The sequence below is a fragment of the Aerococcus sanguinicola genome (assembly GCF_008726925.1).
Classification (GTDB): domain Bacteria; phylum Bacillota; class Bacilli; order Lactobacillales; family Aerococcaceae; genus Aerococcus.
Genome location: NZ_VYWO01000004.1, coordinates 1 through 57,671 on the forward strand (window position 1 = coordinate 1; position 57,671 = coordinate 57,671).

At 50.0% G+C, this 57,671-nt stretch carries 47 protein-coding genes and 1 riboswitch (1 of these 48 running past the window's edge); of the genes, 12 read left to right on the forward strand and 35 right to left on the reverse strand.

The genetic code is table 11. From position 1 onward, the window contains the following. Positions 1 to 782: 782 nt before the first annotated feature. A complete protein-coding gene (locus F6I03_RS06465) occupies positions 783 to 875 on the forward strand; it encodes a type I toxin-antitoxin system Fst family toxin (RefSeq protein ID WP_141737858.1) in 93 nt (30 codons plus the stop codon). A gap of 1,205 nt (positions 876 to 2,080) precedes the next feature. Here the strand turns inward: F6I03_RS06465 and F6I03_RS06470 are convergent. From F6I03_RS06470 to pdhA, 11 genes are all read right to left on the reverse strand, one after another. Beyond that, positions 2,081 to 2,392 (reverse strand): YlbG family protein, encoded by a 312-nt coding sequence (locus F6I03_RS06470; RefSeq protein WP_210383791.1) that lies wholly within the window; start codon positions 2,390 to 2,392, stop codon positions 2,081 to 2,083. Between the two features lie 26 nt (positions 2,393 to 2,418). Beyond that, positions 2,419 to 5,856, reverse strand: a complete 3,438-nt coding sequence (locus tag F6I03_RS06475) for a pyruvate carboxylase (RefSeq protein WP_191622030.1) — start codon at positions 5,854 to 5,856, stop codon at positions 2,419 to 2,421. Between the two features lie 29 nt (positions 5,857 to 5,885). After that, complete coding sequence (locus F6I03_RS06480; RefSeq protein WP_083290572.1) at positions 5,886 to 7,124, reverse strand: FtsW/RodA/SpoVE family cell cycle protein; 1,239 nt, start codon at positions 7,122 to 7,124, stop codon at positions 5,886 to 5,888. Beyond that, entirely contained in the window at positions 7,102 to 7,419 is a 318-nt protein-coding gene (locus tag F6I03_RS06485) for a DUF1507 family protein (protein WP_070431081.1), read from the reverse strand. Before F6I03_RS06485 ends, F6I03_RS06480 begins: the two co-directional genes overlap by 23 nt. Before the next feature lie 864 nt (positions 7,420 to 8,283). Next, on the reverse strand, positions 8,284 to 10,125 hold the full coding sequence (gene typA / locus F6I03_RS06490) for a translational GTPase TypA (RefSeq protein ID WP_070431080.1): 1,842 nt from the start codon (positions 10,123 to 10,125) through the stop codon (positions 8,284 to 8,286). A gap of 222 nt (positions 10,126 to 10,347) precedes the next feature. Beyond that, positions 10,348 to 11,145 (reverse strand): inositol monophosphatase family protein, encoded by a 798-nt coding sequence (locus F6I03_RS06495; RefSeq protein ID WP_070431079.1) that lies wholly within the window; start codon positions 11,143 to 11,145, stop codon positions 10,348 to 10,350. 12 nt (positions 11,146 to 11,157) lie between these two features. After that, entirely contained in the window at positions 11,158 to 11,427 is a 270-nt protein-coding gene (locus F6I03_RS06500) for a UPF0223 family protein (protein WP_070431078.1), read from the reverse strand. 700 nt (positions 11,428 to 12,127) lie between these two features. Next, positions 12,128 to 13,540, reverse strand: coding sequence for a dihydrolipoyl dehydrogenase (gene lpdA, locus F6I03_RS06505; RefSeq protein WP_070431077.1), 1,413 nt, complete (start codon positions 13,538 to 13,540; stop codon positions 12,128 to 12,130). A gap of 11 nt (positions 13,541 to 13,551) precedes the next feature. Beyond that, positions 13,552 to 15,204 (reverse strand): dihydrolipoyllysine-residue acetyltransferase, encoded by a 1,653-nt coding sequence (locus F6I03_RS06510; RefSeq protein ID WP_070431076.1) that lies wholly within the window; start codon positions 15,202 to 15,204, stop codon positions 13,552 to 13,554. 112 nt (positions 15,205 to 15,316) lie between these two features. Further along, complete coding sequence (locus tag F6I03_RS06515; protein WP_070431075.1) at positions 15,317 to 16,309, reverse strand: alpha-ketoacid dehydrogenase subunit beta; 993 nt, start codon at positions 16,307 to 16,309, stop codon at positions 15,317 to 15,319. A 2-nt stretch (positions 16,310 to 16,311) separates the two neighbouring features. After that, positions 16,312 to 17,415: a pyruvate dehydrogenase (acetyl-transferring) E1 component subunit alpha gene (pdhA, locus tag F6I03_RS06520; RefSeq protein WP_070431074.1), complete on the reverse strand. Its 1,104-nt coding sequence runs from the start codon at positions 17,413 to 17,415 to the stop codon at positions 16,312 to 16,314. 504 nt (positions 17,416 to 17,919) lie between these two features. Between pdhA and def the strand changes: the two genes are divergently transcribed. Further along, positions 17,920 to 18,492 (forward strand): peptide deformylase, encoded by a 573-nt coding sequence (gene def / locus F6I03_RS06525; RefSeq protein WP_070431073.1) that lies wholly within the window; start codon positions 17,920 to 17,922, stop codon positions 18,490 to 18,492. A 370-nt stretch (positions 18,493 to 18,862) separates the two neighbouring features. After that, on the forward strand, positions 18,863 to 19,066 hold the full coding sequence (locus tag F6I03_RS06530) for an SDR family oxidoreductase (RefSeq protein WP_070431072.1): 204 nt from the start codon (positions 18,863 to 18,865) through the stop codon (positions 19,064 to 19,066). Between the two features lie 88 nt (positions 19,067 to 19,154). On the opposite strand, the gene F6I03_RS06535 is transcribed toward F6I03_RS06530, so the two are convergent. From F6I03_RS06535 to ilvB, 6 genes are all read right to left on the reverse strand, one after another. Continuing rightward, complete coding sequence (locus F6I03_RS06535; RefSeq protein WP_070431071.1) at positions 19,155 to 19,589, reverse strand: hypothetical protein; 435 nt, start codon at positions 19,587 to 19,589, stop codon at positions 19,155 to 19,157. A gap of 28 nt (positions 19,590 to 19,617) precedes the next feature. Next, on the reverse strand, positions 19,618 to 20,826 hold the full coding sequence (coaBC, locus tag F6I03_RS06540; RefSeq protein ID WP_070431070.1) for a bifunctional phosphopantothenoylcysteine decarboxylase/phosphopantothenate--cysteine ligase CoaBC: 1,209 nt from the start codon (positions 20,824 to 20,826) through the stop codon (positions 19,618 to 19,620). A 321-nt stretch (positions 20,827 to 21,147) separates the two neighbouring features. Beyond that, complete coding sequence (gene ilvA / locus F6I03_RS06545; protein WP_070431069.1) at positions 21,148 to 22,407, reverse strand: threonine ammonia-lyase IlvA; 1,260 nt, start codon at positions 22,405 to 22,407, stop codon at positions 21,148 to 21,150. Positions 22,408 to 22,726: 319 nt separating this feature from the next. After that, on the reverse strand, positions 22,727 to 23,737 hold the full coding sequence (gene ilvC, locus F6I03_RS06550; RefSeq protein ID WP_070431068.1) for a ketol-acid reductoisomerase: 1,011 nt from the start codon (positions 23,735 to 23,737) through the stop codon (positions 22,727 to 22,729). An 80-nt stretch (positions 23,738 to 23,817) separates the two neighbouring features. Next, positions 23,818 to 24,117 carry an ACT domain-containing protein gene (locus tag F6I03_RS06555; RefSeq protein WP_070431067.1) on the reverse strand — a complete coding sequence of 100 codons (300 nt, stop codon included), beginning with the start codon at positions 24,115 to 24,117 and terminating at the stop codon, positions 23,818 to 23,820. Continuing rightward, a complete protein-coding gene (gene ilvB / locus F6I03_RS06560) occupies positions 24,117 to 25,826 on the reverse strand; it encodes a biosynthetic-type acetolactate synthase large subunit (RefSeq protein ID WP_070431066.1) in 1,710 nt (569 codons plus the stop codon). Before ilvB ends, F6I03_RS06555 begins: the two co-directional genes overlap by 1 nt. Before the next feature lie 344 nt (positions 25,827 to 26,170). On the opposite strand from ilvB, the gene F6I03_RS06565 reads away from it, so the two are divergent. Beyond that, entirely contained in the window at positions 26,171 to 26,962 is a 792-nt protein-coding gene (locus F6I03_RS06565) for an ABC transporter ATP-binding protein (RefSeq protein ID WP_070431065.1), read from the forward strand. A 554-nt stretch (positions 26,963 to 27,516) separates the two neighbouring features. Here F6I03_RS06565 and F6I03_RS06570 read toward each other — a convergent pair. Continuing rightward, the gene (locus tag F6I03_RS06570; protein ID WP_070431064.1) at positions 27,517 to 28,155 is read right to left on the reverse strand and encodes a 50S ribosomal protein L25; all 639 of its coding nucleotides are present in this window, start codon (positions 28,153 to 28,155) and stop codon (positions 27,517 to 27,519) included. 213 nt (positions 28,156 to 28,368) lie between these two features. Between F6I03_RS06570 and thrC the strand changes: the two genes are divergently transcribed. Then, the gene (gene thrC, locus F6I03_RS06575; RefSeq protein WP_070431063.1) at positions 28,369 to 29,850 is read left to right on the forward strand and encodes a threonine synthase; all 1,482 of its coding nucleotides are present in this window, start codon (positions 28,369 to 28,371) and stop codon (positions 29,848 to 29,850) included. Between the two features lie 132 nt (positions 29,851 to 29,982). After that, the gene (locus F6I03_RS06580; RefSeq protein ID WP_070431062.1) at positions 29,983 to 31,317 is read left to right on the forward strand and encodes a hydroxymethylglutaryl-CoA reductase, degradative; all 1,335 of its coding nucleotides are present in this window, start codon (positions 29,983 to 29,985) and stop codon (positions 31,315 to 31,317) included. A gap of 69 nt (positions 31,318 to 31,386) precedes the next feature. Here the strand turns inward: F6I03_RS06580 and F6I03_RS06585 are convergent, their stop codons facing one another. The 10 genes from F6I03_RS06585 to F6I03_RS06630 form a co-directional block, all read right to left on the reverse strand. Further along, positions 31,387 to 32,559, reverse strand: a complete 1,173-nt coding sequence (locus F6I03_RS06585; RefSeq protein WP_070431061.1) for a hydroxymethylglutaryl-CoA synthase — start codon at positions 32,557 to 32,559, stop codon at positions 31,387 to 31,389. 274 nt (positions 32,560 to 32,833) lie between these two features. After that, positions 32,834 to 33,568, reverse strand: coding sequence for an amino acid ABC transporter ATP-binding protein (locus F6I03_RS06590; RefSeq protein WP_210383792.1), 735 nt, complete (start codon positions 33,566 to 33,568; stop codon positions 32,834 to 32,836). Between the two features lie 487 nt (positions 33,569 to 34,055). Beyond that, the gene (uxaC, locus tag F6I03_RS06595) at positions 34,056 to 35,489 is read right to left on the reverse strand and encodes a glucuronate isomerase (RefSeq protein ID WP_070431060.1); all 1,434 of its coding nucleotides are present in this window, start codon (positions 35,487 to 35,489) and stop codon (positions 34,056 to 34,058) included. A 25-nt stretch (positions 35,490 to 35,514) separates the two neighbouring features. Continuing rightward, a complete protein-coding gene (locus F6I03_RS06600; RefSeq protein WP_070431059.1) occupies positions 35,515 to 36,552 on the reverse strand; it encodes a sugar kinase in 1,038 nt (345 codons plus the stop codon). Continuing rightward, entirely contained in the window at positions 36,552 to 37,202 is a 651-nt protein-coding gene (locus tag F6I03_RS06605; RefSeq protein ID WP_070431058.1) for a bifunctional 2-keto-4-hydroxyglutarate aldolase/2-keto-3-deoxy-6-phosphogluconate aldolase, read from the reverse strand. The genes F6I03_RS06600 and F6I03_RS06605 overlap by 1 nt, the downstream gene beginning before the upstream one ends. Positions 37,203 to 37,220: 18 nt before the next feature. Next, the gene (locus F6I03_RS06610) at positions 37,221 to 38,072 is read right to left on the reverse strand and encodes an HAD family hydrolase (protein ID WP_070431057.1); all 852 of its coding nucleotides are present in this window, start codon (positions 38,070 to 38,072) and stop codon (positions 37,221 to 37,223) included. Between the two features lie 111 nt (positions 38,073 to 38,183). After that, complete coding sequence (locus F6I03_RS06615; RefSeq protein ID WP_070431056.1) at positions 38,184 to 39,038, reverse strand: SDR family oxidoreductase; 855 nt, start codon at positions 39,036 to 39,038, stop codon at positions 38,184 to 38,186. 79 nt (positions 39,039 to 39,117) lie between these two features. Next, positions 39,118 to 40,227: a mannonate dehydratase gene (uxuA, locus tag F6I03_RS06620; protein WP_070431055.1), complete on the reverse strand. Its 1,110-nt coding sequence runs from the start codon at positions 40,225 to 40,227 to the stop codon at positions 39,118 to 39,120. 722 nt (positions 40,228 to 40,949) lie between these two features. Next, positions 40,950 to 42,323, reverse strand: coding sequence for a Sapep family Mn(2+)-dependent dipeptidase (locus F6I03_RS06625; RefSeq protein WP_070431054.1), 1,374 nt, complete (start codon positions 42,321 to 42,323; stop codon positions 40,950 to 40,952). 23 nt (positions 42,324 to 42,346) lie between these two features. Further along, positions 42,347 to 43,063: a TraX family protein gene (locus tag F6I03_RS06630; protein ID WP_070431053.1), complete on the reverse strand. Its 717-nt coding sequence runs from the start codon at positions 43,061 to 43,063 to the stop codon at positions 42,347 to 42,349. Between the two features lie 86 nt (positions 43,064 to 43,149). Between F6I03_RS06630 and F6I03_RS06635 the strand changes: the two genes are divergently transcribed. Further along, on the forward strand, positions 43,150 to 44,271 hold the full coding sequence (locus F6I03_RS06635) for a M24 family metallopeptidase (protein ID WP_070431052.1): 1,122 nt from the start codon (positions 43,150 to 43,152) through the stop codon (positions 44,269 to 44,271). A gap of 506 nt (positions 44,272 to 44,777) precedes the next feature. On the opposite strand, the gene F6I03_RS06640 is transcribed toward F6I03_RS06635, so the two are convergent. Next, the gene (locus F6I03_RS06640) at positions 44,778 to 45,146 is read right to left on the reverse strand and encodes a hypothetical protein (RefSeq protein ID WP_070430356.1); all 369 of its coding nucleotides are present in this window, start codon (positions 45,144 to 45,146) and stop codon (positions 44,778 to 44,780) included. A gap of 210 nt (positions 45,147 to 45,356) precedes the next feature. Here F6I03_RS06640 and metK point away from each other — a divergent pair, with 210 nt between their 5' ends. Continuing rightward, on the forward strand, positions 45,357 to 46,559 hold the full coding sequence (gene metK / locus F6I03_RS06645; protein WP_070430357.1) for a methionine adenosyltransferase: 1,203 nt from the start codon (positions 45,357 to 45,359) through the stop codon (positions 46,557 to 46,559). Between the two features lie 381 nt (positions 46,560 to 46,940). Here the strand turns inward: metK and F6I03_RS06650 are convergent, their stop codons facing one another. Further along, positions 46,941 to 47,408: a low molecular weight protein-tyrosine-phosphatase gene (locus F6I03_RS06650; protein ID WP_070430359.1), complete on the reverse strand. Its 468-nt coding sequence runs from the start codon at positions 47,406 to 47,408 to the stop codon at positions 46,941 to 46,943. Positions 47,409 to 47,478: 70 nt separating this feature from the next. Between F6I03_RS06650 and alr the strand changes: the two genes are divergently transcribed. The 3 genes from alr (at position 47,479) to F6I03_RS06665 (ending at position 51,601) form a co-directional block, all read left to right on the forward strand. Continuing rightward, positions 47,479 to 48,657 (forward strand): alanine racemase, encoded by a 1,179-nt coding sequence (gene alr, locus F6I03_RS06655; protein WP_224788501.1) that lies wholly within the window; start codon positions 47,479 to 47,481, stop codon positions 48,655 to 48,657. A gap of 66 nt (positions 48,658 to 48,723) precedes the next feature. Beyond that, positions 48,724 to 48,866, forward strand: a riboswitch (Lysine riboswitch). Between the two features lie 117 nt (positions 48,867 to 48,983). Beyond that, positions 48,984 to 49,877 (forward strand): 4-hydroxy-tetrahydrodipicolinate synthase, encoded by an 894-nt coding sequence (dapA, locus tag F6I03_RS06660; protein ID WP_150983092.1) that lies wholly within the window; start codon positions 48,984 to 48,986, stop codon positions 49,875 to 49,877. Between the two features lie 896 nt (positions 49,878 to 50,773). After that, on the forward strand, positions 50,774 to 51,601 hold the full coding sequence (locus F6I03_RS06665; protein ID WP_070430362.1) for a helix-turn-helix domain-containing protein: 828 nt from the start codon (positions 50,774 to 50,776) through the stop codon (positions 51,599 to 51,601). A gap of 863 nt (positions 51,602 to 52,464) precedes the next feature. On the opposite strand, the gene F6I03_RS06670 is transcribed toward F6I03_RS06665, so the two are convergent. From F6I03_RS06670 to F6I03_RS06690, 5 genes are all read right to left on the reverse strand, one after another. Continuing rightward, entirely contained in the window at positions 52,465 to 53,244 is a 780-nt protein-coding gene (locus F6I03_RS06670) for an acetoin reductase (protein WP_070431353.1), read from the reverse strand. A 216-nt stretch (positions 53,245 to 53,460) separates the two neighbouring features. Then, positions 53,461 to 54,501, reverse strand: coding sequence for a hypothetical protein (locus tag F6I03_RS06675; protein ID WP_070431354.1), 1,041 nt, complete (start codon positions 54,499 to 54,501; stop codon positions 53,461 to 53,463). A 128-nt stretch (positions 54,502 to 54,629) separates the two neighbouring features. Beyond that, positions 54,630 to 55,178: a hypothetical protein gene (locus F6I03_RS06680; RefSeq protein WP_070431355.1), complete on the reverse strand. Its 549-nt coding sequence runs from the start codon at positions 55,176 to 55,178 to the stop codon at positions 54,630 to 54,632. Positions 55,179 to 55,341: 163 nt separating this feature from the next. After that, positions 55,342 to 55,893, reverse strand: coding sequence for a GNAT family N-acetyltransferase (locus F6I03_RS06685; RefSeq protein ID WP_070626293.1), 552 nt, complete (start codon positions 55,891 to 55,893; stop codon positions 55,342 to 55,344). Between the two features lie 90 nt (positions 55,894 to 55,983). After that, entirely contained in the window at positions 55,984 to 56,850 is an 867-nt protein-coding gene (locus F6I03_RS06690) for a D-alanyl-D-alanine carboxypeptidase family protein (protein ID WP_070431357.1), read from the reverse strand. 136 nt (positions 56,851 to 56,986) lie between these two features. Here F6I03_RS06690 and proB point away from each other — a divergent pair, with 136 nt between their 5' ends. Continuing rightward, a protein-coding gene (gene proB, locus F6I03_RS06695; protein ID WP_070431358.1) for a glutamate 5-kinase crosses the window boundary here: on the forward strand, positions 56,987 to 57,671 show its 5' portion. Its footprint extends 143 nt past the window's final position; 685 of the gene's 828 nt are visible here — the first part of the coding sequence; it begins with the start codon at positions 56,987 to 56,989; its stop codon lies beyond the right edge, outside the window.

Sequence of the window (57,671 nt, forward strand, 5' to 3'; positions counted from 1 at the left end):
TGTTATGAAATATCGTATTCACTGATAAATTCTATTTTAAAATCCAAAATAAAAACCATGCATGACAAAAATCACACATGGTAAAAATTTATTTATTTGCCTGTCTACTTGACAGGGGGCAGTTCAAATTCATTTAGTTCAGATTGTTCTTCTATTGACCAAAATCTTAACTTCTAGCAAAACTTTATCAAATGGTCATCATTTGACAAGTCTATCATATAAGAATTATTTCACGATAGCAAAAGCAAACTAAGAATGCATTCATAATATCTGTTGTTTTGTACTCATAAAGACGATCACTAGCCAAAGAAGAGTTTAAATCAGCCTTTCGTTCCTATTTTGAAATTTTTTCTCATCGTATTCTAATGGTAGCGTGTACATAATTTGCATTTATATTAAGAGTTTCGTTTCCCATACTAAAGCCAAAAAACATTCATGACCCAATCACGCACAAAATTAGTCCCGGAATCAACCCCATCAAAACCAAAAAAATACCCCTAGGAGCCACATACTCCGGGGGTATTGTGTTAGTTATGAACGCCATCATCGCGTTCATGGAAATGAAGAAATTCGACCTCTCCTCTTTTGACATTGGACTTATCGAATAATTGGTTGTGGACTTTCGAATATAGACTTAATTTAAGTGATTTTTCAGCTTTAATCTTGGTCAGGTCTAATAAATTTCAGGGTGTAGATAAGCACTTAATGAATATTTTAATCGTTGAGCCTTATTTATGATATCATTTGGTATGGGCTAACTCCCTAGAGGGGAGGTGTTAGTTATGTCAATTAATGCCATCATCGTGTTGATTGTCGCACCACTAATTGTGGGAATACTCATCGAGTTATTTTCTTGGTGGTTGAACAAGAAGTGACAATCGACTAGCCCAATCTCAACCGCACACGCTTAGCCCACCTCTGAGCGAAAAAAATACCCCCAGGAGCCACCAACTCCCGGGGGTATTGTGTTAGTTATGAACGCCATCATCGCGTTCCACACATTTATTATAACATATAAAGCAGAAAGAGGAAGCCATCAAGCTCCTCTTTTTTAATATTAATGTCATTCAGCTTAATGAACAGGAGTGAAGCCTTGGAATTGGGTATCATCATGGTGTGAGAAAATCTGGGACTTACAAGCTAGTAATTTGCTTTTGACGGCTCTCTCTGCAAATAGAAAATAACAATTTGCATACAGGAGCTCTGAACGCAAATAGAGAGTGGCTATTTGCATGTGGGAAGTCCGAGCGCAAATAGAAAATATCTATTTGCATGCAGGAAGCTCAAAAGCAAATAGAAAGTAGCAAATTGCACATAGGAGCTTTGAACGCAAATTGAAGCCGGCAATTTCCAGAAAGCACTTCACAGCCTACGAAGCAAGCCCAAATTGAGTCTCTAAATATTTAATGATCAAAGTCAAAAAGAAACTCACGCTCCCTAGCACTAGTTAGATCAAGGGGCACAATAAAAACCAGGCACAATTACCTGGTTTTTATCAATTCATTTTTGAGCAGCCTCTCCATCCATTATCCTTGAAATAGCTAACTGCTATGCAATAATAATTTACTTTAGGATTGTGAGCAGGAGTGGAGTTTTGAAGTTGGTCCTTAGCCATGAACAAGCAAGCTCCAGGGTGTGAGGGCTGGCGTTTAGCTTTCCTTCACTGGAGCAAGTCACCAGAGCAGTCTGAAAGACTGCGGCGGAGACTTGTGAAGTGACAGGAAAGCTGCCAGACCGAACCCGACTAGATGCGAATTAGGGATAGTAGGCGAAAGCCGTACGGTCCGTTTGAGATTTGCTAGGCGAAGAGGATGTAGCAACGCTGCTGTCGCAGCCTTGAACTTCATCTCTAAGTCGCTTCGCTCCAAGAGCTGAAGCTGCCCGAACCGGTGCCATGGCTTTTTAAGGGCCAAATTCAAAAACGGAACGGATGCTCACTAGCACCATTTACTTACTCATCCTAGTCGGGTTCGAGGATGCAGAAAGGGCTCCTCTTCGCAAAAGGCTGCCGAAGCTCTCTGAGCTTCTCTAGCCTTTTACTCCAGAGGTCCCTTTCTCCCGCATCCTCTCACACCCTTTTCTAGAAGCGATATTTCATCTCCGGCAACCCATCGTCTTTAGGCATACGCTCTTTCAGTTCCCCCAGCACCTGGTCGAACTGGGTGTTGATCTCCTGGCGGGGGGATTCGTCGACTTGGCGGACGAATTTGAGTTTGCTGATTTTTTGCATGGTACGCTCGAGGTCTTCCACAGGGGTGTAGACGACGGCGTACTTGAGCTTGTAGGAGATATAGTAGACATAGCCATACTTCTGCAGGGGGCGGGTGTGCTTGGTGGAATGGAGCCAGACAATGAGTCCCGCCCGGTCTTGTCGTTTATCGTATTCTGCCACTGGCATCACCTCCCTTGGGATCGTCACTAGTCTTTTTCAATTTCGATCAGCAGGTCATTGGAGTCGACTTGGTCACCGGCTTGGACGTGGATGGCCTTGATGGTCCCGTTGACTGGGGCCTTGACGGTGGTTTCCATCTTCATGGCTTCCGTCACCAGGATGGTTTGGCCCACCTTGACCTTGTCGCCCTGTTCGCAGGACACCTTCACAATGGTTCCAGGCATGGTAGCCCCGATATGGCCACGGTTGGATGGGTCAGCTTTTGGACGGAGGGCCACGGTGGTCTTGATGGTCGTATCCTTGACCGTGATTTCCCGGCGTTGGCCGTTGAGGTCGAAGTAGACAATCCGTTCACCTAGGTGGTTGGCTGCGCCCACTTGGATCAGTTTAATCCGTAAGACCTTACCCTTTTGAATCTCTACCGAGACAGTTTCACCGGGCTGCATGCCGCGGAAGAAGGTTGGGGTATCGATATTGGAGAGGTCGGAATAATTGTCCAGCTTCTTGCAATAGTCAACGAAGACCTTAGGATACATGAGATAGGCCAGTAAGTCTTGGTCGGTGATTTCAATATCCACTTGTTCTGCCAATTCATCACGGACGGCATCGAAGTCCACAGGGTCTAAAAGAGCACCGGGACGTTCGGTCGTTGCAGGGGCGCCCTTGAGGATGATCTCTTGAACATCTTTCGGGAAGCCGCCCACGGGTTGGCCCAGGTCGCCTTGGAAGAACTTGATGACAGAGTCTGGGAAGTCCAGGCTCTTGCCGCGTTCGAAGAAGTCGTCAATGCTGAGCTTGTTTTGGACCATGAAGAGGGCCATGTCCCCAACGACCTTAGAAGATGGGGTCACCTTCACAATATCGCCGAAGAGCATGTTGACATCATGGTACATGACCTTGATTTCTTCCCAGCGGTCTTCTAGCCCCACCCCAATGGCTTGTTGTTGGAGGTTGGTGTACTGGCCACCCGGCATTTCGGTCTTGTAGATCTCGGTTTCTGGGACCTTGAGTCCGGAAGCGAAGTCATTGTAGTAGGCCCGGACGCCTGACCAGTAGTGGTTCATCTTTTGCGCATTGTCCACGTTCAGGGCTGGACGGCGGTCATCGTGTTCCAGGGCATAGTAGAGGGTCGTCATGCTCGGTTGGCTGGTGGTTGAGGAGAAGGCAGAAGTCGCCACGTCCACAATATCCACGCCAGCCCGTGCCGCTTCCGCATAGGTGATAATCCCATTGCCCGCTGTATCGTGGGTATGGAGATGGATCGGCACATCGACCGCTGCCTTGAGTTCAGAAATCAGGGCATAGGCAGCTTGGGGCTTGAGCAGGCCGGCCATGTCCTTGATGGCAATGATATCAGCCCCTGCACTCACCAAGTCCTTGGCGAAGTTGACATAGTAGTCCGTGGAGTATTTTTGCCGGTCAGGATTGAGGACATCCCCGGTATAGCACATGGCGGCTTCGGCAATTTTCCCGGTATCCTTGACGAATTGGAGAGGTTTCTCAATCTGCTTGATCCAGTTCAGGCTGTCGAAGACCCGGAAGACGTCAATACCTGATGCAGCAGACTGCTTGATAAAGGCTTCCAGGACATTGTCTGGATAGGCGGTATAACCCACGGCATTGGACCCTCTAAAGAGCATCTGCAGGAGGGTATTCGGCATAGCTTGGCGGAATTTCTCCAAGCGTTCCCAAGGGTCTTCGGTTAAGAAGCGGTAGGCGGTATCGAAGGTCGCCCCACCCCAGACTTCCATGGAGAAAAAGTTCGGATTGGCTTCTTCTGCCACTTGGGCCGCCTTGACCATGTCCCGGGTCCGCATCCGCGTCGCAATCAGGGACTGGTGGGCATCCCGCATGGTGGTGTCGGTCAAGAGGAGTTCTTGCTTATTCTTGACAAAGTCTTGAACCGCCTTGACCCCGTCCTGATCGAGGACCTGCTTGGCCGTGGGACCGTCTGTTGTAACTTCCGCTAGGTCCTTAGGCAGCTGGGCCTTGGTGTAGTGGGGTTTCTCCCCGCGTTTGAGGCCAGGGAAGCCATTGATGGTGGTTTCGGCGATATAGCGGAGGATCTTGTTGCCCCGGTCGCGGTTCTTCTCTTTCGGGAATTCGAAGAGGGATGGGGTATGGTCGATGAAGAGGGTCGTGGCTTGGCCGGACAGGAATTCTTCATGACGGACCACATTCAAGAGGAAGGGAATATTGTTCTTCACGCCGCGGATCCGGTACTCGCGCAGGGCCCGGGTCATCTTGGCCACGGTTTCTTCGAAGGTCATGGCATGGGCGATCAGCTTGGTCACCATGGAGTCATAGTAAGGAGAGACTTCCGCATTCTGATAGCCGTTCCCCGCATCCAAGCGCAAGCCGAAGCCCCCTGGTGACCGGTAGGTGTTGATCTTACCGGTATCGGGGAAGAAGTTATTGGCCGGGTCTTCCGTTGTGATCCGGCATTGGATAGCATAGCCCATGAGCGGCAGGTCTTCTTGCTTGGGCAGGCCGATCGCTTCAAAAGATTCCCCGTCCGCAATCCGGATCTGGGCTTTGACAATATCCACCCCAGTAATTTCTTCGGAAATGGTGTGTTCCACTTGGACCCGGGGGTTGACTTCGATGAAGTAGAAGTCGTGGCCGTCGAGCAGGAATTCCACTGTCCCGGCATTCTGATAGCCGACATGGGACATGAGGCGGACTGCTTCATCGCAGACCTCGTGGCGGACTTCCATGGGTAGGCCAACGGTTGGAGCTACTTCAACGACTTTTTGGTGGCGGCGTTGGACGGAGCAGTCCCGCTCCCAGAGGTGCATCACGTGGCCGTGCTGGTCGCCGAGGATCTGAACTTCAATGTGCTTAGGATTCGCGATATACTTCTCCGCATACATGACGCCTGAGCCAAATGCCTTGAGGGCTTCATTGGAGGCTGTCTCGTATTGTTCTTCGAGTTCGTCATCCGAGCGGACAACCCGCATGCCGCGGCCCCCACCCCCATTGGCTGCCTTGACCATGATCGGATAGCCGGCTTCTTTAGCGAAGTCACGGACTTCTTCGACAGATTCGACCGGTCCCGGTGTCCCTGGGATTTCCCGGATGCCTGCCGCACGGGCTGCCTTCTTGGCCTTGACCTTGTCCCCGAACATATCCAGGGTTTCTACTTTAGGCCCAATGAAGATAATGCCTTCTTCCTGGCAGCGACGGGCGAAGTCGACATTCTCAGATAAGAAACCATAGCCGGGATGGATAGCATCCGCACCGGTGTCTTTGGCAATCCGGATAATGTCTTCGATATCCAGATAGGCTTCAACAGGTTTCTTGCCTTCTCCAACCAGGTAGGATTCATCCGCCTTGAAGCGGTGGACAGAATTCTCATCTTCCTTGGCGAAGATAGCGACTGTTTCCAAGCCTAATTCAAAACAGGCCCGGAAGACGCGGATAGCAATTTCCCCACGGTTGGCGACTAGGACTTTTTTAATCATATTGACACTCCCCTTTGGTTAATACTTGGCTACTTGGATTGACGTCTCTTGGGATGGCCAAAGCGGTCGGCCCGGCTAGCAGAGAGGGCCAGCCCCACCATAATAGCTGTGGTGAGGACCGAGGACCCCCCGTATGAAATAAAGGGGAAGGTAATCCCCGTGATAGGCAGGAGCCCGCTCACCCCGCCCAGGTTAATCACAGCCTGGATGAGGAAGTAGGAGGCAATCCCGATTAAGAGCATTTGGATATAGACGGTCCGAGCTTTTTGGGCCCGGTAATAGAGATAGATGGTGAGGTAGAAGTAGAGGCCCAGAATAAAGACGAGGCCTAGGAGTCCCAACTCCTCCCCCACAATGGCCATGATGAAGTCGTTATGGGCTTCAGGCAGGTAGCCCAGCTTCTGCACGGAATTCCCCAGGCCGCGGCCGAAGAAGCCGCCCCCCTTGAGGGCATAGTAGGAATTGACCAGTTGGTGGCCGATCCCCTGGGCCTCAGGGAAGGGGTTGACGAAGCTGAGCAGACGCTGGATCCGGTAGTTGGATGAGGTCCAGCCCAAGTGGTTGGCCAGGCGGACGCCTAAGACTAAGAGGGCATAGGCCCCTATCGCAATACCTGTCAGGGCCTTGACCAACTTGGACGGGATGCCTGAACCAAGGACCATCAAGCTAGCAATGACTAGGAGCAGGCCGAAGCCCCCGATATCCGGGAGACTGACCGCAATGCCTAGCCAGAGCAAGATGGCGGCCGGCACGATGGGATGGCGGCCGACCACCCGGAAGAAGCCCTTCCAGCCGGTGTTCTTCGCGAAATCTTCCTGGTAACGGCTGAAATAATCCGCCAAAAGCAAGACCAGGACCGGCTTAGCGAACTCGATCGGTTGGATGGAGATCACATAGAGGTCGATCCAACCCTTGGCCCCGTTGATCTCTTCCCCCCAGATAAGGACGAAGACCAGGGCCAGGCTGATAACGACCAGGGCCAGCTTCTTGAAGGCCTGGCTGCGAAAGACCGTAACCCGCAAGCGGTAGATCAGCAGGGTCACCCCTAGACCGAGGACCATAAAGATCAGCTGGCGGATGACATAGTAGGTCACGTCATTACCCTCCGAAATGGCCCGGTAGGCAGAGGCCGAGAAGACCATGATCAGGCCAATAATGGATAGGACCATATAGGGCAGGAAGATCGATAGGTTCAGCTCCCGGTAGGCCCGTTTGATTGCTGACGCCAATCCTTGTGTCTTGGACTTATGAGTCTTTTCTGTTGACACGGTGGTCCCCCTCTACATGGTAGAATTGGCCCTCTTCAAAAATCTCCGTATAGACCTGGTTGAGGGTATCTTCCAGTTCTCGAATAATTTGATGGCCTTTATTTTTTGAAATCGCACCAATCGCAATCGCATAAGCGACCTGCTTGGAGAAGCCATACATCTGGGTATCCACAATCTCCTCGAAAGCCGGACACTGGGCAAAGCACAAGTGCTCCTTCTGACTGAGGATTAAGTGAGAGATGCGCTGGGCTTCATGAAGCAAGATCTCTTCTGCTTGCTTCTGATTGATATCCATTCGCTATCCCCTCCTTCTTTTTATTGGAATTTTTACTACATCGCGTTGGTGAGCATCCGTTCCGCTTTTGAATTTGATCGTTGAAGAGCCGTGGCACCGGTTCGGGCCAAGGTCCCTCACCTAGCGAGCTTCAAAGGGCTAGTACGGCTAACGCCGACTATCCCTAATTCACATCGCTTGCTTAGTCACGGCTAACGATCAAATTCAAAACTCCACTACTGCTCACTAGTAAACAGCCTAAGAATAAACGGAATAGTCACTACACTTTAATCACCGTCACCAACACTAGATGGTAAAGAATTCTTGACTAAGCATATATACTTGAAATTATACCATAACTTGATGAGAAGCTTGTTAGTTTTCGGGTTTTTATTCGCTTTGAACGGGTTAGGGCTTGGACTTTGGATCGAATGAGAGGTGAAAGATCAGAGAAAGTTGGGACTTATCCCCTGCGCAAGAAAAACGAGACACAGCGAGCGGGCTTGTGGCGCTTGCGGCTCGAGATACCGACAGAGCGTCATGTGATTTGTCTCCTTAAGGCTAGCTCGCTCTTGCTATAAGCTAGGAAACGGCATCTTTGCTCATAACAATGCAGTTTCTCGGGGCTTTACTGCATCTTCACTCATAACATTGCAGTTTCTACAGCCTTTACTGCATCTCCCTTTACAACAATGCAACTTCTCCCAAAAGTCACTGAGAAGCTAGCTTAGCTGTGCTAGCAATCTAGGCTAAGCGATTAGACGATGCCAGCTGGACTTGGACTTCCAAAATTAAAGGAACAAATTCAAAACCCTGTTCTCCGCACATTTCCAAAGAAAAAACCAGGAAGTGGGGTTTATCCCTCCACTTCCTGCCGGTTCTTGCTTAATTTTCTGCTTTTTTCTTGCGCTTGTTGAAGCGGGCACGTTCGCTCTTGTTGAGGATACGTTTGCGGACGCGGACGGTTTCTGGAGTTACTTCGCAGAGTTCGTCATCATCCATGAATTCAAGAGATTGTTCCAGGTTCAAGACGCGGGGTTCCTTGATGGTTGCGGTCTGGTCCTTGGTTGCAGAACGCACGTTGGTCAAGTTCTTGGCCCGGACAATGTTCACGTCAATGTCTTCTTCCCGGGCATTTTCCCCGACAACCATGCCTTCGTAGACCTCTGTCCCTGGGTGAACAAAGATTGTTCCGCGGTCTTCCACGTTCATGATACCGTAAGTGGTGGCCTTGCCGGTTTCAGTGGATACCAGCGAGCCATTGCGGCGGCCGCCGATTTCTGCATTAATCAGGGGTTGGTAGGAATCGAAGCTGTGGTTCATGATCCCGTAACCGTGTGTCATGGTCACGAATTGGGTACCGTAGCCGATCATCCCACGGGCTGGCACCAGGTAGTTCAAGCGGACCGTGCCGCGGCCTTCGTTCACCATATCTAACATTTGCCCCTTGCGTTGGTTCAGGGAATCGATAACAGAGCCTTGGTATTCTTCTGGCGTGTCGATTTGAACGGATTCAAAAGGTTCTTGCTTGGTCCCATCAATCTCACGGATAATCACTTCAGGCCGAGACACTTGGAGCTCGAAACCTTCCCGGCGCATGTTCTCAATCAAGATGGAGAGGTGGAGTTCGCCCCGGCCAGACACAATCCATTGGTCAGGTTCTGGGGTATCTTCAACACGCAGAGAAACGTCAGTATGGAGCTCATACTTCAAGCGTTCTTCGATCTGACGAGCCGTCACGAACTTCCCTTCCCGCCCAGCAAAAGGTGAGTTGTTGGTCATAAAGGTCATTTGCAGGGTCGGTTCATCGATCCGAAGTGGAGGTAAAGCTTCCTGTACGTCGGTATCCGTCACGGTTTCACCCACATAGATGTCTTCCATCCCGGACACGGCAATCAATTCCCCAGCTTCCGCATGGTCAATTTCAATCCGGTCTAAACCAAGGAAGCCTAAAAGCTTGGTGACGCGGAAGTTCTTCTTGGTCCCATCCAATTTATTCAGGGTTACTTGGTCCCCAACATTGATCGACCCGCGGAAGATCCGGCCAATCCCAATCCGGCCCACATAGTCGTTGTAGTCGAGCATGCAGACTTGGAATTGAAGGGGTTCGTCCTTGTTATCTTCAGGGGCTGGCACATTTTCGATGATGGCGTCAAAGATTGGTGCCATGGTCTTCTCTTGCTTGGCAGGGTCTGCGGAATAGCTAGAGGTCCCGTTCATGGCTGAGGCATAAACGACTGGGAATTCGATTTGGTCTTCGTCTGCCCCCAGTTCAATGAAGAGGTCGAGGACTTCATCCACTACTTCCATGGGGCGAGCGGCAGGTTTGTCAATCTTGTTCACAACCACAATCGGGGTCTTCCCTGCTTCGAAGGCTTTTTGGAGGACAAAACGGGTCTGTGGCATGGTCCCTTCATAGGCATCCACAACCAGAACCACCCCGTCAACCATTGTCATGATCCGTTCCACTTCACCCCCGAAGTCCGCGTGCCCTGGGGTATCCATGATATTCACTCGGGTGCCCTTGTAGTTAACCGCTGTATTCTTAGAGAGGATGGTAATCCCACGTTCTCGTTCCAGGTCGTTGGAATCCATGGCGCGTTCGTCTAAGTGCGCCCGCTCATCTAAGGTATCTGAATTTTCTAGTAGCTGGTTAACCAGGGTCGTTTTGCCGTGGTCAACGTGGGCTATAATGGCGACATTCCGAATATCTTCGCGTTTTGTCATTGATGTCTTAACTCCTTTTTCTATTCCTTCTATTATCTGGTCAAATATGGTTCGATACGTTTGCTGGTGGTGACATAGTGCCTGGCCTTCTGCTTGTCCAAGGCCTTCGCTCACAAGCACAAAGCATGGTCACCAGCACACAGCACACCGTACAGAACCAAAAAATCTGCTTTATCATTTTATCACTATTACTAGGCCTTGCCTAGCGCTTATTGGGGATTTTTACATTTTATCCCAGGCGGCTTCGACCGCTAAATACTTGACGAATTGCTGGTAGGCGCTGGGATAGCCGATCACACCTGAGCCCTTGTGGAGGAGATCGAGCCTGCTGCCGTCAAACTGGCTAAAGCTAAGCCCTGCCTCCTGGGCGATCACAGACCCCGCTGCCACGTCCCAGGGAGCAAGCTTGGGCGAGAAGTAGAGCAGGAGGTCGCCCCTCAGCACATAGAGAATCTGCAGGCCAGCTGACCCATAAATGCGAAAGCCCAAAGCCTGGTCAATGAAGTCCTGGATGCGGTGGGTATTATGGAGGGCGTAGGACCCGTTCCCAGCAATCAGCCCCTGGCGCAAGGGCTTGTCGTCAAAAGTCTTGGTGAAGGGCTGACCGTTCCAAGTCACCCCTTGCCCCTGCCAGGCAGCGACATAATCATCATTGACCACATCGTAAATCACCCCAAACTGGCCTTCCCCGTCCACATAACGGGCCAGCATAATGGCGAAGTGGCGGCGTTGGCCGTAGAAATTAGCCGTCCCGTCAATAGGATCGATAATCCAAACGCTGCCCTCCAGGCTGTCCGACTGCTTGCCCTCGCCTTCTTCCCCGATAATCCGGTCATCCGGGAAGTTGTCCTGGATCTGATGGCGGAGGTAACGCTCGGTCTCCTCGTCCAGATTGGTCACAATATCCTGGTGGCTGGTCTTCTCATTCACCGTCAGGCCTTGGTCCATCCCCTGGCGGATGTGGTCCGCTGCCGTCATCACCCAGCTGTGAACGAGTTCTTCAATGGCTTGTCTATTCATTCTACTTCCCCCTTAAGGCATGGTTACGCGTCCAGCATCAGTCGCCTTGGCCTTCTGCATGGTCCGGTACAAGTTATAGGACGACACCTTCTCGAAGGCATTGCCCAATTGCTTCTCTTCCATCTTGCTGGGTACCACTTCCTTAAAGTCTCGGTAAGCCGCCAGCAAGTCCGCACGGTCAACTCCGCCTTCATAAGCAAGCTCCACCGCATGCCAGAGCTCGACCACCGCCGTCATCTCCTCCGTCGTCCAATTCATATCCAGTGGGTAAGCATAGCCCATCTCAAATTCCCCCTTCAGCGCTCTATTTGCTTCTATTATAGCAGAAAATAGAAAGCCATGGCAGACAGGGGATTGCTTGGCTTTAGCCGTGTTGATCCGCTAATGTTTCAAGGCCCAAATTCAAAAGCGCAAGGTATGCTCACTAGCAGTTAAAGTCTCCAACCCCTATCAAATAAAAGCAGAACTAATTTAAGCTTTTTAATAAGAACCACTATTAAGCGAAATTTTTGCAATTCGTTTAGTGAGCAGGAGTGGAGCGTTGAAGTTGGTCCTTAGCCATGAATAAGCAAGCCCCAGGGTGTGAAGGCTAGCGGGAGAAATAGACCTCTGGAGCAAAGAGCCAGAGAAGACTGCAAGTCTTCGGCGGATCTTTGTGAAGAAGACCTATTTCTGCTAGCCTGAACCCGACTAGATGCGAATTACAGAGCGTAGGCGTCAGCCGTACGAGCCGTTTGAATCTTGCTAGGCGAGAGACCAAGGCTCGAGCCGGTGCTATGCTTTAGCCGTTGGAGCGCTAGCGACTTACGGATAAAGTACAAGACGGCTTTAGCCGTGTTGATCCTCTAAACATTTAACGATCAGACTCAAGACGGAACGTATGCTCACTAGCACAAAGTATTTAGTCCAATCCTATCCCCATTAAAAAAGAGCCTGGGCAGGCTCTTTTTTGTGTATAGAATCAATTTTTTGTCTAAAAGGATTAAGCGTGGATAGCTTGGCCTAAAAGACCTTCTGCACAGTCCTTGATTGCTTCGTTTAAGGTTGGGTGACCGTGAACGGTTAAAGCAATATCTTCAGCTGTCATGCCAGATTCAATGGCAAGGCCAATTTCAGCCGCAGCATCAGAAGCTTGTGGCCCAACCACTTGGCCACCGACAATAATGTTATTGTCTTTAGTAGCAACCAAGCGTACAAAACCTTCAGCGTTAGCCATAGACACAGCACGCCCGTTCCCACCGAATGGGAATTTGAAGGAGTGAACTTCCAAGCCTTTTTCTTTAGCGTCTTCTTCCGTTAAACCATAGCTGGCTAACTCAGGGTCAGTATAAGCAATTGATGGCATAGACTTGTAGTCAACAATTGCATTTTCCCCAGCGATAGCTTCAGCCGCTACGATTCCTTCGTAAGAAGCTTTGTGAGCTAAGGCTAAGCCTGGCACGATATCACCGATAGCGTAAATGTTCTTCACGCTGGTACGGCCTTGTTCATCAACCTTCACTAAGCCGCGGTCGTCCATTTCAACGCCTGCTGCTTGTAGGCCGATTTCAGCCGTATTCGGACGGCGGCCAACAGATACGAGAACTTTAGATACGGTAATTTCTTTTTCTTTACCTTTTTCTTCGTATTTAACGGTTACTGAGTCGCCGTTGTCTGTCGCTTCTTTCGCCATGCCCTTAGTAATCACGGTCATGCCTTTTTTCTTCATGTCTTTTTGAACCACTTTAACCATGTCTTTTTCAAAACCTGGTAAGAGTTGTGGCGAACCTTCAAGGATGGTTACTTCAGAACCGAGGTTAGCGTAAGCTGTCCCTAATTCTGAACCAACAACGCCCCCGCCGATTACGAGAAGTTTTTCTGGAACTTCTTCGAAGGCTAAAGCGCCTGTTGAGTCAACGATGTTTCCACCAAACTTGAAGCCTGGGATTTCGATTGGGGTTGAACCAGTTGCGACAATCAAGTTGTTGTAAGTATACAATTGATGTTCGTCGCCTTCACCCGTAACGGTTAATTCTTTGTCGTTATTGATGTAAGCATCGCCCCAGATCACATCGATCTTGTTCTTCTTGAAGAGGAAGCCAATCCCGTCAGTCATTTTCTTAACGACTTGGTTGTCTTTCCAATCTTGGGTCTTGGTAAAGTCTAAGTTTGTTCCTTCAGTTGTCACACCGAAAACTTCTGCGCCTTCTAAGGCAGAATGGTAAGCGTGACCTGCTTGGATCAAGGCTTTAGAAGGGATACAGCCCACGTTCAAGCAAACCCCACCGAGGAATTCGCGTTCAATTACTGTAACCTTTTGGCCTTTTTGGGCAGCACGAATTGCTGCCACATAGCCACCAGGACCTGAACCGATAACGACTGTATCTAATTCAATTGCCATTGCTCCTACTACCATATTTTATCAACCTATCCTTCCATTAATAGCAATTCTGGTTCTGACAATAAGCGAGCGACTTCGTTCAAGCAGCGTTGTCCGACAGCCCCATCGACAATACGGTGGTCGAAGGTCAAGGATAATTTCAGAACGCGGCCAACAGCTAACTCGCCTTCATCGTTGACAACAGGTTCTTGCTTGATGGCACCGAAACCTAAGATGGCAACTTCTGGGAAGTTAAGGATTGGGGTGAAGAATTCACCACCAGCAGACCCAATGTTAGAAATGGTAATGGTACCGTCGCCCATTTCTTCGTTGGTTAATTCGCCAGCGTGAGCACGGGCAGCTTTTTCGTTGATTTCGTTAGCAATTTCAAACATTGATTTTTGGTTAGCGTTCTTGATGTTTGGAACGAATAAGCCATTGTCAGTGTCAGTTGCAATCCCTACGTTATAGTATTTCTTAAGGATGTATTCACGGTTTTCTTCGTCGATTGATGCGTTAAGCATTGGGTATTTCTTAACGGCAGCGACTAAAGCTTTCACAACATAAGGTAAGAAGGTTAACTTCACATCGCGTTCAGCGGCAATGCCTTTGAATTTCTTACGGTGATCCCATAATTTAGAAACTTCAACATCCATGAAGAGGGATACTTGAGGTGCTGTGAACTTAGAAGTCGTCATTGATTCAGAGATAATCCGACGCATTGGTGAAATCTTAACGCGTTCAACCAAGTCTTCATTTGAAACAGTAGGTGCTGGAGCTGGAGATTTCTTAGCCGCTTTTTCTTCCTTAGCTGGAGCTGGTTGTTGGCTGGCTTCTTGGCTACCTTCAGCTTGAGCACTTGGGTCGAAGTTGTCAATGTCATCACGGGTAATTTGACCGTTCTTGCCAGTTCCGTTCACTAAGGAGATGTCTACGCCTTTATCGCGGGCATACTTACGAACTGAAGGCATGGCTTGGATGACACGGTTTGGATCAGCTGTAGCAGGTGCAGAAGCTGCGCTACCTGTTGCGTCGTCGTTACCTTCGTCAGCCTTAGCTTCTTGGGCAGGTTGAGAAGGTGTTGACGTATCTTCTGCGCCGTCATCTTCCCCATTGTGTTCTGGTGAGTCGATTTCAGCTAACACATCGCCTACATTTGCGATGGTCCCAGCTTCTACTAAGATCTTCTTAACGGTACCAGCGACTGGTGAAGCTACTTCTTCAACAGACTTGTCGTTTTGGATTTCAACGAGGGAGTCTTCTTCCGTAATGGTATCCCCTTCAGAAACTAACCAAGAAACGATTTCGCCTTCTGCCATCCCTTCACCAACGTCAGGTAAGCGGAATTTGTAGTAAGAGCCGCCACCATTGCTTGCTGGTGCTGGATCTTCAGCTTTTTCTTCTTGGGCTGGTGATTCTGGAGTTGAAGCAGGTGCTGCTTCAGCTTCGTTGTCTTCTAAGCCTTCGCCTTCGAATGCGATCAATGGTTCACCAACCATTGCTAAGTCGCCTTCTTCATAGTAAAGCTTAGTTACCGTACCTGTTACAGGTGAGGTGATTTCTTCAACGGATTTGTCGTTTTGGATTTCAACTAATGTATCTTCTTCATTGACTTGGTCGCCGACTTTGACGTCCCATGCGACGATTTCGCCTTCTGCCATGCCTTCGCCGACATCGGGCATATTAAAAATGTAAGCCATAGTTAGAGTTCTTCCCTTCTATCTCTTAGTATCTGTTCAAAGCTATCCTTTATCTCATAAAGCTCAGGAGCGGTTAAGTTCTCCCTAACCGCTGCCAAGCGTTCTTTATCAATTAGAATTGAGTTGCTTTCTTCACTGCTTCTTGGATATCTTCAGCATTTGGTAACCAAACGTTTTCGGCTAAACCAAATGGGAAGACAGTGTCTGCTGCTGAAACAAATTGGATAGGTGCTTCCAAGCTCAAGATATTACGTTGTGAAATTTCAGCAATCACTTGGTTACCCACGCCAGCTTGACGTTGGGCTTCTTGAACCATAACCACGCGGCCTGTCTTGTCAACAGAAGCGCCGATGGTTTCCATATCTAGAGGTTGAACCGTACGTAAGTCGATCACTTCAGCTGAGATGCCTTCTTTTTCAAGGGCGTCAGCAGCTTTCAGGGCTTCACGAACCATGTAGCCGTAAGCGATGATGGTCACGTCATTCCCTTCGCGTGCCACATTAGCCTTGTTCAATTCGATTTCATATTGTTCTTCAGGAACTTCTTCACGGAATGACCGGTAAAGTTTCATGTGTTCTAAGAAGACAACAGGGTCATTGTCACGGATAGAAGCGGTCAAGAGACCTTTAGCTTCATATGGGCTTGATGGGATAACGACCTTAAGGCCTGGTGATTGTGCCATTAAACCTTCTAGTGAGTCGGCGTGCATTTCAGGTGTGTGAACGCCCCCGCCGAATGGTGAGCGAACAGTAATTGGCATGTGACGGGTGCCGCCCATCCGATAACGAGTACGTGACATTTGACCAGAGATGGAGTCCATCACTTCGAAGACGAAGCCGAAGAATTGGATTTCCATAACGGGACGGAAACCTTGAAGAGCTAAACCGATGGCTAAACCACCAATACCAGATTCTGATAGAGGTGTATCGCTGACACGGTCTTCACCATACTTGTCGTATAAGCCTGTTGTGGCACGGAATACACCGCCGTTTTTACCCACATCTTCACCAAAGATTAAGACTTTTTCATCGCGTGCCATTTCTTGGTCTAACGCTTCTGTAATGGCTTCAACCATTGTTTTGTTGCGGTTGTTCTTTTTAGCCATGCTTATTCACTCTCCTTTGCTTCATATTGTTCGATTTGTTCTTTAATGTTTTGACCTGGGTTTTCGAACATATTCTTAAGGAAGTCAGAAACTTTTTGTTGAGGTGCAGCTTCTGCTTTTTGGATAGCTTCCTTAATTTCTTCTTTCACTTGGTCAACATATTCAGTTTCCATTTCTTCATTCCAGAGACCCTTGTCTTCCATGAACTTACGCATACGTAAGAGTGGTTCACGGCCGGTCCAGAGTTCGATATCTTCATCGGTCCGGTAAAGTTTAGGGTTGTCCCCTGATGTGGAGTGAGCACCTAAACGGTTGGTGATGGTTTCAATCAGAACAGGACCATTACCAGCTGCAGCATATTCACGGGCTTGTTTAGACACAGCGTAAACAGCTAAAGCATCGTTACCATCAACTTGTACCCCTGGGATACCTGCTGCAACAGCTTTTTGAGCCAAGGTCTTAGCAGCGGATTGTTTCTCACGTGGGGTTGAGATTGCGAAGCCGTTGTTTTGGATGTAGAAGACAATTGGTGCCTTGTAGCGGCTTGCATAGTTCCAACCTTCATAAGAGTCCCCTTGGGATGAACCGCCGTCACCAGTGTAAACATAAGTTACATTGTCAGAGCCGTTTAATTTTTGGCCAACAGCATTACCCATGGCTTGGATTAATTGTGCCCCGATAATGATTTGTGGTGGCATAGCGTGTAGGTCTTCAGGATAGTCGTTCCCTTCCACGTGTCCACGTGACCAGAGGAAGCCCTTGTAGATAGGAAGTCCTTTAGCGATTAATTGAGGAACGTCACGATAGCCTGGGAATAACCAGTCACCTTCTTCGAAAGCATAAGAGCTCGCCATTTGGGAAGCTTCTTGCCCATAGGTAGGTGCGTAGAATCCTAAACGTCCTTGCTTAGCGAGAGCCATAGAACGTTCGTGAAGCGTCCGAGAGAACACCATCCGTTTCATTAATTCAACTAATTCATCGTCTGATAAATCAGGCATAATCTCTTCATTAACGACTTTCCCTTCTTCGTCTAAAATACGAACCATTGGGAAAAGCTCGTCAATTGCTTCCAACTGCGCAGCATAATCTACTGGTTGTTTAGCCATTTATAATCATTCCTCTCTTATAATAAAAATTCTTTCAGTTATTAAATCAAGTGCATTCAATTCTGTATCAATCAAATGCAGCCCTCTGTTATAAAGTATCATTTTAAAGTATAAAAAGCAAGCCTTATAGCTTTTACAGGTGAAAGTTCTTTTATAGTACAGAAAAATGAATGAAAAGGCTGTCTTTTCTTTAGTTTGAGCTTTTTTTCACAAGACTTTATTGCTAAGGAAGGCCATGGTCTCAGGCCTTTGAATGAACTTTTAGTTTTTATTTAAATATTAAATCTTATACCTGTACCAGTCTTTAGCGAGCATCTGTTATAATATCCCGTGGAACAAGAAGACAAAACGCTTGTTTTAAGCGTTTTCACGGCAGATTTGGTGAAAGCTTTTTCTTGGACTGTTTTAGCTAAAGAAAATATTAAGCAAAAGCGCTAAACATTTGGCCTTTTTAACGGTATAATGAAGGGAAGACATTTGCTAGACTAGAAAGGATGTTAACTTATGATTACAATGGATGATATTATTCGGGACGGTCATCCCACCCTGCGGAAAAAGGCGGAAAAAGTGACCTTCCCCTTGACAGACGAGGACCTAGCCTTCGCCCAAGACTTGATGGACTACCTCCACAACAGCCAAGACGAAGAAATCGCTGAGAAATACGGCCTGCGTGCAGGTGTCGGCCTGGCTGCTCCCCAAGTCAATGTCTCCAAGCAAATGACTGCGGTCCTGATCCCTGACTTGGAAGACCCAGATGGCAAGATTATTATGGAAGAAGTGGTCTGCAACCCACGCATCCTCAGCCACTCCCTGGAGAAAGTTGCCCTGCCTAGTGGCGAAGGCTGCCTGTCCGTTGACCAAGACGTCCCAGGCTACGTCCCCCGCCCCGCGCGCATCACCCTCCGCTACCAAGACCTGGAAGGCAATGAGCACAAAAAACGCTTCAAAGGCTACCCCGCCATCGTCCTCCAACACGAAATCGACCACCTCAACGGCATCCTCTACTACGACCACATCAACCCAGACGACCCCTTCTCCCTCGACGAAAACTCCTTCGTATTGGGCGAAGAATATTAAAGAAGAAGGATCAGCAAGCTAGCCAGACCCTGGCTAGCTTGTTTTCATTATGGTGTGGGTGAGCTAGCTTGCCTAGTAGAGCTTCAACTTGTTAATGAAAGCCGCATTAGCAAGTTGCCGCCAGCCTACTTGCTAAAGGAGGCCTCGTTTGCAAGTTGTCGGATTCCTATTTGCTAACAGAGCCCTCATTCGCAAGTTACCGGATTCCTACTTGCTAACAGAGCCCACATTCGCAAGTTGTCGGATTCCTATTTGCTAACAGAGCCCTCATTCGCAAGTTGTCGGATTCCTATTTGCTAACAGAGCCCTCATTCGCAAGTTACCGGCAACTCACTCGCTTACAGAGGACCGCTAGCTTTTTTCAAACATAATGGTCTGCCCGGCTTATATCAATACCCCACTGACTGAAACCGTCGCACCAGAGATCCGTGAAAAATTAGCGAGCTTGCATCCGATTAACCGCATGGGTGAAGTCGATGAATTCTCTGCTGCTATCCTCTTCCTGGCTTCTGATGATGCGTCCTTTATCTCAGGGACAGACATCAAGGTCGATGGCGGCTACACGGCAGTTTAATAGGATAAAAAGTATAGACCAAGTCAAAATCACTTCACTTCGATACAAAAAAGGCTGGAACTTTTGCGGTTTCAGCCTTTTTATTGGCTTAGCCTAGCGACCGATTATGCGGCCAAGCGAGGACAAAGGATAGGATGAGGATGACAAAGTAAATGAGATTCAGCAGCCAGGTCTGATCTTGTCCAAAGATCGCGAGCAGGCGGTCTTCTATGCCGAAGCTGAAGAAGAAGAGACCTGCCAAGACGAAGGTGAGGGCGGCTTGCCGGTAGAGGGGACGCGGCTTAGTCCCTTTCCTTGCGATGAAATGCCAGGCAGTCAAGGCTAAGCTCAGCAAGGTCCAAACCCCCACAAAGAAGCCTGAACCGATGGCCAGGGCAAAGGCCAGCCCGACGAGCGTGTCCATGAAGGCCCCCTCTCCCATGGTGGAAGCAACGAGGGGCAGGCTAACGAAGGCCAGTCCCAGAAGAGAGAAGTACAGGGCTGGGAAGAGATTGCAGACTTTCAAAGCTTTCCGTGTCTTCATTAATAAAGAGCCTCCTTATGCTTAAAAGCTACTTACTTTTTTCCTTAAGGGCTTGGGCCAGGATCTGGGCCGCAATGCCATACTTGGATTGCTTTGCGATGGAGCGGACCTCTGTCGGCGTCACCAGGTGGACGGCATTGTCCTCGCTAGCGAAACCGATGTCCGCCTGGCTGACATCGTTGGCAACGATCATATGGGCCCCCTTCTTCTCGAGTTTTTGCCGGGCATAGTCCACCACATGCTGGGTCTCTGCCGCAAAGCCGATGACGAAGGCCTGGTCTTTGGGCAGGCTAGCTAGGATATCCGGATTCTCTGCCAGGTCCAAGTGGAGGCCCTGGTCCTGGTCTTGTTTTTTAATCTTTTGGTCAGAGGCATGGGCGGCCCGGTAGTCACTCACGGCAGCGGCCATGACGAGGATGTCCGCCCCTTGGATCTCTTCATGCATGGCTTGGGCCAGCTCTTGGGCAGTCGTTACCGGCCGGGTCTTAATCCCAGGCAGGACCGGGAGCTGCTGCGCTGAAGGGGTCTGTACCAGGGTCACTTGGGCGCCAGCCAGGAGGGCAACATGGGCGAGGGCGGTCCCCATCTTCCCGGAAGAGCGGTTGGAGAGATAGCGGACGGGGTCAAGAGCTTCCTCCGTTCCCCCAGCGCTAACCACCAACCGCTGACCGCTAAGATCGAGGGGCTGGTCCAAGGCCTGGCAGGCGAAGAAGGCTTCAATCCCGGCATAGATCTCCTCAATCTCCGGCATCCGCCCCTTCCCTTCATAACCCTCTGCCAAAAAGCCCGTAGCCGGCTCTAGGACGGAGTGGCCATCCGCACGCAGGCGGGCGACATTTCTTTGCACCCCAGGATTGGCCCACATCTTATGGTTCATAGCAGGCACGAAGACGACCGGTCCCGCATTGGCCAGAAGACTGCTTAGCGCCTCGTTGTCGGCTAATCCCTGGGCCATTTTCCCCAAGCTATTCGCCGTGGCAGGCACCATCACGCTCAGGTCGGCCCAGTCCGCCAAGGCAATATGGGCCACCGGGTCAGGATAAGCTCCTCCTTCGCGCAAGACGGGATACTTGGTCAGCACTTCAAAGGTCTCCGCCGTCACAAAACGTTCCGCAGCCGGTGTCAGGGCCACACGAACCGAAGCCCCTGCCCGGATCAAGAGACGGACCAAGCCGGGCACCTTATAAGCCGCAATCCCACCAGTCACCACCACTGCAATCTGTTTACCTGTTAACACACAACCCCTCCATTTAATCGGATATTTTGCTTAAAGTATAGCACAGATTGCTTCCACTCCCAATAAAAAACAAGCCTGGTGTCAGGCCAGGCAAGCCGTGTGGCTGAGAAACTGCCACTTTGCTCGCCTTATGGCCGTTTCTCAGCACGTTACGGTCATAGCGGCTGCCCTTTTGGCCGCTTCTCAGCGCCTTACGGTCATAGCGGCTGCCCTTTTGGCCGTTTCTCCTAGTCACTCTGATCTTTTCTAAAGAAAAAAACCTCCAGCATAAAAACTGGAGGATTTCTTCATTTATCGAAGCTACCCGCGCGCCCTCACGCCCTATACAAGAAATTGATAGAGGGTTGAGTTTTCGGAGATGTCGATGTAATTGGGGTCGAAGGCGGCCATGCGGTCTTTGAGGCCGTGGATGGACCCGGCTTCAGCGAGGTCAATGCCAATCAGCACGGGGCCGCTGGAGTGGCTCTTGCGCTTGGTGTATTCGAAGACGGAGATGTCGTCGCCTGGGCCGAGGACGTCGGTAACGAATTCTCTGAGGGCACCGGCTCTTTGTGGGAAGTTGACGATGAAGTAGTGCTTGATGCCTTCATAGATCAGGGCCTTCTCTTCGATTTCGGCCATGCGGTTGATGTCGTTGTTCCCGCCGGAGATTAAGCAGACCACGGTTTTGCCCTTGATCTGGTCAGCTAAAAGCTCGAGGGCGGCAACGCTCAGGGCGCCTGAGGGTTCAGCCACGATGGCTTGCTTGGTGTAGAGTTCCAAGATGGCTTGAGCAGCTAGACCTTCTGGGACCAGGCAGATGTCATCCACATTGGCCTTGACATGTTGGAAGGTGAGCTGGCCAGCTTCGCCAACTGCTGTCCCGTCGCAGAATTTGTCCACGCGTTCCAAGGCCGTGGGGGCACCCGCGTCGAGGGCAGCCTTCATGGAAGCCGCGCCAGTTGGTTCAACCCCGATGACCTTGGTTTCGGGCATGGCGTCTTTGACATAGGCCGAAACGCCAGAGATCAAGCCGCCCCCGCCGACTTGGACGAGGAAGTAGTCAGCTTGTTGCCCCTCAGCCACCAGGTCTTGGTGGACTTCAACTGCCAGGGTCCCTTGGCCGCGCATCACGTCTAGGTCATCATAGGGTTCGATGAAGCTGAGGCCATGCTCCTTGGCATAGGCATGGGCTGCCCGGTTGGATTCATCGAAGGTATCGCCTTCAATCTGAATGTCAACAAAGTCACCCCCAAAGTATTGGACCTGGCTAATCTTTTGATTAGGGGTCGTATTCGGCATGAAAATCACAGCCTGGATCCCTTTCTTCTGAGCAGTATAGGCTACCCCTTGGGCATGGTTACCGGCTGAAGCACAAATAACCCCCTTGGCCAAGTCTTCATCTGAGAGTTGGTTGATGGCATAGTAGGCCCCACGGATCTTGAAAGACCGCACCACTTGCAGGTCTTCACGCTTCAAGTAAATCCGCGCTTGGTACTTCTCAGATAAATAACTATCATATTGTAATGGGGTTTGGGGGAGATCTTGACGCAAGCTACGATAGGCGTCGAGGACCTCTTCTTTGGTGACTAATTCAGACATAAATACCTTCCTTCCAAATCAAGTGCCGGAAAGATAAGAAGGACCGCTTAACAGGCAATCCTTCTCACTTTATCGTCGCTTGAATTAATTACTGAGCCTGGAGTAAAACTGCCAGTCCCTTTATTTAATCACGAAGTTCTTCAAAACCTGTTCCAAAAGTCAGCCCTGACATCCACTTCACGAACTATGGAAAATCGTTGGCTAACGATTTTTCATAGTTCACGGACAGTTGCTATAGCTGTTCGAAGCGCAGCGAGTTACAGATATAGTATGCGTTAGCTGGTTCAGGCCTGAACGACTTTTGTCACACTCTCTTGAATTAATTCTTAGTGTCGACTTTATTCTTCTTAACAAATGGCATCATATCGCGAAGCTCTTCGCCCACTTCTTCGATTTGGTGGCTGGCTTCTTTTTCACGCATCTTGTGGAATTCAGGGAAGCCGTTCTTGTAGTCATTCACGAATTCACGGGCAAAGTCGCCGTCTTGGATGCGTTTGAGGGAAGCTTTCATGGCTTCTTTAACTTCTGGGCCGATGACACGTGGACCTGTTACATAGTCGCCGTATTCTGCGGTGTTAGAGCAGGATTGACGCATGTGGGACATCCCACCTTCATAGATCAAGTCAACGATTAATTTCATTTCGTGGCAAGTTTCAAAGTAAGCAGATTCAGGTTGGTAACCTGCTTCAACTAAAACTTCGAAGCCCGCTTCGATCAAGTGAGTCACCCCACCCATGAGGACGTTTTGTTCGCCGAAGAGGTCGGTTTCTGTTTCTTCCTTGAAGGTTGTTTCTAGAACCCCAACGCGGGTAGCGCCGATACCGTCTGCCCATGATAAGGCGATGTCGTGGGCCTTGCCCGTTGCATCTTGAGCAACAGCGACTAAGGCAGGAACAGCTGAGCCGTTTTCAAATTCGCGGCGAACTAAGTGGCCTGGGCCCTTAGGAGCAACCATGAAGACGTCGATATCTTCTGCTGGTTTAATGGTTCCGAAGTGGATGTTAAAACCATGGGCGAAGGCTAAGGCATTGCCTGCTTCTAAGTTATCTTTGATTTCTGCTTCATAAACGTCCGCTTGGATTTCGTCTGGTAAAAGCACCATCACGATATCTGCTTGCTTGCTGGCTTCAGCTACAGGGAAAACTTCGAAGCCGTCTTCGCGAGCGCGGTCAGCTGAGCTCCCTTCGCGAATCCCGATGATAACATCTTGGCCAGAGTCGCGTAAGTTCTTAGCGTGCGCGCCCCCTTGGGAACCGTAGCCAAGAACCGCAATTTTCTTGCCTTCTAGTGCGTTGTTTTGTACATCCTTTTCGTAATAAATTGTAGCCATAATTATTTCCTCCTAATTTTTTTAGACACCGCGAGGGTTGCCATAGTAATTATTATTTACTCCAAAGAGTAAGTTACTACCTAATAAATGGATTGGTCTTCGCGCTCTTGGTCGCTGGGAAGACCGTCTGTGATATCGACCGCGTAGATGACATCGATCTGCTTCTCGAGTTGGTTCATCAAGAGCTCAACCGCTGCCTGGTCGGCGAATTTAATGCCTAGGGTAATGATGGAAAATTCAGCGCTGGAATCAGCTGAACCCCCGGCATATTGCAAGGTAAGGGTATCGATGTTGTAGCCAGGTTTGAGCACGGTCTGGGTGATCCGGTTGAGGACCCCTGGCCGGTTCACTACCCGGGTTTGAATGATACGAGATTCCATTAGCCTAATCCCTCCATTTCATTATTGGGTTTACCTGCTGGAACCATTGGGAGCACCAGTTCATCCTTGGCAATCCGAACCTCAAGGACATAAGGCCCGTCATAGGCTAGCATGGCATCAATGGCGGCTTCTAGTTCAGCTGGATCGCTGACCCGGGCTGCCTTGACCCCTAGCGCTTCAGAGAGCTTGACAAAGTCTGGGTTCTTGTCCAAGAATTCAGAATGGGAGTAGCGTTGGCCATAGAACTTATCCTGCCATTGGTGGACCATGCCGAGAACCTCATTGTTCAGGATCATGAACTTAGGTTTGACAGGGTAGGAAGACAAGATATTCAGTTCTTGGTTGGTCATCTGGAAGCCTCCGTCGCCGACAATGGCCACGACATCCTGGCCTTCCTTAGCCCCAAAGGCTGCCCCAATCGCTGCGGGCACGCCATAACCCATGGTGCCTAGCCCGCCACTGGTCAAGAATTGATTGGTGTGGCGGACAGGATAGAATTGGGCGGCCCACATCTGGTGCTGGCCCACGTCCGTCACAATCAAGGCCTCGCCATCGGTCTTCTCACCCAGGTAAGCAATCGCCGCTTCTGGGCGGATGGTCGACCGGGCTTCTGGCAGGGCCATGGGGTGGTCGGCCAAGTTTTGCTTGTGGAAGGCCACCCAGTCAGCTGAGGACTGGTAGTTGGAGAGGGCGGCCGCATTGAGGGCTTCCAGGGCGACCTTGGCATCCGCAATGAGTTCAAAGTCAGGTTGGATGACTTTGCCGATTTCTGACGCATCGATATCGATGTGGATGATCTTAGCCCCTGGTGCAAAGTTGTCTGGCACCGAAGCCACCCGGTCATCGAAGCGTGAGCCGATATTGATCAAACAGTCCGTATTCATGAGCGCCATGTTAGCGGCGTAAGAGCCATGCATCCCGCCCATGCCGAGGAAGTAAGGGTCCTTGCTGTCAACAGCTCCCAAGCCCAAGAGTGTTGCGACCACTGGAATCTTGTGGGTATGGACGAATTCGCGCAGGTCTTCTTCGGCATTGGCCTTAGCAATCCCGCCCCCCACAAGGAGCAGAGGCTTTTTGCTGGCTTGGATTACTTCCATAATATTCTGAATATGCTCATTATTCGTAATCTTTTGTTGCTTCTCAGGCTGATAACCGGGCAAGTAGATCTCTGTGTTCACTTCATCCACCGGCACCATCTGCTGGCCTACATTCTTAGGAATGTCAACCACCACGACACCCTTCCGCCCTGAATTGGCAATATAGAAGGCTTCTTTGACGATGCGTGGAATATCGCGGGCATCCCGCACTTGGACGCAGTACTTAGTAATTGGCGTCATCACACCGATCACGTCAGTTTCCTGGAAGGCGTCCTTGCCGATGCCAGCTTGGGCAACCTGACCCGAGATCACGACCATGGGCACTGAATCCATCTGGGCCGTTGCCACTGCGGTGACAATATTGGTCGCACCAGGTCCCGACGTTACTACGCTGACGCCCGTCTTACCGCTCGCCCGGGCATAACCATCGGCCATATGCCCCGCCCCTTGTTCGTGCCGGGCTAAGACGTGGTTGGTACCGTTCTTGAAGAATTGGTCATACAGATCAAGGACCGCTCCTCCAGGGTAACCAAATATGACGTCTACCCCTTCCTTATTCAAGGCTTCAACAAGGAGCTGCATGCCCTGTTTTGTCTCTTCTTCCTTTGCCATTAAACCACCCATCCTTCTGCTTACTTACACTTTAGTTAAAATAAAAGCATCCCAATGCTTGCATGGGATGCTATGTCCCACTCTACAAAGCCGAATAGGACTCGAAGCTGATCTCAATCAGTCCAGTCCTAGCTGTGTAAAATGACTAAAATATTCACTTGTTTAAAATTCTTAGACATTTTCATGAGTGGAACTCCTTTCTTAATCGATAAATTGATTATACTGAGCCCAATCTCATTTGTCAATAGGATTTCTAATAATATTATCATTTAATTCTTATGAAAGTGGTTTTTATTCTGAATTTCATGCTAAAATAAGGCTAATAGTATAGAGGAGGTTTTGACATGACCCATGATAATGCCAGCGTCCTGAGCCTGAACAAGGTGAGCTACTACCGGCAGGGACGCCCCATCCTAAAAGATATCAACTTCAAGATCCAAAGCGGCGAACACTGGGCCCTGCTCGGCTTAAACGGTTCAGGTAAGTCGACTCTGATCCATATCCTGAGTGGCTACGACTGGCCGAGCTCGGGACAAGTAACGGTACTCGGTGAACGCTTCGGCCAAACCAATATCTCGCGGCTCAAACGACGGATTGGCCTGGTCTCTTCCTGGCTGGAATACCGCCTACCTGAGAATGACTCGGTGCTGAAGATCGTCCTGAGCGGTCTCTTCGCAAGCTTCGGCCTCTACCAGGCTGTCGGCCCCAAGGAAAAGCTGGCCGCCCAAGAACTCCTAGCCCGCTTCGACTGCCAAGACTTAGAGGACCGGCCCTTCGCCACCCTCTCCCAAGGGGAGAAGCAAAAAATCCTGATCCTAAGAGGGCTGATAACCAAGCCCGAGCTCCTGATCCTCGACGAACCCTTCAACGCCCTGGATCTCTTCGCACGGGAACGGCTCCTCGTCTTCCTGGGTGAAGTGAGCCAGGAAGAAGGCCTGAGCCTGGTTATGATCAGCCACCGGAGCGAAGACATCAGCCAGCTCTTCCAACACGTCCTCCTACTCAAAGAAGGCCAAGTCTTCGCCCAGGGCCCCCGCCAGGACATGCTCCAAGAGCGCCTACTGACCGACTTCTACGGCAAGCCCGTCGACTGCCTCCCCTACAAAGACCAACGCGTCCTCGTTGTGCCGCGCTAAGGGGGATTGCTCGCGCGAACTTGCGAATGGAGCGCTGGTTTGCGACTTGGGAACCGGCAACTTGCGATTGGAGCGCTGGTTTGCGACTTGGACACCACCTACTTTTTTAGCGGATGTCTCTGTTCGCAGGCCGCTCTCAGAAGCCTGATTAATCCCTTGCCATTGAAAATTTATTGGAAAGGCTATCGGAAGCTGCCAACCCACAATTAAAAAATGCGAGTGTGGGTAAGGGAATGCCAACATTCCACCAGACAGGTCGAGTGTGGCTTGAGAGCCGTTAACCCACATTCGAACCTTCTAAGTGTGGCTTGCTAGCCATCAACATACAATCAGAGCCCCCGGGTGTGGTTTAGTAAACAGGTATCCACACTCGTAAGACCCAATTGTAACTCGAGCGGGTAAAATAATCTCTGCAAGACGGTCCTGCCGTCTTGGCCCTTAACAAAGCTAGTATTCAAATTAAAAAGCATTGCATCAAAAAAAGCTGGATTTTACTCCAGCTTTTTAAATTGATCACAAAAGTCAATAAGGTGACTTTTGTAACATCATTATAATTAGTCGTCTTCTTCAACGATTTTGGCTTCTTTTTCGTTGATAACTTCTGGTTCGGCTTCGACTACGTCTTCGTCTACTTCTGCTTCTTCAGTAGGAACAGCGATAGAGACGATAACTTCTTCTGGGTCGGTGATGATTTCAGCGTTTTCGATGCCTTCGAAGGTCAAGTCGCCAACGGTGATGTTTTCGCCGATATCTAAGCCTTCAACGTCAGCTACGATGTATTCTGGTGCGGTAGCTGGGTCGATTTCAACAGTTACTTCGAAGAAGTTCAAGGCAGCTACGCCGTCTGGGTTAGCCAGTTTGTCTTCGTTTTCGATGTAAACTGGGATATCCATTTCAAGTTTTTCACCCTTCTTGATAGCTTGAAGGTTGACATTATAGATAATTGGCTTCAAGGCCGCACGTGAGATGTCACGTAGGAAGACGGTGCGTGTTTCTTCGCCTTCAATTTCGAGTTCGAAGACGGAGTTGATCCCGAGTTCGCGTTCGATTAATTCAACGTCAGCACGTTCCATGCTAATGTTAATTGGTTCAAGGTCGCTTGCATAAACAACGCCTGGTACTAAGTCTTCTTGACGTAATTTCTTAGATGCGTTTGTCCCTGCAGCTTCACGTTTCTTTGCTACAAATTTCATGTATTTACCTCCTGAAATCGATTCGTTTACCTAAAAATAGATACTTTTTAATCTTATCATAAGCAATAGACTATTTTCAAGTCTTCAAATCATAATCCTATGTATCCCTTATTATAGCATAATTTTGCAAGAATACAGTTGCAAATGTCTATAAAATTCAATTATGATATAACTATTAGAATCAACTCAAAAATATTAAAAAGGAGACCCACCATGTACTATCAATCCACCCGCAATCCCAAGCAAGTCGTCTCAGCTTCCCAGGCTATCCTCCAGGGGCTAGCACCAGACGGCGGGCTCTATGTTCCCCAATCCTTCCCCCAACTGGACCTGGACTGGGACCAGCTTAAAGACTACTCCTACCAAGAAATGGCAGCCTTCATCCTCAGCCCCTTCCTCGATGACTACCGTCCGGAAGACCTCCGTGCCTGCATCGACGCTGCCTATGACCAAAAGTTCGATGATCCCAAAATTGCGCCGCTTGTTCAAGTGGGCGACCGCTATCATTTGGAGCTCTTCCACGGAGCAACCATCGCCTTCAAGGATATGGCCCTGTCGATCCTGCCCCATCTGATGACCAAGGCAGCTGAAATTAACCACAATGATAAAGAAATCATCATCCTGACGGCCACCTCAGGGGATACCGGTAAGGCCGCCATGGCTGGCTTCGCCGATGTGCCGTCTACCAAGATTGCGGTCTTCTATCCAGAAGGCGGGGTGAGCGACATCCAAGAGAAGCAGATGCTCACCCAAAAAGGGGCCAATACCTATGTCTATGCGGTAAAGGGCAACTTCGATGATGCCCAGACCAAGGTCAAGGCCCTCTTCAACGACCCCGACCTGCGCCAAAAGCTAGCCGACCAAGGGGCCCAGTTCTCTTCTGCCAACTCCATGAATATCGGCCGGCTCCTGCCCCAAGTGGTCTACTACTTCTATGCCTATGCCCAATTGGTCAAGACCGGCGCCATCACGGCGGGCGAGGCCATCGACTTCACCGTACCAACAGGAAACTTCGGGAATATCTTGGCAGCTTATTACGGCCAACGCTGTGGTCTGCCGGTCAAGCAACTCATCTGTGCTTCTAACGACAACAAGGTCCTCTACGACTTCTTCCAGACTGGGACCTATAACCGCAAGCGTGACTTCAAGCTAACCATCTCCCCTTCCATGGACATCCTCGTCTCCTCCAACTTCGAGCGCATGCTCTACCATGCCCTAGGCGATGATAGCCAGGAGCTGACTCGGCTCATGGACCAGCTGGACCAAGATGGCCGCTACCAAGTAACGTCTGAAGAGCTCCAAGCCTTCCAGGGGCTAAGCGGGGAATACGCCAGCGAGGCAGAGACCAAGGATGAAATTAAGACCGTCTTCGACCGCACAGGCTATCTCATGGACCCCCACACTGCTGTGGCTTCACGGAGCTATGGCAAGTACTTAGCTGACCATGAAGCGGGCCAGGCAGGCGTCATCATCTCCACCGCCAGCCCTTACAAATTCCCAGCTACAGTGCTTGAAGCCATTGGTCAAGATGCCAGCCAAGCCAGCATCAGCGACCGCCTGGCTAGCCTGCGCGAACTGAGCGGTCTTGCCTATCCTCAAGCCATCCAGGAACTCGAAAGCGCCCCCGTCCGCGACAAAGACATCCTGTCTATCGACCAAATGGAAGACCAAGTGCTGAAGATTGTGGAAGATTAAAAGAATAAATCGAATGTCCCCAAACTAGGTCTTGCAGCCTGCTTTGGGGCATTTTTCATCTTCCCAATCTTTTGTCTAAAGGCTGGGAATATATTATACTTAAGGCAATGACAATAAAGGAGCGATTCCACCATGAGCAAAAAAATATGGCGACATTTTCACAAAAAAGACTTGCAAGAACGCTGGCAGGTCCTCGAAGAGGCAGGGATCCTGAGTCCTGAAAGTTACCAAGCGCTCACTGGGGGCCAGGGCCTATCCCTGGAGATGGCCGACCAGATGATTGAAAATGTCATCACGACCTACCAGATTCCCATGGGCCTGAGTCTGAACTTGACCGTCAATGACAAGGCCTATATCGTGCCCATGGTAACCGAAGAACCCAGCGTAGTTGCCGCCAGCAACTTCGCCGGGCAAATCGTTAATGCCGGTTCTGGCTTCAAGGCCCAGGTCAAGTCCCGCCTAATGACGGGCCAGGTCTGCCTGACAGGTCCTGCTGATCCGGACCTCCAAAATCACTTCGAAGATTGGGTCAGTGCCCATGAAGGCGACATCTTGGACTGGGCGCGCTCGGCCTATCCCGCCATCCTCAAGTATGGAGGTGGCCCACGCGCGGTCCGTTCGGCCTATTACCCCTACAAGGACCGGGGCTTCTACCTCATCTACCTGGATGTGGATACCCAGGAAGCCATGGGGGCCAATATGATGAACACCATGTTGGAGGCCGTCAAGCTGAAGAGCTGCCAGGCCCTCAACCAGAGCCTGGCCAGTGACGCCAGCCCTGTCTTCGATCCCCTCATGGCCATCCTCTCCAACCATGCTGACCAATGCCTGGTTGAGGTAAGCTGTGAAATTCCAGCGCGCAAGCTCAGCCGTCCAGGGCTAGCTGGTAGCCTGGTCGCCCAGCGGATTGCCTATGCCAGCGACCTGGCCCAGGTCGACCCCTACCGGGCAGCCACCCACAACAAGGGGATCATGAATGGAATTGATGCGGTTGTTGTCGCCACTGGCAATGACTGGCGGGCCATCGAAGCCGGTGCCCACTCCTATGCCGCTAAGGATGGGGCCTACCGCGGCCTCGCCACTTGGGACTATGATGCCCAAGCGGAGACCCTCCGAGGCCAGCTCTGCCTGCCCCTAGCAGTAGGCACAGTTGGGGGTTCTATCGGTATCCATCCCCAGGCCAAGTTAAGCCAGGACCTACTCGGCCACTTACCCGCCCAAGAGCTCATGCAGGTGATCGCGGCTATTGGCCTGGCCCAGAACCTCGCCGCACTCCGAGCCCTGGTGTCGGAGGGTATCCAGTCCGGACATATGGCCCTCCACGCCCGGTCTGTCGCCATCCAGGTTGGTGCCGAGGGCGAAGAAGTTGCCCAGCTGGCCGCTGCCCTAGCTGATAGCTCGACCATCAACCAAGAAACAGCCCGTGAACTCTTAGCTGAACTCCGGCAAGAAAAGAATAAGTATTAATATCAGAGCTAAAGAAATACCTCTGCTGGCATTCCCTAGCAGAGGTATTTCTTTGTCTTTATTTGATTTTTATTTCTTCCCATAGCGGCGTTGGTGGGCGGCCATACCCTGGACATAGTAGGTCTCGCTCGGATGAGCAGGCGTCAGATTGAGCTGGCTGCCATCACTCGGCAGGCGGTCATTAAAGAGTTCCTCGTAGCGTTCGACTGACACTTCTTCGCGCTGGTCGAGGAAGGCTTCATGGGCCGCTTTATGCTGGCCGGCTTGGAAGCCCTCTGCCAGGGTCAGGCTGAAGAATTCGCCCACCGATCCTGAACCGTAGCTGTACATGCCAATCCGGTCGCCCGCTTTGAGGCTATCAGCCTGGTCCAAGAGGCTGATCAAGCTGAGATAGAGCGAGCCGGTATAGACATTGCCGATCCGCCGGCTGTAGACTTCGCTAGCCTCAAAATAGGTCCGCAAGCTGTCCTTCTTAGCGTCAGACGCCCCCCGCATCAGGCGACGGAGGCCCTTAAGCCCCATCTTGGTGTAAGGCAGGTGGAAGCAGATGGCTTCGAAGTCATCCAAAGTTAAGCCTGTTTCTTCTTGGTACTTCTCCCAAACTTGTTCCAGAACATGGGTGTACTGGCGGAGGGAGAGCTTGCCATCCACCATGGCCTTGTCCGTATAGTTAGGCCGCCAGAAGTCCATCACGTCTTCCGTCATGAAGGCAGATACTGGGTCCACTAGGGCTAGGCTCGGATTGGCAGAGAGCAGCATGGCAACCGCCCCTGCCCCCTGGGTCGCCTCCCCGGAGGTCTCCAAGCCATAGCGGGCAATATCGGAAGCTACGACGAGCACTTTACGCTCGGGATGGCTGCGCACATAGTCCAAGCCCAGGTGGAGGGCTGCCGTTGCGCTATAGCAGGCTTCCTTGAACTCCACCGACCGAGCAAAAGGCTGGATACCCAGCAAGTGGTGGATGTAGACAGCGGAAGACTTGGACTGGTCAATCCCACTCTCCGTGCCCACCAGAACCATATCAATCGCTGCCTTGTCTGCCTCCGTTAAGAAAACAGCAGCATTGGCCCCCATGGTTACAATGTCCTGGCTGATTGGAGGGACAGCCATCTGGTCCTGGCCGATCCCCTCCTTAAATTTCTTCGGGTCAACGTCGCGCGCATGGGCTAAATTCGCCATATCGACGAAGTAGCCTGGCGCATAGAAGTTCATCTTATCAATACCCACAGCTAAATTCTGCATACTATCTTCTCCCATACTTGATTATTTTAAAACTGGTCAACGTCCCAGAAATTCGAATATAGTCAATTGTTATTTTATCATCTTTAGCCGTAAATATGTACCAATCTTATTTAAGAACTGGTAAAGAAGCGAGCTAGAGGCAAGGACTTGCTCAACCTGACCTCTAAAAGAAGCCCTTTGATCCTTTCAAGACCAAAAAAATTCCTCCCCACACAATCAGTGAAAACAAAAAAGCCATGCACGCATTGAACATGGCCTCGTATAATCTCTATTCTTAGTGGAGCACCTTATCCAAGAAGCTCTTAGTCCGTTCATTTTCAGGTTGGGTGAAGAGTTTTTCAGGAACATCCTCTTCCACAATATAGCCCCCATCCATGAAGACGACCCGGTCAGAAACCTCGCGGGCAAAGCCCATTTCGTGGGTCACAATCACCATGGTCATCCCTTCTTCTGCCAAGTCCTTCATCACTTCTAGAACATCTCCTACCATTTCGGGGTCCAGGGCAGAAGTCGGTTCGTCAAAGAGCATCAGGTCAGGGTTCATAGCTAGGGCCCGGGCAATAGCCACCCGCTGTTGTTGGCCCCCAGACAAGGAGTTGGGATAGGCGTCCGCCTTATCCTCCAAGCCCACCGTATCCAAGAGTTCGAGGGCTTTCTGGTCCGCTTCAGCTTGGCTCATCTTATTTAATTCCACAGGGGCCAAGGCTATATTTTCTTGGACGGTAAGATGGGGGAAGAGGTTGAACTGCTGGAAGACCATGCCCACATTCTCCCGAGCCTTGTTAATATCGATCGAAGGATCAGAAATATTGACACCATCCACGATCACTTCTCCCGCATCAATATCTTCTAAGCGATTCAGACAACGCAGCATGGTTGATTTCCCGGAACCTGAAGGGCCAATCACACAAACCACTTCCCCTTCAGCCACCTTGAAATTAATATCCTTTAATACCTCATTATCGCCAAAGCTCTTCTTTAGCCCGTTTACGACGACTTTATCCATCATGATCATCCTTTCGCTTTCTCATCAATCTCTTAATTAAGTAGTCCTATTATATCAAATATATGACAAACTAACAGCTATTCTGGAAAATTTATTACAAGAAAGATCATGAGAGATTAGTTAGCCTAAATAAACTTTTTCAACACTAATAAAAGACCAGCCCTCCAGCTGGTCTCCTTTATTTTTTATCTTTATTATGTAACGCCTAATAGCGAGATACGGCCTTAATTGGCATTGGATCACCTTAACCTTTCTGTTGAAATTGATTGAAAAGCAAGAACAATCCAGTCACTCCTTCCTGCAAAAAGAAAAACTAGCCCAGCAAAAAGCGGGCTAGTTGGATTTGACAATATAAGATTTTGGGCATGAAGGATGACCGGCACGCGTAACACTCACTAAGCTTTGCTTTAGCATCGTCATTCGTAAGTGTCACTCCCTTCTGTCATTCTCCAGCTACTTCTATTGTAACGGATGCTATAAAATTTGCAAGTTATTTGCCAATTTCGACGGTTTTTTCTTCATCGTAGAAGAAGTTTACCGCATTGTTATAGCAGACATTGGTGATGAGTTTCTCTAAGAGGGCGTCATCATTAGGGATTTCACCACGTTCAACCAAGTCGCCGATGTAGTCACAGAAGAGGCGACGGAAGTATTCGTGGCGGGTGTAAGAGGTGAAGCTCCGTGAGTCGGTTAACATGCCGACAAAGTTCATCAAGAGACCAGCTTCAGCATAAGACTTGAATTGTTTCAACATCCCATACTTGGTATCGTTGAACCACCAGCCGGAACCTAATTGGCAACGGCTCTTCTGACCATCTTCATTGCCTTGGAAGTTAGCTAAAGTTGTTGCTACCAAGTCAAAGTAGGTTGGGTTCAATGGGTAGATAATGGTCTTAGGCAATTCATCGGTCTTGTCAGCCGCATCTAAGAGACGGTTGAGAGCTTCAGCGACATTGCCTTGGTCATTGATGGAGTCTAAACCAGAGTCGAAGCCAGTCTTTTCAAACATCCGGGTGGAGTTGTCACGGATGGCACCAAAGTGGATTTGGAATACAAAGTCTTCGCGTTTGTAGATCTTCATCAATTCCACTAAGAGGGCACTTTGGAATTTAGCGTATTCTAATTCGGTCAAAGCTTGGCCCTTAGCTGCTTTTTGGAAGATGTCTTCGACTTCTTCTTCTGTCGCATCAGCGTAAGCTAAGACTTTGAGGCCGTGGTCAGAAACGTGAGACCCGTGCTCACCGAAGAATTTGATCCGGTCTTCCAAGGATTCCATTAACTTCGCGAAGGAATCGATATGGATACCGTTCGCTTCTTCCATCTTGGCTAAGAAGTCAACGAAGGCTTCTTCCCCTGCCTTGAAGGCCCCATCTGGACGGAAGCCAGGTACCACGTCAACATCGAAAGAATCATCTTCCGCAATTTGCTTGTGGTATTCCAAGCTATCGAAGGGGTTATCAGTGGTACAGATAAAGGTAACATTTGAGTCCTTGATCAATTGACGGGCGGTTAATTTTTCGTCTTGTAATTTGGTATTTACCTTATCGTAGATTTCTTTCCAGTTGTCTGACGATAAGATTTCATCGATACCAAAATAACGTTTCAATTCCAAAGCATTCCAGTGGAAGAGAGGGTTCCCGATTGTATTTGGAACGGTTTCAGCCCATGCCTTGAACTTGTCTTCCGGTGCTGCATCCCCCGTAATTAAGGCTTCAGGATAGCCCATAGCACGTAAACCACGCCATTTGTAGTGGTCCCCGCCGAGGAAGAGTTCCGTTGCATTCGCAAATTCATGGTCTTCCGCGATTTCTTGTGGGCTTAAGTGGCAGTGGAAGTCATAGATTGGCATATCTTTTGCAAAGTCATGGTAGAGGTGCTTGGCGCTTTCACTCTGTAACATAAAGTCGTCATTAATAAATGGCATAAATGGATTGCCCCTTTCTATTGCTTTAGCGTTGGACGTCGAAGTTGCTCCCCCGGTGCATGAGGGATTCGACATCTTTCAGATTTACGATAGCCATGTCGCCTGGAATGGTATGCTTCAAGGCAAAGGTCGCATTGGCGAACTGGATAGCTTCAGCATCGGTGTACTTATCGGTATTCAAGGCATAGATCAAGCCCGCTGCGAAGGCATCCCCGCCCCCGATCCGGTCGATGATATCCACATCAAAGACATTGGACGGATAGAGTTCATTATCCTTGGCATCGTAGAGGTAGGATTGGAGGATGTTGCGGCTCGCGTTGATGACCTTACGCTTGGTCAGTGCGATCTTCTCCAACTTGTAGTGGGAAGCGATCTGCTCGAGAATAGGTGTAATGGTATTGAAGTCATAAGGAAGGTGGATGTCCCGGTTGTCCTTATAATCATTCCCATCCACATCAGGTAAGAAGAGCGGTTCGATCCCAATCAAGAGGTCCGCATAAGGTGCCAATTCGGCCATGGCATGGCGGGCTTCTTCAAAGCCCCAGAGACTCGCTCGGTAGTTCAAGTCCAGGCTGACCTTCATGCCCCGGCGTTTGGCTTCGATCATACACTGTTTACTGAGTTCGAAGAGCTCAGGTGACAGAGCCGCTGTGATCCCAGAGGTATGGAACCAGTTGGCATCTTCGAAGATTAAGTCGAAGTCATAGTCATCGACCGTCGATTCCACAAAGGACGAATATTGCCGGTCATAAACAATCTTAGAGGGACGGATGGAGTGGCCCTTCTCTGCAAAATAGATCCCTAGGCGCGGACCTTGGTGCAGGATGTAGCCGGTGTGTACCCCATTCTTACGCATAAATTCAACTGCAGCGTCCCCAATCTCATTGGCTGGAACAGCTGAGATAAAGCTGGCCCACATTCCAAGGTGGGCAATGGTGGCGGCAATATTAGCTTCAGACCCACCAAATGTTGCTTCAAAATTTTGGGCTTGGGAGAAACGCTCACTGCTCTCTGTCGTCAGACGGAGCAGGAGTTCCCCTAAAGTCACAACTTTTTTAAGCATTACTTATCAGCCAAGATTGCAGCTAGGCGGTCCGCAAATTCTTTAGCTGTTGCTTTGACCCCTTCTGCCCCTTCTGCTTTGTAGTTTTTGGTAAGTGCTGAGCCCACACCAACAGCCCAAGCACCTTTGTTGATCCATTCTTCCATGTTGTCAATGTTCACGCCACCAGAAGGCATTAATTCCACTTGAGGAAGTGGGCCATGGATGTCTTTGATGAAGCCAGAACCAAGAACGCCACCTGGGAAGACTTTGACGATTTCGCAGCCTAAGGTTAAGGCTTCTTGGATTTCAGTTGCTGAACCACAGCCTGGCAGATAAGGAACCGTATAGAGATTACAGATCTTAGCAACTTCTGGGTTCCAAGCAGGGGAAACGATGAAGTCTGCCCCGTTTAAGATGGCGATACGAGCGGTAACAGGATCTAAAACTGTCCCAGCCCCAACGACCATGTCGGTGCCCTTGAACTCTTCTGCTAAGCGAGCCATCACGCGTTCTGCCCCTGGTGTTGAGAAGGTAACTTCAATGTTCTTAACGCCGCCTTCATAGCAGGCTTTAGAGATGACATAGCCATCTTCTTCGCTTTCACCGCGGATAACAGCGAAGAGATAGTTTTCTTTCATTTGTACAATTGTTTCAGCTTTTTTTGCCATTGGTGAATTCCCTCCTAATTATTTATCGTGCTTAGCTAAGTTATCTTCGAAGTCTTTGACCTTGCTTTCTTGGTATTGACCTGCATAGTCGTCATTCAAGAACTTGTCTAAGCCCGTATTTTCTAAGCCAGCCCAACTTTCTTCTTCTTGACCAAAGATAATGGGATAGAAGAGAACGCCGTTGTCAGTTGCTGCCTTCAAGTCGCCAGGTGCATCCCCGACCATTAAGATCTTGTGCTTGTCATAGCCGTGTTCTAAGAGATTGGCAATGGCATCTTTCTTAGAGCCCGCTTCTTGACCGTAGACCACATCGACATAGTCCATCAAACCATGGCGGGTCCATTCAGAGTTCAGAGCTTCTGAGTTAGCAGAAGATACAATAGCGAGGTCGGCCTTTTGGCTAATCGCAGCCAAGCCATCTTTAGCCCCTGGGAAAGGCTTGTCATTGCCTGCTAATTCTTCTTCAATCCCCTTATTCACGCGTTGTGACCAAGACAGCGCATGTTTGAGTGACTCATCGTCTTGGTCCTTCAAGGCTTCTTCTAAAGACCCATTGGATAAGGATGAAGTTGTTTCTGTCCACTCAGCCAAGGCATCAATGTTGATGATATCTTCCCCAGCTTCTTTAGCATTGTTCAAGCAAATCACTAAGGCTTTGAAACGGTTAATCCCCCGAGTTGAGGAGAAGAGGTTAACCCGGTTCCAGTCTTCTTGGAACTGGTCCTTGTTTTGAATATTGAATTCATCCGCTGCTAAAGGTCCGAAATATTCGAAGTGCTTCACATTCATCGTATCCATTGCACAGCCATCAGAATCCACGCAAACTAAATAGTCTCTTTGTTTCGTAAATTGTTCAGGTAAATTTGCCAAGATAATTCCTCCTTAAATTGATATTTTCCAACCACTAAGGAAAAGGCTTAAACAAAGTCACTTTCCTGCTTAAGCCTTTCCCGTTCATTCATCTAAATCAGCTCGCTCAGATTAAACACCTGAGTAAGCAGCGAAACCACCATCGATTGGGATGATAACCCCGTTAACAAAGCTGGCAGATTTTTCATCAGCTAAGAAGAGGGTTGGTCCAACCATTTCATCAGGTTCGCCGAAGCGGCCCATTGGGGTATTGGTAATGATCTTGTTACCACGTGGTTTTAAGGTTTCGTGGTCTTCTTCAAACATTAAGTCAATGTTTTGGTGGGACACAAGGAAACCAGGTGCAATCGCATTGCAACGCACGCCAACTTTAGAGAAGTGAACAGCCAACCATTGGGTGAAGTTAGAGATGGCTGCCTTAGCTCCTGAGTAAGCTGGGATCTTGGTTAATGGAGTGAAGGCATTCATTGATGAGACATTAATGATGTTTGCCCCTTCACGCCCTACCATGTCTTTAGCGAAAACTTGGGTTGGGAGTAAGGTCCCTTGGAAGTTTAAGCTGAAGACAAAGTTAACGCCTTCTGGATCCAAGTCGAAGAAAGTCGTGGTTTCTTCGTCTAAACCTTCTTCGTGGAATTCGTTATCTGTCGTTGCACGTGGGCTGTTACCACCTGCACCGTTAACTAAGATGTCACATGGACCAAAATCTTCGTTTAATTGTTGGCGAACAGCTTCTAAGTTTTCTTTGTCTAAAACATTACATTTGTAACCCTTAGCTTGACCCCCGCCTAAAGCGTTGATCTTCTCAGCAGCTTCATTCGCCGCATCTTCATTTAAGTCAAGCAAAGCCACATTAGCGCCAGCTTGCGCAAAGCCTTCAGCTAACTTAGAAACAATAATCCCACCTGCACCAGTTAACACAACAGTCTTGCCTGAAAAATCATGAACATATGGATTATTTGCCATTTTTGCATTCCTTCTTTCTAAATTACAGGGTGTGACTCTTGAGGCTCAGGCCTCAAGGTCTTTTGTCACACACTCTTTCTTACTTACGGTTCTTAAGTAACTCTTCGTCGTGTGGATAAACGGCTTGGCCGAAGTCTGGCTTGCGGTCATACTTGTGGCAGAGCGCTTCGTAGAGGCCGTTAATGTAGGCAACCCCTAGGGCACGGTCATAGAGGCCGTAACCTGGTGTTTCAATTTGGTCGCCCCAGATGCGGCGGCCGTGGTCTGGGCGGATTGGGCCTTCCCAGCCATATTTCACTAAGAGGTCCATCATGCTGTAGAAGTCCACGTCCCCGTTAGCAGACAAGTGGCCAGTTTCCATGAAGCCCCAGTCGCCAGCTTGGACGTTACGGGCATGGACGAAGTTGATCCGGTCGCGTTTAAGGGCATATTCCATAATCGCATCCACATCGTTCTTCCCATCGGAGAAGTAGCAGCCGTGGTCCATAGTGATCCCGTTGCTTGGTGAATCCACGATATCTAAGAAGCGTTTCACAGCGTCTAAGCCAGTGATAATACGTGGCAAGCCGAAGATTGAGTAGGGTGGATCATCAGGGTGGATAGCCATTTTCACGCCAGCTTCCTCAGCCACTGGAATAATTTCTTTAAGGAAATATTCTAAATTTTCCCATAATTTTTCTTCATCGACTTCTGCATAGTCAGCGAAGACTTGGGCCATTTCTTCTTTAGTATAAGAAGCATCCCAACCTGGTAGGCTAAAGTCCCCATTGATTGGGTCCACAGCGTCTGCTTCATCCTTGAAGAAGGCCAAGCAGGTGGAACCATCAGGAAGAAGGTATTCTAAGTCCGTACGGGTCCAGTCAAAGACAGGCATGAAGTTGTAGCATACGACTGGAATGCCAGCCTTACCGACATTTCGGATCGATTCTTTATAATTTTCAATCAATTCGTCGCGGTTTGGCTTACCTAATTTGATATCTTCATGGACAGGAATGGATTCAATCACTGAGATGTGCATCCCTTGTTCCTCAACTGAAGCTTTTAATTTTTCGATGTTTTCTAGAGGCCATGCTTCCCCTACTGGCACATCATAAACAGCTGTCACGATACCTTGCATGCCTGGAATGACACGGATATCTTCCAGCTTTACTGGGTCATGATGGCCATACCATCTAAAACTCATTTCCATATTTTATCTTCTCCTTTTCACAAAAAACTTGTGGGACATTGGTTGCCCAAGCTTATCCACAGTGTTCTAAGTCAATTGTACCTTATAAGCGATAATTATATCAAGTAGACTTGCTTGAAAAGGCGAGTTTTTTAATAGTTTATATAAATATATTTACAGCGCTTTCATGTGCAGGCTTTCACTTGACGGTCTCAAAGCCTTGATTTGGCGCGAAAGCGTTTCAACTTAAGCTGGCACTTGCCATGGCTTGGGCTATTCTTTTGATTTGGAATCCCAATAATCATCCTGGGCTTTTTGTGCTCTTTTTGTGCTTGGCCCAGGGCTTCTTGGGCAGGGATATTCTGTAATTCCACCTGGTCGCGGGCATCTGACAGGGCTTGGTAAATCTGTCCGCCTGAATATTAATTAATCGTTGGAAGTGATGAAAATTGTATTTGAAAGCTTCCCCAGACACTTTTGTAATGGTTTCCAAGCTGTAACTATGCTATACTGGTTAAGAAAAAAAGAGTGAGGTGAATCCAATGGCAACATCCAAAGCCCAAAAAAAGCGTAACCGCAAAATCCTCTGGTATGTGATTTTAATCATCTTCACCATTATCCAAAGTATCTACCTCAGCAATAAAGAAGATTAAGCCATCAACCAGTAAGCAAAAAAGCAGAAGCCCATCCTCGCAGGAGCTTCTGCTTTTTTTCTTTTGTCTATCTGTCTGACACGGTTCAGCCTACAATTCCTTGGCCTGGCCCAGCTTGATCATACTCTCCGTATATAAACGAAGGAGGGGGATGAGGGTGTCGATAGCGATATATTCATCTGCTTGGTGGGCCAATTCAGGATCCTCCTGGAAGTTGGCTCCGAAGCTGATACAATTGGCCACTTTCTTACTATAGGAAACTGCCTTGCCGATCAGCGGCGTCTGGCTTTCTTTCGGGAAGTGTTGGGCGAAGGTCTGGGACAAGAGCTGGACAGCGGGCCGGTCAGCCTCTTCCAGGGTCACTGGGACATCGAAACTGGCTTGGATTTGCCAGTCTGGCAGTTGACTTTGGATTTTTTCCTTTAGCTCATCTGAGGTCGACCCATTTGGAAAGCGGCAATCAACTGCCAGGGTCATGCCAGTCTGGGCTTGGAAGTTGACTAAACCTAGGTTGAAAGTCAAAGCCCCCATTTCCTGGCTGGCATAGGCAATCCCCAGCCCCGACCCATCATAGGGGGTGAAAGCTTGAGCCAGTTCCCTAAAGACCGCTAAGTCTAAGCCGTCGCCTAGGATTTGGAAAAGCCGGCTGATGGCATTGACACCGAGCTGGGGTTCCGAGGCATGGGCCCCCTTACCGTCCAACCTTAAGTGAGTCTCCCCAGCCTGGTAGGTCACTTGGCCCGACCAGTCCCGTTGGTCAAGATAAGCCTGGATAACTTCTTGGTAGTCCCCGGCCAAGCGAGCTTGGGCCTGGGAAGGCACCACATTGGCTCCCTCTCCACCCGTCAGTTCGAGGACGGGCCCATAGCCTGTCAGATCTTTCTTAAACTCCCAGGTAATGGCACCGAATTCCCCCACACAGACTGGGAAAATTCCATCCGGGGTGAAGGCAAAGTCCGGTTGGCCCTCCTGGTGCAAGTAAGGATCCAAGTCCAACATCTCGGTCTCTTCATCGGAACCATAGACCAGGCGGAGCTGGTTGCGGAGAGGGATCTGGTAGTCCTGGATGATCTTCATGGCATAGAAGACCAAGAGGCAGGACCGTTTCATATCATTGACCCCGCGCCCATAGAGCTTGCCATCCTCAACGACGGCATCAAAAGCAGGCCGGGTCCAATGACTGCCCACCTGGACTACATCCAAATGGCTGACCACATCAATCCGGTGGGGCGTCGATAATTGCCCCGGCAGGTCCATGGCAATGGCCTCCTGGGCATAATTTTGAACAGTCAGTCCTGCTGCTTGTCCCAGTTCGGTCATAAAGTCTAAGGCCCGCCGGATTTCTTGACCATAGGGAGCCTCCGTTGAAGCCGTCCCCTCATCACGGACGGATGGAATTCGGACCAGGGCCTTGAGGTCGGTCAATAGGTCCTCAAAATAAGCATCGTAGTTAATGGCTAACATCTGTGCCACCTCTTTCTAATTCATTACAGCAGCAAGTGACGGAGCCCCGCATACAAGAGCAAGTGGGCCGGATAGAGGAAGTAGAGCCAGCGGGTATTGGCTCGTCCCTTCTCTCCATTATATTGGTAGATTAAGAAGTAAGCAATCACAACACCAAGCCCCTCCCAGATCGATGCCAGGGTCCCCACTAAGGCCTGGTAGAAGCGGTTATGCCGGCTCAGATAGAGGAGAACTACCAAGGCCACCCCAAAATAACCGTAGTCAAATTGCCCCAGCTGGGCGATAAGCATTAAAGCCAGGGGCCCCAAGATTTTAAACCAGGGCAAGCGGTCTTGATCGATGGCCACCAGTGCTAAGAGGGCTGCAACTAAAGTAAAAAAGACATTCTGATGGGACCAGTCCAGGACCTGTCTGGAGAGGGCCAGGTCGAAGGGCAATTCCGATAAGAAGGCGAGCAAGGTCAAACGCCCCGCATAGGCCTTGACCGACCGGGTATGGACGAAGCCCTCAATCAGTAGAAAGCAAAAGATAGGAAAAGCTATCCGCCCGATAGCCCGCAAGAAGAGATAGAGCAGGCCTAAGATTGTACTAGACAGACCTGTCGGAAGCAGAAGCTGGGGTTCAATAAAGACCACTGCCGCATGGTCGATAAACATAGCCAGCATAGCATAAAGTTTCAATTGCGCCCCTGTTAAGGAGAAGATAGGGCCCTTCTGATCCTTTCCTAGTCTCTTTTCCATTTGTTTCCCTCTTTCTCTGAATCTTTTTGTTCTTGGCTGTGATTTGTTTTATAATGCTTCTATCAAGACATAAAGGAGATGACAGGATGGCAAATGAATATCCTGCCCGTTTAAGTGGCCTACAAGACCGGCTGGAAACCCAGCATGTGAACCAAATCCTCATTACGGATCCTTACAGTATCTATTACTATACCGGTGTCCTGCTCGACCCCATGGAGCGGCTCTGGCTTCTCATCGTGCCCCATGAAGGAAGGCCCTGCCTGGTTGCGAACGAGCTCTTCCGCTTCCAGGTGGACCCTCTCTTCCAAGTCATTCGGACCAAAGACCAAGATGACTTCAGCCAGCTCCTCAAAAAGCTCCCCCTAGAGGAAGTGGGCAATTACGGGATCGACAAGCAGATGACAGCTAACTACCTCCTGCCCCTCATCAGCAACTATCCCTTAAGTAATTTCAACTTAGCCAGCCAGTTGGTGGACCAGCAGCGGGGGATCAAATCAGCTGAGGAACAGGACCGCCTGCGCCAAGCCTCGGCGCTCAATGACCAGGCCATGGCCCGCTTGGTAGAAGAAGTCCTCCCCTATGGCCCTAGCGAAATCGAAGCCTGCCGGGCCCTAGAAGATATCTACCAAGAGCTAGGAGCAGATGGCGGATTTAGCTTCGAACCCATCGTTGCTTACGGAGCCAATGGAGCTGACCCCCACCACCTGTCCGACCAGACCCGACCTCAGCCAGGAGACGCTATTGTGGTCGACATTGGTTGCCGCCACCAAGGCTATTGTTCAGATATGACCCGGACCTTCTATTATGGCCAGGTCGACCCCCTGGACCGCGACATCTATGAACTGACCCGCCAAGCCCAAGAAGCCGGCATCGCAGCTGTCCAAGTCGGCCAGGCCCGTTTCAAAGACGTGGATAACGCTTGCCGGTCCACCATCGCCCAAGCCGGTTACGGCGACCAGTTCATCCACCGGACCGGCCACTCCATCGGCCAAGAAACCCATGAAGCAGGAGACGTTAGCCAGGCCAATACCAAGCCAATAGAAGCTGGCCAATGCTTCTCCATTGAACCCGGCATCTACCTAGAAGGCCAAACAGCCGTCCGCATCGAAGACCTCGTCATCGCCCAAACAGACGGCGTCGAAGTCATCAACCAATACCCCAAGGACTTAACGATTATTCCGATAAAGGGTGAGAGGGCTGGCGCTTAGCTTTCGTTCACTGGAGCAAGTCACCAGAGCAGTCTCACAGACTGCGGCGGGGACTTGTGAAGTGACACGAAAGCTGCCAGACCGAACCCAACTAAAGGGTGAGAGCAAGAGCGTTTAGAAAGGGATGACTGGAGGCAAAGCGGATAAGAGTGGCTGTAAGCCGATCGTTCCACTTTGCTGAAGTCACTCCCTTTCTGCTCTTGCGAACCCAACTACAAGGGTGAGAGGGCTGGCGCTTAGCTTTCGTTCACTGGAGCAAGTCACCAGAGCAGTCTCACAGACTGCGGCAGGGACTTGTGAAGTGACACGAAAGCTGCCAGACCGAACCCAACTAAAGGGTGAGAGAGGATGCGGGAGAAAGGGAGCTCTGGAGTAAAAGGCTAGAGAAGCTTAGCGAGCTTCGACAGCCTTTTGCGAAGAGGAGTCCTTTCTGCATCCTCGAACCCAACTAAGTCACCCTAAAATAGCTCAGGCGCCCGCAACTTGCTAGGCGCCTTTCACTTGCCCTAAAACCAGAGCTGGGCCTGGTGGAAGAGCCCCCGCAGATAGCTAATGACGAAGGGCCCAATAAACCAGAGGAGGACTAGGGTCACAATCACTAAGGCCAAGGCCAGGAAGCGGTAGCCGCCATGCTGGCTATCTGACCAGAACCACTGGCGCTTACGTTCGCGGGCATAGAAGATTTCATTTGTATCCAGATCCAACTCCCGGGTTAAGGAATCGACGGGATGGTTGACGCGCTTGAAGTCGTCTCCCGCATAGACCGTCGTTTCCTGCTGGTAATGCGTATCAAATAAGGCTAAGCGCTTCTTCTTATGACGTTCTTTTTCTTTGGCGAGTTCCGCTTTTGCCTGGCGGTAGCTTGCACGTTTCACTGGGTCCCCTCCCCTCTCAAAGGCCAGCCTAGCCAAGCTTAAGCAAGTAGGCAGCCCCCATAGGCATTCTTTTTTTCTATTTTAACGGCTATATTTGAATTTTTAACGAACTTTCAAGATATTATTTGACCATTCCCAGCTTTACAATTACATGCTAGAATAGACAAGGAATAAAACGGAAAAATATCCTTGCCCATTAAGGAGGACAAAATGTTACAAAACCATTATCTATTTACAAGTGAAAGTGTTACCGAAGGCCATCCGGACAAGATTGCTGACCAGATCAGTGACGCCATCCTGGATGCTGCCCTCAGCCAGGACCCCAACAGCCGGGTGGCTTGTGAAACCATCGTCAACACCGGCCTCGTGGTCATCTTCGGTGAAATTTCCACCCAAGCCCGACTCGACTTCCAGACCATTGTACGCGATACGGTCAAAAGAATTGGCTACACTCGGGGGAAATATGGCTTCGACGCCGAAAACCTCAATGTCATGGTGGCCTTAGACCAGCAGTCCCCTGATATTGCCCAGGGGGTCGACCGGGCCTTGGAAATCCGGGACAAAGAAAGTAGCGAAGAAGCCTTGGGGGCTGGCGACCAGGGACTCATGTTCGGCTTCGCCTGCGACGAAACCTCTGACTTCATGCCCCTGCCCATCCAACTGGCCCACCGCTTAGCGGAACACCTGGCCTATCTCCGTCACGAAGGAATTCTGCCCTACTTGCGTCCAGACGGCAAGACCCAGGTTACGGTCGAATATGACGAGCATAAGAAGCCGGTTCGCGTCGACACCATCGTCGTTTCCACCCAGCATGCGGAATCAACTCCCTTAGAACAGATTGAAGCCGACATTCACGAACACCTGATCAAGGAAGTCATCCCTAGCAATCTCCTCGATGAGAACACCAAGTACTACATCAACCCAACCGGTCGCTTTGTTATCGGAGGGCCTAAAGGAGATGCCGGCTTGACGGGACGGAAGATTATCGTGGATACCTATGGCGGGATGGCCCGGCATGGGGGCGGGGCCTTCTCCGGTAAGGACGCCACCAAGGTGGACCGGAGTGCCTCTTACATGGCCCGCTACATTGCCAAAAACATTGTGGCCAGCCAGCTAGCCAGCCGCTGCGAAATCCAATTGGCCTATGCCATTGGGGTTGCCCAGCCTGTTTCCATTAATATTGATACCTTTGGCAGCGAAAGCGTCGCCAAGGAAAAAATTACCCAGGCTGTCCGGGAAATCTTTGACCTATCCCCCCGCGGCATTATCGAAACGCTAGACCTGCGCCAAGCCATCTATGAACCTAGCGCTGCCTATGGACACTTCGGCCGTAAAGCAGAAGGCCCCTACTTCCCTTGGGAGCGGACCGACCGCATCGACGAACTCAAAGCCGCGGTTGACAAGCTCGCCTAAGAATGACTATAAACAGCAGCTCGCCTCACCTAGCCAGGATGGGGCGGGCTGTTTTTTACTTTGCCATTTCTTTTGAACCTCCCTTCCGCTGTTGGATCTGGGCAACTTGCTAAGGAGACCGCCGTTCGAAAGTAGATCAGCCGTAACTTGCGAATGAGGCCGCCGTTCGAAAGTAGCCCCACCGTAACTTGCGAATGGGACCACTGTTTGCAAGTAAAGCCGCTCCAACTTGCGAATGAAGCCGCCGTTCAAAAGTAGAGCGGCCGCAAGTCCCAAATAGGGCCCCCATTAGCAAGTTCAGCAGCTCTTTCCATAAATTTCCACAAAAAAACTGCCAGGCAAGGCACTTTATTCCTTGGCTGGCAGTCTTCTGTCAATCCGCTAATCTCGCAATTCAGGGTAGGTCGCTTCCAGGTGCTGGCAGAGGCCTTGGATCCCCTTAGTGACCAGGTCATAGGTCAGGTCAAAGTTCCCGGTATAGTAAGGGTCTGCAATCGCTCCTGGCTGGTCGGTGAAGTCCAACAATTGGTAAACCCTGTCGCTCGAACCGACAATTTTCTTAATATTTTCGATATTGCTGTCGTCCATGCCGATCAAGTAGTCGTAGTGGTCGGCGGCATCAGCTTCCAGCAAGCTGGCATACATATTGTCGGTGCTGATGCCCTTGCTGGCTAAAAGTTCAGCTGTTCCTGGATGGGGAGCAGAGCCCAGGTTCCAGTCACCCGTCGCTGCCGAGTCGACTTGAACCTTATCCTCCCAATGGCGCTTCTTTACTTCCTCCCGCATCAAGGCTTCCGCCATGGGGGACCGGCAAATATTACCTAAGCAAATAAAACAAATCTTAACCATAGTACCTCCTAAGTAAAATTTAATGATATGATGTCATGGGCAATGCTAAAATAAGAGTAAGTTTCTTAAGTTGACCAATGAATTAGAAAGAAGTGAATCCTATCCAATGGTTACTGCTTATCGACGCGCAAGCCGCGCTAAGATTTCCCTAGATGCTATTATACATAACTACCAAGTGATTAAGCAATCCCTAGCCCCAGGCAAGCTAGTCTATGCTACCGTCAAAGCGGATGCATACGGACACGGGGCCAAGGCGGTCAGCCAAGCCCTGTCCCAGGCCGGTGTTGATGGCTTCTGTGTCGCCCTGACCGACGAAGCCTTGGAACTCCGTCAGGCAGGTATCCAAGAAGATATCATGGTGCTCGGTGTCATTCCTAAAGAAGAAGCTTTGGACATGGCCCAAGCCCAAGTGGCCGTGACGGTAAGCCGGTTGGACTGGCTAGAAACCGTCAGTGCAGAACTCGAAGCTAGCGACTGTCCTCCCCTCCCTGTCCACCTGGCTGTTGATTCAGGCATGGGACGGATCGGTTTTCTCGACAGCCAGAGCTTACAAGCAGCTATCGATTGGATCAGCGCCCACCCCAAAGCCTTCACCCTCAAGGGAATCTTCACCCATTTTGCCACGGCTGATAGCCAGGACCCCCAAGGCAAGAGCAAGCAGGCAGCCCAAGCCCAGGCCTTCCAAGCTATCCGCCAGGCCATCGATTGCAGCGGTCTCAGCCAACCGCCCCTCTTCCACCAGTCCAACAGTGCCATGGCCCTCTGGTATCCCGATCAGACCCTAGACATGGTGCGCCTAGGCATCGCCCTCTACGGAGCCAACCCCTCTAATGGAGCCGAAAGCCTGCCCTATCCCTTGGAGCCAGCCCTCAGTCTGGAGACAGAGATTGCCCATGTCAAACAAATGCATGCCGGTGAGACAGTCGGTTACGGGGCAACCTACACGGCTAGCCAGGATGAATGGATTGCCACCCTCCCCATTGGCTATGCGGACGGCTGGCTAAGAGCCTATTCCGGACTCAAGGCCCTCATCCAAGGTCAGCCCTGCCCCATTGTCGGACGGATCTGCATGGACCAGTGCATGGTCCGCCTAGACCAGGCCTATCCCATCGGCACCCCAGTGACCCTCATCGGTAAAAACCAAGGCCAAGAAATCCGCGCCGAGGAAGTCGCTGCCCATGCCGGCACCATTGCCTATGAGGCCTTCTGCCTGCTCAGCCAGCGCCTGCCAAGGACCTACCAAGATTAAAAGCCTTTCATTGTTTTGTCCTTGACTATTAATATTAGCTATGTTAGATTTATAGCAATAGAAAAGTAGAGATATAGAGGCCGCGCTTGCCATCATTAGGAAACGAAAGGGGCCAGCGCCGAAGCAAGCTTGCTTGTTGGGGGCAGTACTGAATAAGGCTGCCACTGTCAAATAAGAAGCCCATTCTTATTTTGGAGGACTTATCCTACTTGGGCCCTTGAACCATACACGCTGACTTTGTATAGGCATACCCAAGTAAGCTAAGATTCCTGAATCTTAGCTTTTTCTATTTGACCCAGTTGTTTAACCATTAAGGAGGAAATCAAATGTCTATTTATAGTGGATCCGGGGTGGCTATTGTAACCCCCTACCAAGATACTGAAACGCGTGAAATCAACTATGAGGTCTTCCGCCAACTCGTTGAACGGCAGATTGAAGCAGGCACCGACGCCATTATCGTTGCCGGGACAACGGGCGAAGCTAGCAACCAAACGGATGAAGAACAAATTGACCTTATCCGCTACTGTGTGGACCTGGTCGACCACCGTGTCCCTGTCATCGCTGGGGCTGGCTCTAACGACACCCGCCATGGGGTCAACCTATCCAAGGCCTGTGAAGAAGCAGGAGCCGATGCCCTGCTCTCTGTTACCCCTTACTATCTAAAGACCAACCAAGAAGGCCTCTACCAACACTTTGCGGCCATCGCCAATGCCGTGACCATTCCGATTATCTTATATGATGTTCCAGGACGGACCGGCATGGGTATCGCCCCTCAAACCCTCCGTCGTTTAATCGATGACTTCGACCACATTGTCGGGCTCAAAGACGCCACCGGAAACTTCAACCATGCCGTGGACAACCTCCATTACTGTGGCGACCAAGTCGATGTGTATTCCGGCAATGACGATACCGCCGTCCCTCTTATGAGCTTAGGTGGCAAAGGTGTCATCTCCGTCTTAGCCAATATCGCACCGGAAGAAGTCCATACCATGATCCACGCCGCCCTCGATGGAGACTTTGCCAAGGCCCGCCAACTCCAGGCCAAATTCAAGCCCCTCATCGACACCCTCTTCTGTGAGCCTAACCCCATCCCCGTCAAAGCCGCTCTCGCCCTCCAAGGCTACGAGGTCGGCCCAACCCGCCTCCCCTTAGGCAAACCCCAAGAAGAAACCGTGGCCAAACTAAAAGAGCAAATGCAAGAACTCGGCTTGTTGAACTAACAGGGTGTGAGAGGATGCGGGAGAAAGGGAGCTCTGGAGTAAAAGACCAGAGAAGGCTGAAGGCCTTCGACGGACTTTTGCGAAGAGGAGCCCTTTCTGCATCCTCGAACCCGACTATAGGGTGTGAAGGCTAGCGGGAGAAATAGACCTCTGGAGCAAAGGTCCAGAGAAGACTGCAAGTCTTCGGCGGAGCTTTGTGAAGAGGAGCTATTTCTGCTAGCCTGAACCCGACTTTATAGGGTGAGAGGGCGCGCAGGTAGCTTCCTTTCACTGGAGCAAGTCACCAGAGCAGTCTGAAGGACTGCGGCGGAGACTTGTGAAGTGACAAGGAAGTTACGCGACCGAACCCGACTAACAGGGTGCGAGACTTGGCGCTTAGGCTTGGATGATTGGAGCAAGGCAGAATAAGAGCGAAGCATTCGCTCGTTTCGGACTTGTGAAGTCACTCCAAGTCTGCCAAGTCGAACCCGACTAACAGGGTGTAAGCAAAGGCGTTTAGAAAGGGATGACTGGAGGCAAAGCGGATAAGAGCGGCTGCAAGCCGATCGTTCCACTTTGCTGAAGTCACTCCCTTTCTGCCTTTGCGAACCCAACTACAGGCGAACCATCTAGCAAGGCACCCTTTAGCCTGGCTAGATGGTTTTTTTATTATAGAAAGTGGCAGGGCCTTTTAGCAAAGAAGTTGTTAATCGAACCGTCATTCGAAAGTTTACGACCAGTGATTCTAATTCTGTCAAGCAAAACATTTTTTCAGAGCCTGGAATGTTTCTAGGCTCTTTTTTCTGCGAGCGAAAGCATTTTCAGTCTTCTTTTCTCCCTTTCATCAGCTTGAATAAAATCGGTTTTAGTATAAAATAGTATCTATCATATACCATTACAATTGGAGGCTTCAACTAATGACCGATCGACAAGTCCCCTTTCGAATCAAAGCAACCGCGATGGATGAAGATTATATTGACCAGTACAACCGTTCTTCCTTCCACCGGCATGAGCTGATTTTTGTGACCAAGGCTCTCCGTATCACCGTTAACCAACAGTCGCTTGAGGTGGAACCCAAGCAAATCATTGTCATTCCTTCAAGTATCGACCTTAAGCTAGAAGCCGGGCAACACTATGCGACCCCTCAGTACTACGGCTACGTTCTCTCCATTGGGGATAATTACCTGGACGAGATCAACCATACCTTCATCGACACCACCGACCTGATCCAAGTCTTCAGCCAGTTGCGCATCCTCCCTGTGAGCGAAAACAACTGGCAGGTCTTCCTCGACCTCTTCGGCCAACTCAAGCAAGTCCAAGCGGAAAAGGCGACCCTCTACCAACAGAAAATCATCTTCCACCTGGCCAGCCTGCTCTTCCTCGAAACCTGCCAGATCTACCAGGCCCCTGATGACCCCCTGCTCCATGAACACACCAAGCGCGACCAGCTAGCTATCGATCTCAAGCAATATGTCGACGACCACTTCGACCAAGCCATCACCCTCCAAGACACCGCTAAGCACTTCAACATCTCCACCTCAACCGTGAACCGCATCTTCCAAAAATACTACCACGACACCCTCTACCAATACCTCATCACCAAGCGCCTCAGCTACGCCCACGACTGCATCAAAAAAGGCCAGTCCATCAGCCGCGCATGGAAAAACGCCGGCTTCAAAGACTACAGCAACTTCTACCGATCCTTCATCAAACACTACCATTACAGACCCCACGACGCAAAATAAAGGGTGAGAGGCTTGGCGTTTAGGCTTGGGTGATTGGAGCAAGTCAGGATAAGAGCGAAACATTCGCTCGTTCCGGACTTGTGAAATCACTCCAAGCCTGCCAAGTCGAACCCGACTATAAAAGGGTGTGAGCAAGAGCGCTTAGACTTGAATGATTGGAGGCTCATCGAAAAAGGCTGACGCCAGTCAGACGTTTCGATGAGCTGAAATCACTTCAAGTCTGCTCTTGCGAACCCGACTACACAGGGTGTGAGAGGATGCGGGAGAAAGGAACCTCTGGAGTAAAAGACCAGAGAAGGCTGAAAGCCTTCGATGGGATTTTGCGAAGAGGAGCCCTTTCTGCATCCTCGAGCCCGACTAAAGGGTGTGAGGGCTGGCGGTTAGCTTTCCTTCACTGGAGCAAGTCACCAGAGCAGTCTGCAAGACTGCGGCGGAGACTTGTGAAGTGACAGGAAAGCTGCCAGACCGAACCCGACTAAGGGTGTGAGGGCGCGCGGTTCTATTTGCGAATAGAGGTCCCGAATGCAAATAGGAAATTTCAATTGGCATTCGCACGGTTCCGTATACAGATCGAGCGCTCCAATCAACACTCTAGCCAGGCCCCTTTAGCCTGGTTAGAGTGTTTTCATTATTAATGGGAGGGATGTTTTTTTCAATCTACTTGCTAATAGTGGCATCATTTGAAAGTTCAGGTTTAGCAACTTTCAATCATGGAAAATAGAGCTTGCACGACTCCAACCCACAACCGAATATCCCGAGTGTGGCTTGCCCAAGCCAAGCCCCTCCCCCTCTCTCTCCAGTCAAAAAAAATGCCTATCGACCGCCATTCCAGGTCGGACAATAGGCATTTTTTTCATTTTATTTTATTGGAAGACCATCCCACCATCGGTCACAATAATTTGGCCGGTGATGTAATCGGATTTCTCTGAAGCGAGGAAGGAGACAAGGTTGGCCACATCTTCTGGTTCTTGGGTACGGCCAAGGGCAATGTTATCCACTTGTTCCTTGAAGGTTTCCCCTCTTTCAGCACCTGTTAATTCGGCGAATTTTTCATCCAGGCGGTCCCACATGCCAGTTCCAGCAATCCCTGGAGCATAGGCGTTCACGGTGATGCCATCATCAGCGAGTTCTTTGGCAGCCGTTTGGGTTAGCCCGCTGACCGCAAATTTTGTAGCTGAATAGGCACTGAGCATTTCAAAGCCTTCGCGCCCAGCGATACTTGACGCATTAATGATCTTACCTTTAATGCCAAGTTCCTTCATCTGCTTAGCGGCAGCTTGGATCCCGTAAATCGTCCCCTTGATGTTGATGTCAAAGAGAGCCCCGAGGTCATCTTCTTCCAAGTCGATCAGCGGTGCGACCCGGCCTTCGATCCCAGCATTGTTCACGAAGACATCCAAACGGCCAAATTGATCCACCGCATAAGCCGCCAAGTCTTTCTGATCTTGCAACTTGCTGACATCGGCTTCCTTAACCGCTGCTTCAATCCCTTGGTCAGCAAATTCCTTCTGGGTAGCTTCTAAAGTCTCTAAGTCAATATCCGCTAAGACGAGGTCAAAACCATCTGTCGCTAATTGTTGGGCAATGGCCTTACCCAAACCTTGAGCGCCACCTGTAATCACTGCAACTTTCTTCTCTGACATAAAATAAATTCCTCCTTTTCTTAAGTTAAATCTAGTATAACAATTTCGGAACCGAAATAAAAATAAAAGGCCTCGAGAAATTTTTAGACCAGCCCATAAAGGTCAGTGGCAGGCTTTGAGACTAAAAAAAGGGCTGGATGAAAAGCTCCAGCCTCTTTCTATAAGTTAAAGTTTTTACTGCTCAAATCATCAGATCTAAGCGTCTGTTATCGTTTATTACATATTCAATTGCCGCTCGAGATTGGCGATCACAGCATCGGCAGCTAGTTCCTGGCCTTCCGTCAGGGACTGGTAGAGTCTAAAGTAGAAGCGGGCGGTCTTCATATTGCCCAGCTCAACAGCAGCCTGGGCCATGTTGACCAGCTTGCAGAGGGCAGCATCGGAAGGAAACTGGTCCATCTTGTAGTCTTGGAGAATCTGGGCCACTTCCTTCGTCGTTAAGTCATCGTCAACAGACAAGCCCTCTTCTTTAAGCTTATCTAGGAGCCCAGCAGCCACATCATTTTCCTTCCAGCGCAGACTGATCTTCGCAAAGTTCATCGCCGCCTCGCGGTCGCCCTTGCCGTAATAGAACTTGGCCAAGCAGGCATAGCCCCGAGCGAGAGCTGAGCGTTCAATGGAATACTTCAAGCCTTTTAGAATCATGGCATAGGCCATGCCGTACTGGTCCATATCCAGGTAGAGGGCCGCCAAGTCGTAGATAATGGTCACTTGGTAGGGGTGCCAGAGCAGGGCCTGTTGGTAGGCATCGGCTGCTTCCTTGCGCTCATTAGCCTGGAGCAAGATCTTAGCATAGCTCTGGTAGATCTTGCTGAAGTCGCGGTGGGTCGGCAAAAGCTGCATCCCCGCTTCTTCATGGAGCAAGAATTCAAAGCGCCCCACCAAATCAAAGATCGACAAGTGGCGCTGGCCCGGCTTGGGCGTGTACTGGTCGAAGTCAGCATCCAAGCTACGGATGAAATCTTCCATAGCGAAACGCGCCTCTGTCACCTCACCCGCCGTGAGCATATCGTCAATCTTGGCCATGAAGATATTATCGGAGTGCTTGTCCGAATCATCATAGCGTTTGCGATTCGCCAAGGTCTCTTCAGGATAAGCTTCATAGAGCAAGTCCTCTAACTTGGACAGGAATTCTTCGTTACGGATCAGGACAATATTCTCAACCAATTTTTGGCCCACTTCGCGAATGGCCTGGCTATAATTGCCCACAAGTAATTGTTCAATTTCTTTAAGTAACTGTTCTTGATCTTGATTCATAATATTCTTCCCCTTAATTCGGAATAATGATTACCGGTCAAAGACACCAGTAATTATTGTAATCGGCCCTTGGTCAAAGTTCAAGGCTGGTCATCGAGCGAGTGATGCCTTTTACCGATCACTATTGGTCAATCATCCAAGGGCCCAGCAGGAAAACGCTCCTCCAAAGATTCCTCCATCTCTTCCAAAGACATCACTTTGACAAAAGAGTCTGGGGTAAAGCGCGGCTTGTAATCTTTAGGAAAATCATCGAATTCTGCTGAATTAAAGAGATACTTCTGCTTCTCTTCGTCGGATAAGGTCCGGAAATAGGCCATTGGAATCATATCATCCGCCAGGCGCTTATTGGCCAGGCGCTTGATGAAGTGTGTTATATTGGAGAGGTCGTAGTAATAAGCATAGTAAAGGTCCGATTGACGCTGGTCGATTGGGGTCATTGAGAACTCCACTAAGAGCTTCAAGAGGGCCTGCTTCTCCAAGAGATTCCGGTTGTTAAAGCCCTGGAAACTCGTGCGCAACATATAGGGCTGGTCCAAGTTGATCTCCGCGAGCTTACTGTCATCATCATAGATCTTCAAGACGCGGAAACTCTCACCATCCCATTCCTTGGTCGCTACATAATAATTCTCAATGAAAGCCAAATGATTCAAACGGGTATATAATTCATCCAAACGCATGGTGTGCCTCCACCCTTCTAGTCAAGCTATTGAAACGCTAACAGTCTTATTATAACAGACTCCCCGTCTAAATACGGCCAAAAGCGCCAGTTTATTTCTAGTGGAAAAAGAACAAGCGGTGCAAGACTCCCCTCCCACAAAAAAAGGCCCCGCAAGGCCCTTTCTAATCTTTGTCTTCTTTGATCATGCCAAACCAGCGGCGGTCAACGATGCCGCGGTTGTTGGCCAGGCCCCGTCTCTGGACGCCCTCTTCCTGGTAGTGGCAGGCTTCTAGGATGGCTTGGTTGGCCTTATCCTCTACGTCAATCCCTACCTGGACCCGGTCAGCTTGGACGGAGTCGAAGAGGAATTGGGTCACTGTCCGAACAGCCTCCGCCCCCAGCTGAATGCGCTGGTCCGACTGGGCGAAGAGAAATTCCAATTCACAGGCCGCAATTTTTTTGACAATCCGTTTGACATGGATCTCGCCGATAAGGGCTTGGCTAGCCTTGTCTTCCACTCCCCAGCGGTAAATCTTATCATTAGAGCGTTTGATCTGCCAGTGTTCCAAGAGCTTCTTTGTGGTCCGCTTGGAATCATGGACACCCCAAGAAGCATATTGGGTCAGCTGGCTATCGCCTGCCCAGTGCTTATACATCTGTTCATAGTCGGACACATCGAACTTGCGCAAGAGCAAATTCTGTGTCTCAATCGTCTTTGTTCCTTTGTGATTCATACAAACTTTCCCCGATTCCGGCTTCTATCGATGCCTAATTATTCATTCATTGTCACGGCTTATTATAACATAAGTTCTCGTCATTTGGCCTTAAGATTCTTGCTTCACTTGGTCACGGTAATGAGCCAGTTGGAGGTATTCTTCAAGGGTCAGCTGATAACGGTGGATAAAGGCGGCGTGGTCCCGGCCCACATAGCGGTAGTGCCAGGGCTCGAATTCGTAGCCTGTGATGGCCTCGCTTCCTTCCAGATAGCGCAGAATAAAGCCGTACTTGTGGGCATTGTCTGCCAGCCACTGGGCCGCAGGAGTTTCTCTGAAACTTTCATCTAGGCCCCCGCCCTGGTCCAACCAGGCCTGGCTCAGCCAGTCGAAGGCCAAGCCCGTGGCATGTTCCGTTGCCCGTTCGGGTGCAATGTAAGCATCAGTTAGACGTTCGGCTTCTTCCTTGGACTTGCCCTGGTTGAGATAGGCTTCATATTGGTGCTGACGGTTCTGGGCCTGGGATGCAATCGAACGGAAGGCAGAAATGGTTCGCAGGTCATGGCCCGCTGCCTGGGCATCGGCCATCAGGGCTTCCAAATCAGCCTGGACTCTTTGGTCATAGACCTGGCCTTCTGGCGTTTGGGCCGCTTGAAAATCCGGCTCCTGGTCCAAGAGCTCCTGGCGGTTAACCAGGATCAAACGCCAATCCCTAGGGTCGACGGCATCTGGAAGGTCAGCCAGGACTTGGTCTAAATTGTCCCCAAATTTAGCCTGGAAGTCCTTGCTCTCTGGTGCCAGTAGTTGACCCTGGCTTGGGCGCTCGTCTGCTTTAAGGGCGGGCACTTGGTTGGTGACCTCGGCCCCTTGCCCCTCAAAGACCTTGGACTGGTCAACTAGGCCCAGACCCACGACCAGGCCGGTCAAGAGGATCATATAGACCATCTGCCTAGCATGCTTATAGCCCTCTTCTGTCATCTCATCCGCCTCCCTTAAGTCTTAAGACTTATTATAACAGCCTTTAGCCCGGGCCGAAAGCTTTTTAAATGAGGCAATAAAAAGTAAACTATGGTACAATAATGAAGAAATTATGAGAGAACGGAGCGATTAAGAGATGGAGCGAGAAGATTTAGCCCATGCCCAACGCCTAGTATTCAAAATCGGAACCAATTCCCTACTGACAGACCATAATCAAATTGACTACCCGCGCATCGACCGTCTGGCCTTCACCCTGGCTAGCCTCCGCCAAGCGGGTAAGGAAATTATCCTCGTCAGCTCAGGGGCTATTGGCGTGGGCTGTGTCCAACAAGGCATCGCCCAGCGCCCCCAAGCCATTCCGGAACAGCAGGCCTTGGCTGCCCTGGGGCAAGTGACCCTCATGAGTATCTACAGCCGCTTCTTTACCTATTATAACCAAGAAGTGGCCCAGATCCTCTTGACCCGGGACGTCATGGACTACCCCGAGAGCCTGAAGAATTGCCGCAATAGCTTGGACGTCCTCCTGGCTCAAGGCGTCATCCCCGTTATCAATGAGAATGATGCCGTCGCTGTTGACGAACTCGACCACCAGACCCGCTTCGGGGACAATGATACCCTGTCCGCCCTGGTGACCAATATTGTCAACGCTGACTTGTTGGTCCTCTTAACCGACGTGGATGGTTTCTACACCGATGACCCCCAAAGCAATCCCCAAGCCCAAAAGATTAGCCGGCTCCACTGCATTGCCCAAGAACAGCTGGACCAAGCCGGTGGCAAGGGATCGAGCTTCTCTACTGGCGGCATGACCACTAAGCTCAAGG

Coding starts and splice junctions, on each gene's coding strand:
- F6I03_RS06465 (WP_141737858.1), top strand. CDS start 783: ATGTCAATTAATGCCATCATCGTGTTGATTGTCGCACCACTAATTGTG.
- F6I03_RS06475 (WP_191622030.1), bottom strand. CDS start 5,856: ATGATTAAAAAAGTCCTAGTCGCCAACCGTGGGGAAATTGCTATCCGC.
- F6I03_RS06485 (WP_070431081.1), bottom strand. CDS start 7,419: ATGGATATCAATCAGAAGCAAGCAGAAGAGATCTTGCTTCATGAAGCC.
- typA (WP_070431080.1), bottom strand. CDS start 10,125: ATGACAAAACGCGAAGATATTCGGAATGTCGCCATTATAGCCCACGTT.
- F6I03_RS06495 (WP_070431079.1), bottom strand. CDS start 11,145: ATGAATAGACAAGCCATTGAAGAACTCGTTCACAGCTGGGTGATGACG.
- F6I03_RS06500 (WP_070431078.1), bottom strand. CDS start 11,427: ATGGGCTATGCTTACCCACTGGATATGAATTGGACGACGGAGGAGATG.
- lpdA (WP_070431077.1), bottom strand. CDS start 13,540: ATGGTAGTAGGAGCAATGGCAATTGAATTAGATACAGTCGTTATCGGT.
- F6I03_RS06510 (WP_070431076.1), bottom strand. CDS start 15,204: ATGGCTTACATTTTTAATATGCCCGATGTCGGCGAAGGCATGGCAGAA.
- F6I03_RS06515 (WP_070431075.1), bottom strand. CDS start 16,309: ATGGCTAAAAAGAACAACCGCAACAAAACAATGGTTGAAGCCATTACA.
- pdhA (WP_070431074.1), bottom strand. CDS start 17,415: ATGGCTAAACAACCAGTAGATTATGCTGCGCAGTTGGAAGCAATTGAC.
- def (WP_070431073.1), top strand. CDS start 17,920: ATGATTACAATGGATGATATTATTCGGGACGGTCATCCCACCCTGCGG.
- F6I03_RS06530 (WP_070431072.1), top strand. CDS start 18,863: ATGGTCTGCCCGGCTTATATCAATACCCCACTGACTGAAACCGTCGCA.
- F6I03_RS06535 (WP_070431071.1), bottom strand. CDS start 19,589: ATGAAGACACGGAAAGCTTTGAAAGTCTGCAATCTCTTCCCAGCCCTG.
- ilvA (WP_070431069.1), bottom strand. CDS start 22,407: ATGTCTGAATTAGTCACCAAAGAAGAGGTCCTCGACGCCTATCGTAGC.
- ilvC (WP_070431068.1), bottom strand. CDS start 23,737: ATGGCTACAATTTATTACGAAAAGGATGTACAAAACAACGCACTAGAA.
- F6I03_RS06555 (WP_070431067.1), bottom strand. CDS start 24,117: ATGGAATCTCGTATCATTCAAACCCGGGTAGTGAACCGGCCAGGGGTC.
- ilvB (WP_070431066.1), bottom strand. CDS start 25,826: ATGGCAAAGGAAGAAGAGACAAAACAGGGCATGCAGCTCCTTGTTGAA.
- F6I03_RS06565 (WP_070431065.1), top strand. CDS start 26,171: ATGACCCATGATAATGCCAGCGTCCTGAGCCTGAACAAGGTGAGCTAC.
- F6I03_RS06570 (WP_070431064.1), bottom strand. CDS start 28,155: ATGAAATTTGTAGCAAAGAAACGTGAAGCTGCAGGGACAAACGCATCT.
- thrC (WP_070431063.1), top strand. CDS start 28,369: ATGTACTATCAATCCACCCGCAATCCCAAGCAAGTCGTCTCAGCTTCC.
- F6I03_RS06580 (WP_070431062.1), top strand. CDS start 29,983: ATGAGCAAAAAAATATGGCGACATTTTCACAAAAAAGACTTGCAAGAA.
- F6I03_RS06585 (WP_070431061.1), bottom strand. CDS start 32,559: ATGCAGAATTTAGCTGTGGGTATTGATAAGATGAACTTCTATGCGCCA.
- F6I03_RS06590 (WP_210383792.1), bottom strand. CDS start 33,568: ATGATGGATAAAGTCGTCGTAAACGGGCTAAAGAAGAGCTTTGGCGAT.
- uxaC (WP_070431060.1), bottom strand. CDS start 35,489: ATGCCATTTATTAATGACGACTTTATGTTACAGAGTGAAAGCGCCAAG.
- F6I03_RS06600 (WP_070431059.1), bottom strand. CDS start 36,552: ATGCTTAAAAAAGTTGTGACTTTAGGGGAACTCCTGCTCCGTCTGACG.
- F6I03_RS06605 (WP_070431058.1), bottom strand. CDS start 37,202: ATGGCAAAAAAAGCTGAAACAATTGTACAAATGAAAGAAAACTATCTC.
- F6I03_RS06615 (WP_070431056.1), bottom strand. CDS start 39,038: ATGGCAAATAATCCATATGTTCATGATTTTTCAGGCAAGACTGTTGTG.
- uxuA (WP_070431055.1), bottom strand. CDS start 40,227: ATGGAAATGAGTTTTAGATGGTATGGCCATCATGACCCAGTAAAGCTG.
- F6I03_RS06625 (WP_070431054.1), bottom strand. CDS start 42,323: ATGTTAGCCATTAACTACGATGCTTATTTTGAGGACCTATTGACCGAC.
- F6I03_RS06630 (WP_070431053.1), bottom strand. CDS start 43,063: ATGGAAAAGAGACTAGGAAAGGATCAGAAGGGCCCTATCTTCTCCTTA.
- F6I03_RS06635 (WP_070431052.1), top strand. CDS start 43,150: ATGGCAAATGAATATCCTGCCCGTTTAAGTGGCCTACAAGACCGGCTG.
- metK (WP_070430357.1), top strand. CDS start 45,357: ATGTTACAAAACCATTATCTATTTACAAGTGAAAGTGTTACCGAAGGC.
- F6I03_RS06650 (WP_070430359.1), bottom strand. CDS start 47,408: ATGGTTAAGATTTGTTTTATTTGCTTAGGTAATATTTGCCGGTCCCCC.
- dapA (WP_150983092.1), top strand. CDS start 48,984: ATGTCTATTTATAGTGGATCCGGGGTGGCTATTGTAACCCCCTACCAA.
- F6I03_RS06665 (WP_070430362.1), top strand. CDS start 50,774: ATGACCGATCGACAAGTCCCCTTTCGAATCAAAGCAACCGCGATGGAT.
- F6I03_RS06670 (WP_070431353.1), bottom strand. CDS start 53,244: ATGTCAGAGAAGAAAGTTGCAGTGATTACAGGTGGCGCTCAAGGTTTG.
- F6I03_RS06675 (WP_070431354.1), bottom strand. CDS start 54,501: ATGAATCAAGATCAAGAACAGTTACTTAAAGAAATTGAACAATTACTT.
- F6I03_RS06680 (WP_070431355.1), bottom strand. CDS start 55,178: ATGCGTTTGGATGAATTATATACCCGTTTGAATCATTTGGCTTTCATT.
- F6I03_RS06685 (WP_070626293.1), bottom strand. CDS start 55,893: ATGAATCACAAAGGAACAAAGACGATTGAGACACAGAATTTGCTCTTG.
- F6I03_RS06690 (WP_070431357.1), bottom strand. CDS start 56,850: ATGACAGAAGAGGGCTATAAGCATGCTAGGCAGATGGTCTATATGATC.